The sequence below is a fragment of the Leptospira noumeaensis genome (assembly GCF_004770765.1).
Lineage (GTDB): Bacteria > Spirochaetota > Leptospiria > Leptospirales > Leptospiraceae > Leptospira_A > Leptospira_A noumeaensis.
The window spans coordinates 173,015-230,685 of record NZ_RQFK01000009.1; the positions used below are offsets into that span (position 1 = coordinate 173,015).

At 39.0% G+C, this 57,671-nt stretch carries 45 protein-coding genes and 1 tRNA gene (2 of these 46 running past the window's edge); 27 read left to right on the forward strand and 19 right to left on the reverse strand.

Features of this window, described 5'->3' with window-relative positions; genetic code table 11:
- Positions 1-581 carry the 3' end of a SpoIIE family protein phosphatase gene (locus EHQ24_RS02480; protein ID WP_135600119.1) on the forward strand. Its footprint begins 2,566 nt before the window's first position, so 581 of the gene's 3,147 nt are visible here — the last part of the coding sequence; the start codon falls outside the window, past its left edge; the stop codon is at positions 579-581.
- Between the two features lies 1 nt (position 582).
- Here the strand turns inward: EHQ24_RS02480 and EHQ24_RS02485 are convergent, their stop codons facing one another.
- The 5 genes from EHQ24_RS02485 to murA all read right to left on the reverse strand — a co-directional run bounded on the left by EHQ24_RS02485 (position 583) and on the right by murA (position 5,527).
- Complete coding sequence (locus EHQ24_RS02485; protein WP_135600120.1) at positions 583-1,947, reverse strand: FliI/YscN family ATPase; 1,365 nt, start codon at positions 1,945-1,947, stop codon at positions 583-585.
- Positions 1,948-2,140: 193 nt separating this feature from the next.
- Positions 2,141-2,920: a hypothetical protein gene (locus tag EHQ24_RS02490; protein ID WP_135600121.1), complete on the reverse strand. Its 780-nt coding sequence runs from the start codon at positions 2,918-2,920 to the stop codon at positions 2,141-2,143.
- A gap of 137 nt (positions 2,921-3,057) precedes the next feature.
- The gene (locus EHQ24_RS02495; RefSeq protein WP_002973161.1) at positions 3,058-3,372 is read right to left on the reverse strand and encodes an LIC10235 family protein; all 315 of its coding nucleotides are present in this window, start codon (positions 3,370-3,372) and stop codon (positions 3,058-3,060) included.
- Between the two features lie 169 nt (positions 3,373-3,541).
- Entirely contained in the window at positions 3,542-4,222 is a 681-nt protein-coding gene (locus tag EHQ24_RS02500; RefSeq protein ID WP_135600122.1) for a 4Fe-4S dicluster domain-containing protein, read from the reverse strand.
- A complete protein-coding gene (gene murA / locus EHQ24_RS02505) occupies positions 4,223-5,527 on the reverse strand; it encodes a UDP-N-acetylglucosamine 1-carboxyvinyltransferase (RefSeq protein WP_135600123.1) in 1,305 nt (434 codons plus the stop codon).
- Positions 5,528-5,571: 44 nt separating this feature from the next.
- Between murA and EHQ24_RS02510 the strand changes: the two genes are divergently transcribed.
- Complete coding sequence (locus tag EHQ24_RS02510) at positions 5,572-6,717, forward strand: hypothetical protein (RefSeq protein WP_135600124.1); 1,146 nt, start codon at positions 5,572-5,574, stop codon at positions 6,715-6,717.
- 5 nt (positions 6,718-6,722) lie between these two features.
- On the opposite strand, the gene EHQ24_RS02515 is transcribed toward EHQ24_RS02510, so the two are convergent.
- A complete protein-coding gene (locus EHQ24_RS02515) occupies positions 6,723-8,489 on the reverse strand; it encodes a glycoside hydrolase family 3 protein (RefSeq protein WP_135600125.1) in 1,767 nt (588 codons plus the stop codon).
- 89 nt (positions 8,490-8,578) lie between these two features.
- Between EHQ24_RS02515 and EHQ24_RS02520 the strand changes: the two genes are divergently transcribed.
- Complete coding sequence (locus tag EHQ24_RS02520) at positions 8,579-9,748, forward strand: DUF3095 domain-containing protein (protein WP_135600126.1); 1,170 nt, start codon at positions 8,579-8,581, stop codon at positions 9,746-9,748.
- 349 nt (positions 9,749-10,097) lie between these two features.
- Here the strand turns inward: EHQ24_RS02520 and EHQ24_RS02525 are convergent, their stop codons facing one another.
- Complete coding sequence (locus EHQ24_RS02525) at positions 10,098-12,863, reverse strand: DUF1554 domain-containing protein (RefSeq protein ID WP_135600127.1); 2,766 nt, start codon at positions 12,861-12,863, stop codon at positions 10,098-10,100.
- Positions 12,864-13,162: 299 nt separating this feature from the next.
- Between EHQ24_RS02525 and EHQ24_RS02530 the strand changes: the two genes are divergently transcribed.
- From EHQ24_RS02530 to bla, 9 genes are all read left to right on the forward strand, one after another.
- Positions 13,163-13,867: an OmpA family protein gene (locus tag EHQ24_RS02530; RefSeq protein WP_135600128.1), complete on the forward strand. Its 705-nt coding sequence runs from the start codon at positions 13,163-13,165 to the stop codon at positions 13,865-13,867.
- A 19-nt stretch (positions 13,868-13,886) separates the two neighbouring features.
- Entirely contained in the window at positions 13,887-15,080 is a 1,194-nt protein-coding gene (locus EHQ24_RS02535) for a hypothetical protein (RefSeq protein ID WP_208725689.1), read from the forward strand.
- A 47-nt stretch (positions 15,081-15,127) separates the two neighbouring features.
- A complete protein-coding gene (locus EHQ24_RS02540) occupies positions 15,128-15,787 on the forward strand; it encodes an arylesterase (protein WP_135600239.1) in 660 nt (219 codons plus the stop codon).
- A gap of 17 nt (positions 15,788-15,804) precedes the next feature.
- Positions 15,805-16,500: a TenA family protein gene (locus EHQ24_RS02545; protein ID WP_135600129.1), complete on the forward strand. Its 696-nt coding sequence runs from the start codon at positions 15,805-15,807 to the stop codon at positions 16,498-16,500.
- A 146-nt stretch (positions 16,501-16,646) separates the two neighbouring features.
- Positions 16,647-16,718: transfer RNA gene (locus EHQ24_RS02550), tRNA-Gly, on the forward strand.
- A gap of 62 nt (positions 16,719-16,780) precedes the next feature.
- Positions 16,781-18,127 (forward strand): trigger factor, encoded by a 1,347-nt coding sequence (gene tig, locus EHQ24_RS02555; RefSeq protein WP_135600130.1) that lies wholly within the window; start codon positions 16,781-16,783, stop codon positions 18,125-18,127.
- 3 nt (positions 18,128-18,130) lie between these two features.
- Positions 18,131-18,733: an ATP-dependent Clp protease proteolytic subunit gene (locus EHQ24_RS02560; RefSeq protein ID WP_135600131.1), complete on the forward strand. Its 603-nt coding sequence runs from the start codon at positions 18,131-18,133 to the stop codon at positions 18,731-18,733.
- 15 nt (positions 18,734-18,748) lie between these two features.
- A complete protein-coding gene (gene clpX, locus EHQ24_RS02565) occupies positions 18,749-20,029 on the forward strand; it encodes an ATP-dependent Clp protease ATP-binding subunit ClpX (protein ID WP_135600132.1) in 1,281 nt (426 codons plus the stop codon).
- A 113-nt stretch (positions 20,030-20,142) separates the two neighbouring features.
- Complete coding sequence (gene bla, locus EHQ24_RS02570; RefSeq protein WP_135600133.1) at positions 20,143-20,985, forward strand: subclass B1 metallo-beta-lactamase; 843 nt, start codon at positions 20,143-20,145, stop codon at positions 20,983-20,985.
- Here the strand turns inward: bla and rktP are convergent.
- The 3 genes from rktP to EHQ24_RS02585 all read right to left on the reverse strand — a co-directional run bounded on the left by rktP (position 20,962) and on the right by EHQ24_RS02585 (position 23,111).
- Complete coding sequence (gene rktP / locus EHQ24_RS02575; protein WP_135600134.1) at positions 20,962-22,056, reverse strand: Arg-Lys translocation region protein phosphatase RktP; 1,095 nt, start codon at positions 22,054-22,056, stop codon at positions 20,962-20,964. The genes bla and rktP overlap by 24 nt on opposite strands.
- On the reverse strand, positions 22,053-22,769 hold the full coding sequence (gene tatC, locus EHQ24_RS02580; RefSeq protein WP_135600135.1) for a twin-arginine translocase subunit TatC: 717 nt from the start codon (positions 22,767-22,769) through the stop codon (positions 22,053-22,055). The genes rktP and tatC overlap by 4 nt, the downstream gene beginning before the upstream one ends.
- 72 nt (positions 22,770-22,841) lie before the next feature.
- Positions 22,842-23,111 (reverse strand): Sec-independent protein translocase subunit TatA/TatB, encoded by a 270-nt coding sequence (locus EHQ24_RS02585; RefSeq protein ID WP_135600136.1) that lies wholly within the window; start codon positions 23,109-23,111, stop codon positions 22,842-22,844.
- 23 nt (positions 23,112-23,134) lie between these two features.
- Here EHQ24_RS02585 and EHQ24_RS02590 point away from each other — a divergent pair, with 23 nt between their 5' ends.
- Complete coding sequence (locus EHQ24_RS02590; protein WP_135600137.1) at positions 23,135-25,036, forward strand: hybrid sensor histidine kinase/response regulator; 1,902 nt, start codon at positions 23,135-23,137, stop codon at positions 25,034-25,036.
- On the opposite strand, the gene EHQ24_RS02595 is transcribed toward EHQ24_RS02590, so the two are convergent.
- The gene (locus EHQ24_RS02595; protein ID WP_135600138.1) at positions 25,016-26,041 is read right to left on the reverse strand and encodes an alpha/beta hydrolase; all 1,026 of its coding nucleotides are present in this window, start codon (positions 26,039-26,041) and stop codon (positions 25,016-25,018) included. The two genes, EHQ24_RS02590 and EHQ24_RS02595, sit on opposite strands and share 21 nt — an antisense overlap.
- A gap of 10 nt (positions 26,042-26,051) precedes the next feature.
- On the opposite strand from EHQ24_RS02595, the gene EHQ24_RS02600 reads away from it, so the two are divergent.
- Together EHQ24_RS02600 and EHQ24_RS02605 are read left to right on the forward strand one after the other, a co-directional pair.
- Entirely contained in the window at positions 26,052-26,489 is a 438-nt protein-coding gene (locus EHQ24_RS02600) for a copper chaperone PCu(A)C (RefSeq protein ID WP_244310275.1), read from the forward strand.
- Positions 26,486-27,046 carry an SCO family protein gene (locus EHQ24_RS02605; protein WP_135600140.1) on the forward strand — a complete coding sequence of 187 codons (561 nt, stop codon included), beginning with the start codon at positions 26,486-26,488 and terminating at the stop codon, positions 27,044-27,046. The genes EHQ24_RS02600 and EHQ24_RS02605 overlap by 4 nt, the downstream gene beginning before the upstream one ends.
- Here EHQ24_RS02605 and EHQ24_RS02610 read toward each other — a convergent pair.
- Entirely contained in the window at positions 27,026-28,972 is a 1,947-nt protein-coding gene (locus tag EHQ24_RS02610; RefSeq protein WP_135600141.1) for a M3 family metallopeptidase, read from the reverse strand. The genes EHQ24_RS02605 and EHQ24_RS02610 overlap by 21 nt on opposite strands.
- A 67-nt stretch (positions 28,973-29,039) precedes the next feature.
- On the opposite strand from EHQ24_RS02610, the gene EHQ24_RS02615 reads away from it, so the two are divergent.
- Positions 29,040-29,444 (forward strand): thiol-disulfide oxidoreductase DCC family protein, encoded by a 405-nt coding sequence (locus EHQ24_RS02615; protein ID WP_135600142.1) that lies wholly within the window; start codon positions 29,040-29,042, stop codon positions 29,442-29,444.
- Here the strand turns inward: EHQ24_RS02615 and EHQ24_RS02620 are convergent.
- Positions 29,441-30,937, reverse strand: a complete 1,497-nt coding sequence (locus EHQ24_RS02620; protein ID WP_135600143.1) for an ArnT family glycosyltransferase — start codon at positions 30,935-30,937, stop codon at positions 29,441-29,443. The genes EHQ24_RS02615 and EHQ24_RS02620 overlap by 4 nt on opposite strands.
- A gap of 95 nt (positions 30,938-31,032) precedes the next feature.
- On the opposite strand from EHQ24_RS02620, the gene EHQ24_RS02625 reads away from it, so the two are divergent.
- Positions 31,033-32,196, forward strand: coding sequence for a phosphoesterase (locus tag EHQ24_RS02625; RefSeq protein WP_135600144.1), 1,164 nt, complete (start codon positions 31,033-31,035; stop codon positions 32,194-32,196).
- A gap of 18 nt (positions 32,197-32,214) precedes the next feature.
- Here the strand turns inward: EHQ24_RS02625 and EHQ24_RS02630 are convergent, their stop codons facing one another.
- From EHQ24_RS02630 to EHQ24_RS02645, 4 genes are read right to left on the reverse strand one after another with little or no spacing between them, the layout of a single operon-like run.
- Positions 32,215-33,438: an LIC_12337 family protein gene (locus tag EHQ24_RS02630; RefSeq protein WP_135600145.1), complete on the reverse strand. Its 1,224-nt coding sequence runs from the start codon at positions 33,436-33,438 to the stop codon at positions 32,215-32,217.
- A gap of 3 nt (positions 33,439-33,441) precedes the next feature.
- Positions 33,442-33,645 (reverse strand): hypothetical protein, encoded by a 204-nt coding sequence (locus EHQ24_RS02635; RefSeq protein ID WP_135600146.1) that lies wholly within the window; start codon positions 33,643-33,645, stop codon positions 33,442-33,444.
- A gap of 41 nt (positions 33,646-33,686) precedes the next feature.
- The gene (locus EHQ24_RS02640; RefSeq protein WP_135600147.1) at positions 33,687-34,607 is read right to left on the reverse strand and encodes a DUF4384 domain-containing protein; all 921 of its coding nucleotides are present in this window, start codon (positions 34,605-34,607) and stop codon (positions 33,687-33,689) included.
- A gap of 2 nt (positions 34,608-34,609) precedes the next feature.
- On the reverse strand, positions 34,610-35,341 hold the full coding sequence (locus tag EHQ24_RS02645; protein WP_208725692.1) for a FecR domain-containing protein: 732 nt from the start codon (positions 35,339-35,341) through the stop codon (positions 34,610-34,612).
- A 120-nt stretch (positions 35,342-35,461) separates the two neighbouring features.
- Between EHQ24_RS02645 and EHQ24_RS02650 the strand changes: the two genes are divergently transcribed.
- Genes EHQ24_RS02650 through EHQ24_RS02695 form a run of 10 tightly spaced genes read left to right on the forward strand, consistent with a single transcriptional unit; the run spans position 35,462 to position 54,007 of the window.
- Entirely contained in the window at positions 35,462-36,997 is a 1,536-nt protein-coding gene (locus tag EHQ24_RS02650) for a TolC family protein (protein WP_244310276.1), read from the forward strand.
- 4 nt (positions 36,998-37,001) lie between these two features.
- Positions 37,002-38,360 carry an Ig-like domain-containing domain gene (locus EHQ24_RS02655; RefSeq protein WP_135600148.1) on the forward strand — a complete coding sequence of 453 codons (1,359 nt, stop codon included), beginning with the start codon at positions 37,002-37,004 and terminating at the stop codon, positions 38,358-38,360.
- Positions 38,357-38,893: a hypothetical protein gene (locus EHQ24_RS02660; RefSeq protein WP_135600149.1), complete on the forward strand. Its 537-nt coding sequence runs from the start codon at positions 38,357-38,359 to the stop codon at positions 38,891-38,893. The genes EHQ24_RS02655 and EHQ24_RS02660 overlap by 4 nt, the downstream gene beginning before the upstream one ends.
- Positions 38,890-39,396, forward strand: coding sequence for a hypothetical protein (locus EHQ24_RS02665; protein WP_135600150.1), 507 nt, complete (start codon positions 38,890-38,892; stop codon positions 39,394-39,396). Before EHQ24_RS02660 ends, EHQ24_RS02665 begins: the two co-directional genes overlap by 4 nt.
- Positions 39,393-40,025, forward strand: a complete 633-nt coding sequence (locus tag EHQ24_RS02670) for a hypothetical protein (RefSeq protein ID WP_135600151.1) — start codon at positions 39,393-39,395, stop codon at positions 40,023-40,025. Before EHQ24_RS02665 ends, EHQ24_RS02670 begins: the two co-directional genes overlap by 4 nt.
- Positions 40,022-41,428, forward strand: a complete 1,407-nt coding sequence (locus tag EHQ24_RS02675) for an efflux RND transporter periplasmic adaptor subunit (protein ID WP_135600152.1) — start codon at positions 40,022-40,024, stop codon at positions 41,426-41,428. The genes EHQ24_RS02670 and EHQ24_RS02675 overlap by 4 nt, the downstream gene beginning before the upstream one ends.
- Complete coding sequence (locus EHQ24_RS02680) at positions 41,425-44,412, forward strand: efflux RND transporter permease subunit (RefSeq protein WP_135600153.1); 2,988 nt, start codon at positions 41,425-41,427, stop codon at positions 44,410-44,412. The genes EHQ24_RS02675 and EHQ24_RS02680 overlap by 4 nt, the downstream gene beginning before the upstream one ends.
- Complete coding sequence (locus EHQ24_RS02685) at positions 44,409-47,084, forward strand: efflux RND transporter permease subunit (protein ID WP_135600154.1); 2,676 nt, start codon at positions 44,409-44,411, stop codon at positions 47,082-47,084. Before EHQ24_RS02680 ends, EHQ24_RS02685 begins: the two co-directional genes overlap by 4 nt.
- A gap of 24 nt (positions 47,085-47,108) precedes the next feature.
- Entirely contained in the window at positions 47,109-53,372 is a 6,264-nt protein-coding gene (locus EHQ24_RS02690) for a TIGR04388 family protein (RefSeq protein ID WP_135600155.1), read from the forward strand.
- The gene (locus EHQ24_RS02695; protein ID WP_135600156.1) at positions 53,372-54,007 is read left to right on the forward strand and encodes a hypothetical protein; all 636 of its coding nucleotides are present in this window, start codon (positions 53,372-53,374) and stop codon (positions 54,005-54,007) included. The genes EHQ24_RS02690 and EHQ24_RS02695 overlap by 1 nt, the downstream gene beginning before the upstream one ends.
- Before the next feature lie 88 nt (positions 54,008-54,095).
- Here EHQ24_RS02695 and EHQ24_RS02700 read toward each other — a convergent pair whose 3' ends face one another.
- Entirely contained in the window at positions 54,096-55,952 is a 1,857-nt protein-coding gene (locus EHQ24_RS02700) for an adenylate/guanylate cyclase domain-containing protein (protein WP_135600157.1), read from the reverse strand.
- Positions 55,949-57,671 carry the 3' portion of a glycoside hydrolase family 5 protein gene (locus EHQ24_RS02705; RefSeq protein ID WP_135600158.1) on the reverse strand. The gene runs 254 nt beyond the window's last position, so 1,723 of the gene's 1,977 nt are visible here — the last part of the coding sequence; its start codon lies off the right edge, out of view — the gene reads right to left on this strand; the stop codon is at positions 55,949-55,951. The genes EHQ24_RS02700 and EHQ24_RS02705 overlap by 4 nt, the downstream gene beginning before the upstream one ends.

A 57,671-nucleotide genomic window follows, 5' to 3' on the forward strand; every position in this document is an offset into this window, starting at 1 on the left:
TTTCAGATACAGAACTCGGTGTTATGATCGCAGACGTTTCTGGTCATGGAATTCCGGCGGCCCTTATCTCTGCGATGTTAAAGATTGCCTTTTCTACCCAAGTAAGGTTATGCAGAGAACCTGCCCAGCTTATGACCCAAATCAATACTACCTTACTTGGAAAAATGAAAGGAGCTTTTGTTACCGCATCTTACGTATACATCAATTTGGAAACCAAGGAAATGGTTCATGCTCGTTGTGGGCATCCTCCTCTCATCATCAATCGAGTGGGTGAGAACAAACCCATTCTCAGTTTGCCACAAGGGAAACTCATTGGTTGGATTCCTGAATTAGACATTCAGGAAGATGTAATTTCTCTTCGTTCGGGAGATAGGATTGTATTGTATACGGATGGAATTACAGAAGCTACAAATAAAGAAAAAGAAATGATAGGCCAAGAAAATTGGGAATCAATCGTTCAAAGGTATAGTGGATATCCTATTTCCGAATCCAAACGTTTGTTACTCGAAAGAATCAAAGAATTTACAGGGAACCGTTCTCCCGATGATGATGTGACTCTTGTGATTTTAGAGATAAATTAGATTAAAAATCATCATCGTTACGAGTTGAGGACTGAAGAATTTTTTCTAATCGTTTGATGGCGTCGTTATAACTCGACTTTTCTTCAATTCTTTGTCTTAAGTAGTCATCAATTTGTGATTTTTTTTCGATCGCCATGTCTACTTTTTCATCAGCACCACGAACATAGGCATTCAGTAAAATGATATCTTCTGAGTTTTTGTATTTGGAGATAAGTTCTCGAACAATGGAAGAACGCATATAATGGTCTTCGTTGACAATTTTTTGCATGAGTCGTGAAAGGGAAGCCGGTACATCAATCGCAGGATAATGACTTTGTTCCGCAAGTTTCCTTGTGAGTACAATATGTCCGTCAATAAAACCTCTCACCTTATCGGCAACGATATCATCCATATCATCTTCGGCATCTGTTAAGACTGTATAAAATCCGGTAATGGAGCCACCGTTATGTGAAGTTCCCGCCCTCTCTACTAGTTTTGCCATCTTAGTAAATACACTGGATGCATATCCTTTGGTCACCACAGGTTCGCCAATGGATAATTCTCTAAGTGCTTCCGCATAACGAGTCAGAGAGTCCATATACAAATTGACTGACATTCCTTTTTCGCGAAAGTATTCAGCCGCAGAACAAGCTAAGTTGGCACAACTCACTTGTTCCATTTTGGATGAGTCAGAGGTTGCCACAAAAACTACAGATTTTGCGAGAGCTTCCTTCCCAAGTTCTACATGCAAAAATTCGTTCACCTCGCGACCCCTCTCACCTATGAGAGCCACTACGTTTACATCGGCGTTCGTATAACGAGCGATCATTCCTAGTAAACTGGATTTACCGACACCGGAACCTGAAAAAATTCCAATCCTTTGCCCGCGGCCCACAGTGAGCATACCATCAATGGCACGAACACCTGTTTCTAAAATGTCTGTGATGGGAGGTCGATCCAGTGGATTTAAAAATCTAGGTTCGGAAGCTCTTTCTTCTTTGGTGATGAGAATGCCTTTGTTGTCGATGGGTTTGCCAAGTCCATTTAACACACGACCTAAAAGTTCAGGTCCTGCATTCAGAGTGATTTGTCTTCCGGAAGAAAATACAAAGGCATGGGGAAAAATTTCTTGGGTATCGCCTAATGGCATTAAGGTGTAAAGATGGTCTTTGAAACCAACAAGGACACAAGCGAGGTATCCTTTGTCCGACCCACGTTCGACTTCTAAAATTTCACCCACCTTGGAATCTGGTGGACCTTGGGAATAAATGACATTGCCCACAACGGATACAACGACCCCACTTTTACGAATGGGTTCAATTTTTTCGACGACATTCAGATATTTCGAAATGGCATCGATATGTTCCGTAAATTTCTTTTCGATCATGGGGGCTTTTCACTCATCCAATCATGTGACATAATAAAATCAAGCGAATTGAGGACGGCGGAGATACCTTCCCGGAAGGTAGGGAATCCTTCCTTGCAGGTAAGGAGTATTTTTTCTTTTATTTCTCCTCTTGCAGGCGCCCCATTCCTAACCAGGAAACGGGAGCCGTACGAGGGAGAGAAAAATTACGAGTTTACCGGCAGAGTTTGATTTGGTCGAGATTGGAAATTTGTCGTGGGGTAGGTAATTTTTTACCAAGAACCACATTCCCACCTTCGCCGAGACTTGCCGATTCGTAGGCCCATTTTCCAAAGTTAGTGGAAACCGTAAAACAATCAGGAAAAGACTTGGTTTCTTGGATTTCTTTGCCGGCCCAAACTAAAATTCTGTCAGGAGTTCTTAAGAACAGTTTTTTCCCATCTTCTGCCCAACGAATTCCATAAAGGGGAAGGGCAGTCCAAAAATTGATAGGAAAACTTTGGATTTTTTTATCAGATATTTGGATGAGGTTGAGTTCAAATTCAGAGAATTCACCTTCTGCCGCTGGATTTGCAGTGATGAGTGCCACCAAGTCGCCGTTAGGGGAAGGAGCCATTTGGAAAATGATTCTTTTTTCTGGAGTGGCAGGGTAAGAAAAAGCTCCTCCTGTTTCTGGGTATAAGGAAAGCGTTTGGTTCAGAGTTCCATACTCATCATCTTTTCCATATAACACAAATAAAGTGGATGAACCTGTGTGATAAAAAATTCCATCTCCCAGTGACCAAGAAGGCAGATCCCATTCTTTGACGGATTTTCCACCTGTGGGCGCATTTTTCACCAGTTTGATTTTACTTTTATAATTTCGTTTGTCAGTGGTTCCGTTTAGGGGATTCCAAGAATCTTTTTCTTCATACCCAACTGTGAGGACAAGGTTGAAACTTGGGTCATTGGTAGGAGAGATTTCTTCTGGCAATTGAGTTTGGCGCCAAATCATTTGAGAACATCCCATTAGGGTTAGAGCAAAAGAAACAATCAGGAACTTCATGGCAAAAAGGATAGGAGGTAGGAATGGTCTGTAAACAAAAAAGGGGACCAAAGTCCCCTCTTAGTTAGAAAAATGCAGTTAAAGGTTTATTTTCCTTTTTTAGCTTTTGCTTTTTCTTTGTTTTTTTGGTCAATTTCAGCTCTGTGTGTGTCACAAAGTCTGTAAAGGATTCCTGTAACAGGATTTTTACGAGTTACTTTTGTTCCGCAAACGATGCAAAGACCTTGTGCTCTTCTTCTTTTGTAGAGTTGTTGTACTCTTTCTGCACCAGAAGCTTTGTATTTAGAGATTTGAATTCTGAATCCTTTGAAAAGGTAATTTCCAATGGATTTTTCAGGATCTTTTTTCAAATCCTCTGCAATTTTGTCGATTTGTCCTGGGCCTACTTTTTGTGGTTCCATAGCTTTCTTTTCCTTTAAATCTAGATTTTATCTTTTTTTTGACGAGGGAAATTCCCTTGCTCTAACAAGGGTATCTCTCTCCTCACTGAAAAATTCAAGATATTTTTTCACCGAATAACAATTTTTTGATGTTTTGCGGTGTTTTTTTTCTAAAACGATTGATAGGCGACTATGATTGTTTTTTGAATTTGATTTGAATTGCTTTTGGAAAACTAGGACAGGATTCAACGCAAAGTCCACATCCTGTACAAGATGATGTATTAAAAATCGGCAAATTTCCTTTAAATTTTACTGTTTTTTCTATAGGACAAGAAATTAAACAAACATTACAAGTGGATTCACCTGTTTTTTCGTTGATACAATGTTCTGTGATGGCTTTCGCCTTACCAAAATTTGGTTTTTTACCGGACAGTTCGTACGGCAAAAGTGCCTCTTCAGGGCAAACACTAATACAAGGCCAATCACTGCACATATGACAGGCTTTTGCATTGGGATCAAAATGAGGAAAATTTTTCCCCGATTCTTGCGTTGTAACAGGGAATAAGACGGCGTAAGGACAAACAAAAATACATTCGTTACATCCTGTACATAAAGAAAAAAAATCAGGGGAGGCACCAGGAGGAAGTGATAATGTTTGGAACATTCTGGTTTTCCGTTTCCGGACAATTGTTGGTTTTGATACCAACTTTTCTTTGTCAGACGGTGCCTTTGTTTTTTTAGGTGTTACTTTGGGAGTGGTTTTTTCCTCTTCCCAAACTTCTTTGATGGCTTCGGTAATTTCATCTGCCTTGTTGAAGGTAAATTGAAATACGGATTTGAAACCTTCTCGGAAAAGATCCTTTCGTTTCATCTAATCAGAAACTCTTTCGATCTGTGCTCCCAAGGAACGAAGACGGGTATCAATCGATTCAAAACCTCTATCAATCTGAACAATGTTATGTATTTCGCTTTGTCCTTCTGCACAAAGAGCAGCAATGATCATGGCCATTCCAGCGCGGATGTCGGGACTTGCCACCCTTTGTCCATACAGTCGGTTAGCGCCAATCACAATGGCTCTGTGGGGATCACAGAGGATGATTTGGGCACCCATGGCAATGATGTTGTCCACAAAGAAGAGTCTTGATTCGAATAATTTTTCGTGGATGAGGACTGTCCCTTTGCACTGAGTTGCTGTGACAAGGGCCACAGATGTCATATCTGCCGGAAATCCTGGCCAAGGGGCATCGTCAATTTTCGGTGTGGCACCATGGTAGTCGGGGATGATTTCCATTTTTTGGTCTGAAGGAACAAGGATTCCATTTTCTGTAGGTCTCACTTCAATTCCCAATCTTGAATAGACCATTCGGATCATTCGGATGTCTTCTGGATTGACATCGGTAATGTGGATTTCTCCACCCGTAACAGCCGCAAGGCTGATAAAAGATCCAATTTCTAAATAATCGGAACCAATTCTATGTTTGAGGCCTTCTGGTGGAGAAGAGAGTTTACTCACACCTGTGATGGTTAGGTGGTTTGTTCCCACTCCTTCAATTTTGGCCCCAGCAGCAATTAAAAACTTACAAAGTCCTTGGACATGGGGTTCGGAGGCAGCGTTACGAATCGTTGTTAGGCCCTCTGCGTAAACAGCAGCCATCACCGCATTTTCTGTAGCAGTGACAGAGGCCTCATCCAATAAGATGTCTTTTCCCACCAAACGATCTGCGGTGATCATATATCCATCTGGGAAAACTTCAATTTTGGCACCAAGTGCCTCTAAGGCAAGTAAGTGGGTATCCATACGTCGACGCCCAATTTTGTCTCCACCTGGTTTTGGTAGGAAAACTCGCCCTGTGCGTGCAAGGATGGGACCTGCCAGTGTCACAGCACCACGGAGCTGAGAACAAAGTTCATAAGGAAGATCCGATTTCACTGGATTTTTTTTCTGAAAGAGGTATGATCCTTTTGTGTCGAGGGCAGTGATTTCCACGCCAATATGGCGTAGAACTTCCATCAGTTTGAGGACGTCAGCAATTTCCGGAAGGTTTTCCAGAATGACATCTCCTTCCCAAAGAAGGAGGGCACCAAGAAGGGGAAGTGCTTCGTTTTTATTTCCTTGGGGAACTACAGTCCCGTGGAGAGGATTTTTGCCGATAATTTTGAAGTAGGAGGAGCTCACCTTGCTTCCATTCACCACGATACGGATATGAGGAAAAGTAAATTATGAATTTTATAGCACAAGTCGTTTGGATTTTTCCAAAATTTGATCCGATCTACCTTTTTTACATCTTTCTTATGGGTGTTGCTGCCTTTGTTTACGTGAAGGTGATGAACTATTTACAAAATAAACAATCCAGTGTTGTGAACCATTGGGTTGAGTTCCAGAGATATGCCGCAGCCAGGAAATGCAACCAACTCGAACTCAATATCCTCCACTCGTTTTATGATCATCTAAACGATGATGAACGTGAAATTTATCTTTTGCCTGAAAACAGAAACAAACTGAAAAACGCTCTCTATCGGTATTTTTTAAAATCCAATACCAACACAACGGAAAGAGAAGTGGATCTTTTTGATAAACTCTTTCGATCGGGAGTTGAATTCAAAAAGGAAATTCTTTCTTTGAATGATCTGACTGTTGGTGAAGTTGCCGCTCTTGAAGCGGATGGCCGAGAAGAGTTAACTTATGTCATGCAGAAAACAACGGATGAACTCCTTTTGTCCATCAAAGGACTTTCCAAGGATTTACTGGTTCCCGGCAAAGAAGCAAAACTCTATGTGTTTCGACCCAGTAGCGGCGGTTATTTGCTAGAAGGTAGTATGACACGTACCAACGAAAGTGGTGTGATTTTTCATTTTAATGGAAAAATTGAGAGAAAAGGTGAGTCTCATTTGATGTTAACAGAAAAGTTACCCATCACTGTGGCACCTTGGCCTCCACCTGATGAAAAAAAACAAGTTTTGGAATTGGATAAAAACAAACTCCTTCTTACAGAAGAAAACATTGATAAACAATTGGAAGTTCTAAAACGAATTGCTAAGGACCAAAAAGAACATAACGAAAAAAGGTTCGATATCAAAGACAATCCAAAACCGTTCATTACTCATTCGGAAAGGTTGTCAGACCGTGGGATTTTGTTTACTTTTCCTGTAGAAATTTCACCAGAAATTTGGAAACAACAAGACCTTTGGGAAGTGAGTTTCGGATTTGAAAATGGCCCCAATTTTAGTATTAGGGCGAAGATGATGCCCACCAAACAAAAGTCAGATTTGTATCTCCTTCGTTATGTGGATGCAGATGAAAGTGTGCGGAAATCTTTGTATGAAGAAATCCGCAAACGTGGTGGTATCAGAGAAGTTTTAACGTAAAAAAACTATAACCTTTCAGGGAAGGCTCCTTTGGAAGGTGTCTTTGAGCCTTTCGGTAATAAAATCAAATCTACTTTGGGAATTTCTTTTCCCGAAGTTAGTTTTTCTCCAAATGCTTCCCAAGAACCTTGGGTTAAGGAAAAAGATAACAAATATTGTAAGTTAGGAAGTTCCGGAAGTTTCACAAAAGGCGTTCCTCCGTGTAAGATGATAAATCTTTTGCTCGGATTTTTTTTGGCGAGGGCAGCTATGGAAAGAATTTCGTTTTCGGAAGTAGAATCAAAAAGGTAAGTTGTGATGGATTTGTCTTTGATTTGAGTTTGGAAAGATTTGAAAGCTACGGTGTTTACCTTTTTTGTTTTCAAAGTTTCTTTCAAACGATTGTTTTTCACAAAGGATACAGTTTCCGAAGGAAGGATCCCTGAAGTTTGTATGGATTTGGGATAGGAGCGAATGGAGTCTTCGTTGATTTCTTTTACAAAGTTTTTTGACTCGTTTAACTTCGCATATCTTTGGTCTCTTTCCAAATTCCAATTGGTGAGGAATTCTTTTTGTTTTTGGTTTTCCTCATACACTTTGGGAAGGATGGAGTTTTCATCATAAAGCCCAAGTTCTAGTTTTTTACGAATTTGTTTTTGGACGGCTTCTTTTAGTTTGTCATGTTCTTTACCGTCTTTGTCCACATAACGAAACTCACCATTTTTGTAAGCCTCACTCAGTTGGGCTTTGAACTTTCTTGCTGTTTCTCCCCAACTTGTCAAAAGGACAATATTGGCACCAGCGAGGATTGTAAGAACACCAGGTCTATCTTTTTCGTAATTTTTAGAAATGGCATGCATCTCCATCGCGTCTGTGATGATGATTCCATCAAAGTTTAATTCCTTTCGCAAAACATCTGTTAGTATGTTTTTGGAAAGTGTGGCTGGAAATTGGGGATCAATTTTTGGATACATGATGTGAGCTGACATCACAGCCTCTGCACCGCCAGCAATGGAACGTTTGAAAGGAACTAGCTCCAATGTTTCTAACTCTTCCAAACTTTTGTTAATGATAGGAAGTCCCAAATGGCTATCGACTGTAGTATCTCCATGACCTGGAAAGTGTTTGATGACAGGAAGGCATCCACCTGCACGTGCTCCTTTTTCATAAGCCACAGCTACATCAGAAACTCTTTTGGAATCGGAACCAAACGAACGTGTGTTGATGACTGGATTTAACGGATTGTTATTGATGTCGAGAACGGGTGCAAAAAGAAAATTGAGCCCAAGGCTACGAAGTTCGTAAGAGGTGACAAAACCGACTACTTCCCCCCATTCCGTATTTCCTGTTTGGCCGACTGCCATAGCACCAGGGTAAGGTGTGATTCCATCTTGGACTCGGAACACACGCCCACCCTCTTGGTCTGTGGAAATAAAAAATGGAGCAAGGCCCTTTTCCTTTGCAGCAGTTTGTAAGTCACGAGTGAGAGAGAGGATTTCTTCTTTTTTGCCCAGATTTTTTCCAAAGAGAATGATCCCACCGGGTTTTGTGGATGCAATTTCTTCCAAAGCAATTGGATCCACTGTCTTTTGCGGGATGGCAATGTGGATGGTTTGGCCCACAAGTTCTTCTTCTGACATTGTGTTTGTGATGGCCCAAGCTTTTGTATCCAACCAAGTTTTACGTTCGTTGGCGTCAAGTTCGGTCAGATAAAAACCAAAACAATAGGAAGAGCCAAAAAATCCAAAAAGGAGAAAGAGGGAAAAGGAAGTGCGTAGAAGAACTTGGTTCATAAGCTATGATGGTACGTTCTACGGACGGCTTTTCCGAGACAACCAAGAAAAATTTCCACTTTGGATCAGAATCTATCGTCTGAGTTTTAGTGGATGACTTTTATAAAAACCTAACACCCAGTTCTAATTTTAAAAATTTATTTGATGGTGTGATGCCAACAAAAGTTCCTGATGATTGGTTTATACTCATTACCGATATTGTTGGATCCACAAAAGCAATTGAAGAAGGTAGATACAAAGATGTCAATACTGCGGGCGGACTAACTGCCATAGCCGTTGCCAATGTGTATGGACATATGGATTTTCCATTTGTGTTTGGCGGAGATGGAGTCACTTTTTTACTTCCTATCAATTTATTGTTTCCCATTCGTTCGGCCATTGCTGATACCATTTCGCAAGTGAAGGTTGCCTTTGGTTTAGAAATGCGAGCAGGGATTGTTCCTGTGCAAGAGTTGTATCGTGCGGGAACAGAATTATTTTTAAGTAAGTTTAGGGCCTCTGAACACTATGTCCAATGTTCCCTTTTTGGGGATGCGTTGCCACTTGCGGAAACATGGATCAAAGAAGGGAAAGATGAATCTTATTTAGTTCGTGAAAATGAAAAGATTTTGCCTGCGGATTTTACAGGATTTACTTGTCGTTGGCAAGACATTCCCAGTGAGAGGGGTGAGATTGTTTCTCTCATTGTAAAACCTATCCACAAAGATTTTGAAGTTTGTAAAAAAACGGTTACTCGTGTTCTTAATTTCATTCGTTCTGAATATGGAGAAGAGGGAGATTACCATCCCTTACGAGTGAACAACATTGAACTCGATTCGGGTCCTTATCTACGAAACGAAGCCCTGGCTCGTGTGGGTAAATCCACTGGTTTCAAATACTATTTAACATTAACTCAAATTTGGATCGAAAGAACGGCTATGGCTTTTGCAATGAAGTTTGGAATCCCTCTTAAGTCAGGTCACTATTCACTCGACAAACTAAAAGATTACCAAGTTCTTTCTGCAGACTTTCGTAAGTATGATGGAACTCTTAAGATGGTGATTGACGGATCAAAAGAACATAGAGAAGCACTTGTTTCTTTTTTGAACCAATTGGAAACGGAAGATCTGATTCGGTATGGGATTTTTGTTTCAAACAGGTCGCTTATGACCTGCGTATTAAAAGTAGCCTCTTCCGATGAAGTGCATTTTGTGGATGGGGCTGATGGCGGTTTTGCTATGGCCGCCAAGTCTTTGAAAGAAAAGTTAAAGGTGCTTTAGGTATATTTTTATGCGAAATAAACTTTAACTATGGCTATTAAAATATTTATAAATATTCTTATATTTTTGATATCGGCTTTAGTCTCCATTGACCCTTCCACGTCAAAAAAAGAAGTTTTGGATAATAATACATGCGACCAAAAACTCCAAATTTGTTTCAAAAAATGTATTAGTGATCAAGAAGAAAGCAGATCAGCTTTTAGAAAAGGTATGTGTAAGGATGAATGTGCATACCATCTAAAAAACCAATATGGTTGCCTATTATATTACAATTCGTCCTACAAATAAAAAATAAATGGAACCTTCTTTAGATTCCATAAGGGTTTCGATACTTCTCGGACATATTCTTTTATTGTTCAACACAGATTAATTTTTTCTGTAAATCACACCTTCTCGCCGCACTGGATACGGAACCTGCACCATTGCGAACCCAAATTTCACCATAGAAATATGTAGCAGCATTTGTTGTACAGGTTTCATAATTAAAGCCATGGCAGTTATGGCGGTAAATGAGAGAGGCATCATTACATGCTGTTAAATCAGGAGTACTTGCTTGCGTTGCTGGAGTCAAGGTATTGGTCATCCCTGTCCAAAATTCGTCAGCTGCAGTTGTTGAAAAATCACGAGACATGGAAGTTGGATTGAATAATGCAGATCCGTCGGCAACAAAGAGTCTTGTATGTTCATCACTGCAAACGTTGTATCCAGAACCTGTACAACGGAAGTAATGATAATTTGATGAAAGTACCCAGTTGACGCCGCCTGGAACCCTTTGATTCGCAATGGAGGCATCACCGGCGCTATTGCTGACAATCAAAGCTTTATAGGTTCCTGAGACTCCGGAAGGTTTATTGTTATTGCAAGTAAGGTCAGCACCGAAAACACCATCGGTTCCCATTTCTCCCTTATACGTTCCCGCTGTTGTGAATATTTTCTTTCCTGTTGGTTCATCGTCTTCATTGGTAATGGAATGGTCAGAAGGATTTGATGCGGCTGAGTAATTTGTATCTGTATTGGCAACCATCACAAAACGAATGTCAAATGATTGGTTTCCATCGGAAAATGTATCGTCTAGGCCAGTGACTGTAAAAGACTGCTTTTTAGCAGAGTTGGCACAACCGGCATCAGAAGCGTTGGCTCCTTCAACTTCGCTATTCACCGGGAATGTGATGGGAGATGTAGTGATCGTTCCACATTCTCCATAAGCTGCTTCGCCCGCCGTATAGGTTTTACAGCTAATATTTAAAACTACTTGTTGGGTTGGGTTATTCCCTCCCAAACAAACATGAACAGTCGCGACATTGGCTGTGCCTTCTCTTGGAGAACCCGAGTGAGTAACGTAGAAAGCTTTTTCATCATCCGTAGTTCTTGCGTAAATATCGATAGGGTCGTAGGACAAACCACCTGTAGAAATTGCTGTTGTGATCATCCAATCCTGATTCAGATCCACTAACGAATCATCCACGTGGGTTAGGGCGATTCTATTTGTGGCTGCACCTGTTTCCATAGTATTGTAATTGCTGGAATCGATAGTGACACTTCCAGGAACAGTTCCTTCTGTCAGATCGCTAGATGTGAGTCCGACGGTGACTGGAGAAGCCGGAGAAGATTGTGTGATCAGCCAAATTTGTGTAGACCCTCCTTCCTGTGCAACGAGTCGGTCGCCAATAGTTCCTAAAGGCGAACCGGAATAGTTACAAGGTTGTATTAGATGAGTCCCATCATTATCACAGGAGCGAATTTTTACATTGGGTTTGTATACGGATGTGCTATAAGTGGAGTCCGAAGAAGTTACGGTAAAGGAAACTGTGTAATCTTGGTTTCCGGAATTTGCTGAATCTGTGGCACCAATTGAACGAAAGGTTTGGTAGGTATTCCAATCCGTCGGTGTAAATACCAATGATGGTGTTTGGATCGTACATTTACTTCCGCAATTAGATGTAAAATTTAAAGTAACGTTATTTGTTGGTTTGGAACGAAGTCGAATTTGAAAGTTCGCATACTTGTCACCGAATCGATTACTCTCATCAGTCGCAAATCCTTCAATCGTAGCAATACTTGAACTCGCAGAATTGATGGTGGCACCACCGCTAAACTTAAGGACAGTAAATCCGGGCACACTTTGGTCTAGGTTGTAAACTACAACATTTCTTGGTTTGATTCCATTGTATTCAGAATCAGCGCTAGTTGTTCTTCCTAACTCAATTGTATAAGATTTTAATCCATCAAGTTCTAAATCATCAACAGAAGTGACAGTAACAGTTTGCTCAACACTATAGTTCGCTGCTGTGAATGTAAGTGTTTTTGGATTTGCGATACCTTCTCTATTTCCAACATTCACTGCATCATAAACATCATTGATTGGTATCGTTACATTAGCTGTCGGCGCTGTTCTTAACCGAACTTTAAAAGTTCCGTTGGTAGTTGTAGCAGAGGGGCCTGGTTCTTCCATCACTCGGATATTAGAAACTCTTACTCCTGGTGCTTCATCGTCTTCGACTGACACAGAAATATCACAGGCATCTTTTGCTGAATACGTTCCAGATGTTACATTACCACTTCCGTCTTTTTGAACCATCGTTCCTAAAACAACGGTCATTGGATCTACAACTGGACTTCTATCGGTATCGTTAACAACCGTGAATCTTAGGCATTGTCTCGCAGCTAATCCATTTCCAGTGAAAGTGAGTTTTGTTGGTAGAGCAGCAGGTCCAGGTACAGATTGAGTGGAAGTAATCCTTGAGCCGTAGTTAGATGACAAAGATACTGGGATTTCAACAGATCCTGAGAAAGGAGAATTGGGATAAATGCAAGTTTCGAAACTGCTGTATCCCCAGTCGTTCTCAGTTGGTGCAGGGGTAATTCCAGAATCTTCTGTTGTGCTAAACGATGCAGATACATTCCCATCTTCTACAAGAGATACTGCCTTCGTTGTGATCGTCACATCCGAGGAACAAGCAACAGTCGATTCGTTTCCAAACAATCGATCAAATTTTTCGCTGACCCCAAAAAGGAAAGTATCCCCGGCGGAAACTTGGCCGCTACAATTTGAAAATATGAGGATAGAGAGAACTAGGATCGAAAGAAAGGATTTTATCTGTAGGTAAAATTTCATAAATAATTTCGTGCATCCATTTGTAGAGGTTGATCCAATTGTTTTCAGCAATCGGATCGGGGCAACAAAAAACGATACATGCAAGATTTTGAATGATCGCTGGTTTTATTGTTAGCTGGTGTTGAAAAATAGGGCATTTTGTAGCGGAATCCAAGGAGACTTTTTAGTGTGAACTCCTAATCTTTGTGTCAATATGGTGAAATCGTAGGTAGAGCCTTTCCAGATGGCGTTAAATTCAAATTCTGTAATTTATCAATTGATTTTAGCAGTTGATTCTAAAGATAAGGATTGTTGGCTTTATGCGTAAAAAAATATCTTCATCTACTATATTCCTACCCACCTTCCTTCTGTTAACTTTAGTTAATTGTAACTCTATTACGAAACCGGAATGGACGGAAACTGCGGCCTTTCAAAAGTTTTGTGGTTGTGTGACTGTGAAAGAAGAGAAGACCAATGACCATTTGGGAAGTTTGCCCGAAGGTGCTTTGGATGAACTCGGAACTTCCGATTATTTAGAAAAATTATACAAAGGATTACGAAACGATTTTGAACATTCAGGGACACCTTTCGAAGAAGTAGGAGGGAGTCTTGTGGGCAAAGGAGTAGAACTCAAAAGAATCGAAGACGATGAAAAAAGGCTTCGAGAACTTCTGATTGTGATCGATGGGGACGTGGCTTTTCCATCTGGTAAATCTACCCTCACACCCAAAGCAAAAGAACTCATCGCAAAAGTAGGGGATGCCATGGAGGCTTATCCCGAAACCAATTGTCGGATTGGTGGACACACAGATAGTGTGGGCGCTTTTTCTATGAATCTCAAACTCAGTAAAGATCGTTCGCAGTCCGTGAAACGAGAGTTAAAGTTAGTTCACAATATTGTGGAAGGAAGATTTAAGGAAGTGGATGGTTATGCTGACCTTCATAAAATTGTAGATACTATGCTTGCGGAAAAGAAAAACCGTAGAACAGAAATTTATGTTGGGACGGTTCGCATTGTTTACTAGAATACGAAATACGATCTCTATGAATTTGGTTCCTATCCTTCTCATCTTTTTCCTTTTTGGTTTTTTCCTTCCTTTAAAGGCAGAAGAAACAAAAAAAGATGTTACAAATCCTGAGACCAAACAAGAAGAACCTGCGGTAGAAAACAAAACCTCTGTTCCTTTGGAAGACCGCGAGGATAATAAAACTCGGATGGATATCTTCAATCAAGTGTATGAACACAGGTTGATGTTACGCGGTGGATGGGGGGTTGGAAAATTATCACCTGCCATCTTAAATGAAACAGGGCCTGCTTGGTTTCAAAATTCTGTGTTTCGTCAAATCACAGAACCTGGTGCTCCACTTGCGGTACCTTACAAACCAGCCAAAGACCTAGGACTCAATTCCCAATTTTGGGACATTCGGTACGGTTATAAAAACAAATTTGAAGTTCAATTTGCAGAAGACACTTCCCTTGGTGTGTATAGCCGTGACCTGCCTGCTTCCAATAACTTTATTTCTCCAAGGACTGATACTTACTGGGCCAGCTCCTTCGAAGGAAATCGTTTGCTCCGATTTGAAGGTGTGAGCCAACATTTACGTTTTTCTTATACCCATCCTTTTTCAAAAATTTTGATGATTGGCCCCTCTATCAACTTCCATCGATATACGGAAAGAAATAATATTTCGTATGGTTCCTATTCCACAAGTAGGCCGGAAGCTCCCATTCCTAACAAAGCTACTTGGTCGATTGGTGGAGATGCCAACGCTGAATATTCGATGAAAGGAATTTTACCTGGAATTTTTGCTAAATTTAAACTTCGCGATTGGTGGGAACTTCGGGCTCGTTTGGAATTATTAGATAGAAGAGGAAACTTTTCTGTGTTAGGTTCTCAAATCATCCAAGAATCATTTACCGATGGAAGTTCCCAATTCAATGGCGTGGTTCCAGCTTATGGTGGAAAGGTAAGAGATAAGGGAACCATTTTCAACCTCGAAACTTCCTTTCAATATTGCCGATTTAGTTTGGACATTGGGATGATCCGCCAAGATGTCAAAAGAAGTTATGAAAGTTATTTTGGAGACACGGTTGGAAATGTCCCTCGGAGTGATTATTCGGCTCGGAGTGTTTATATTGGATTTTCAGAAATGTCCAGCTCCATCAAACATACTGTGACTGAATTTTACATCATGCCAGGTGTTTCTTTCTATTACGACGCAGATAAAATTTACTGATTCTAAAAATGTTTGATTTTTCTTTTTTGCAAAACAATCTAAAGTCTGTGCCGTATTTAATCTTTATCAGTTTTTTCCTTATGATCGCTTGTGGAAATTCGTCCGACCAGGCAGACAAAAACCAAGTAGAGTCAAAAAGTTCCCAAGATACCAAACGGATCATCTATTTTGGAGATTCTCTCACCGCAGGGTATGGGTTACTAGATTTTGAAGATGCTTGGCCCCATGTCCTTACCAAAAAAATTTCTGCAGAAGGATATTCCTACCAAATGACAAATGCTGGTGTTTCTGGAGATACAACCAGCGGTGGACTTGGACGTTTGGAATGGGTTTTGGCAGAAAAACCATCCATCTTCGTACTCGAGTTAGGTGCAAATGATATGTTGCGAGGGATTAGTCCTAAACTAACAAAAGAAAATTTACGTTCGATGATCCGCCAAATCAAATCCCAATACCCAACCACCAAGATATTGTTAGTGGGAATGTATGCCACACCCAATATGGGAAAAAAATACGCGGAAGAGTTTAATTCGATTTATCCGGATCTTTCCAAAGAAGAAGATATACCGCTTGTTCCTTTTATTTTAGAAAAAGTGGCATCCATCCGGAAACTCAACCAAAAGGATGGAATCCATCCAACGGAAGCTGGTCATAAACTCGTAGCGGACACAGTGTACCCTTACCTCAAACCATTACTTGTAAAATAATCTTTTTGGAGTAAAGAATGACTGCTTCCTTTCCTATCCCTAGTTTTGCTGAAAGATGCAAAGTATCTGCAAAAAATTCATTTGGTGCATCCTTTTCTCATCCCTTTGTCCTTGCTCTTGCTGATGGATCTTTAGATCCAAAGATCTTTCGTTTTTACCAAATCCAAGATGCCAAATATTTGGAATCTTTTTCCGATGCTTGTGCCATCCTTTCTACAAGGGTCACAGATCCGGAAGATAAACTTTGGCTGATCGATGCGGCAAAAATGGCTCTCGTTGTGGAAAGCCAACTCCACATGGGTTATGGAAAAACACTTGGTTATGATTCCAAAACCATTGCCGAAACAGAACCAACTCCTAACAATTTAGCTTACCAAAACCATATGATTGCCTCCGTTGTCAAAGGGTCGGTAGTGGAAGGATTTGCCGCCATTGCGCCTTGTCCTTGGCTTTATATTGATCTTGGCCAACACCTACTCAAAGAAAAAGGAAAGATCCCGGAAGACCATCCCTATGCCTCTTGGTTGCTCATGTATTCCGATCCTGGGTTTAATGAATATATGACCAATCTTTTGGCTCGATTGCAAAAGTATGCAGACCTTGCCGATGAAGATTCTAAAAAACGAGCAGTGGCCGCCTTCCAACAAAGTTGTAATTACGAATGGATGTTTTGGGAACAGGCTTGGACTGAGCAAAGTTGGCCCTCTCGCTAAATTATGGTTAGTCGGTTTAAGGGACTTTTTTAGTATCAGTTCAGAATTTGGAGATTTCCCTTTGGTCTCCCATTTTCCTATGTGATTTTGATCTTTTTTCCTTGCCGATTTGCTTAGATTCCAAATGATGGTTTCACAAACCTTCTGCGGGAATAGCTCAGCGGTAGAGCATCTCCTTGCCAAGGAGAGGGTCGCGGGTTCAAGTCCCGTTTCCCGCTAATGAAGGTACGCTTCTTTTTCTTTCCACTACACTCTCTTTATTTACACTGGATATAATACGATGGAATTTACGGCAAAAAAAAATAACAACGCAACTTGTGACCTCAGCATTCAATTTAGCGCTGAAGAAGTCCGCACTGCCTACTCTAAGGCTTACAAAAATGCATCCGAAAAAGTAAAAATCCCTGGTTTTCGTCCCGGAAAAGCACCACTGAATATGGTCGAAAAGGTTCTCGGTGATTCGGTTATGGATGATGCAGCCAACATTATGCTGAACCAAGCAATGGCAGACCTATTTGATAAATTGGAACACAAACCAATCCGCCTGCCACAATTCCAAATGGAAACTTTTGATAAAAATACCGGTGCCAAAGCCAAAGCAACTTACGACACCAAACCAGAAGTCACCTTACCAAAGTTAAAGAAGATCAAAATCCAACCGAAAGAAATTAAAATTTCTGATGCGGACATCCAAAAAGAATTGGAAGGGATTCAAAAAAATATGGCTCGTAACTCTTTGAAAGAAGAGGGTGAACCTGTAGAATCTGCTGACCTTTTAGAAATCAATTATAAGTTCAAAGAAACTGACAAAGAATACCCAGAACAAGGCCAAGTTGGAAAATTCCAAATGGGTGCGCCCCAAAACCCTCCTGGTTTTGAAACGAACCTCCTCGGTATGAAACTAAACGAAACCAAAGAGTTTTCTTTCACTTATCCTGACTCTTACCCACAATCCCCAGAGTCTGCTGGAAAAACCATTGTTTACACAGTAACCGTTTCTGCAATTTACAAAGTCACATATCCTGAAATCAATGATGACTTTGCATCCGAAGTGGATGGTTCTGTCAACTTACAAGAGTTAAAGGAAAAAACCAAAAAACAGTTACACGAAATTTTTGGGAACGCACTCACAAAACGTGCCACTGATGATGCTTATAACGAAATCATCAAAGAATCCAAATTCATCATTCCTGAATCTTTGATTTACGAAGAAACAGAAACCGTATTCCAAAACTTTATGCGTGAATTTGGCCTTCCCGTTTCTTCCCTTGCAGACTACGCAAAACGATTGAACAAGGAAGAAAAAGAAGTTCGTGAATCTTTCTCCAAAGCGGCTGAAAAACGCATCCAAACCTATATTTTGAAGCAGAAAATCGCGGAAGAACACAAAATCCAGATTTCTGACGAAGAAGTGGAGGCTGGATACGAAAAAGAGGCAACTCAGCAAGGAATTACTGCCGAAACTCTGAAAAAAGAAGTCCAAAAACAGAAGGCGGAAACCTTCTACCGTGACAAATTCCTGTTTGATAAAATCGACGAGTTTGTATACGCTGAGGTAGAAAAGAAGTCGCCTAAGGCTATTTCAACGGAAGAAGCTGAGAAAATTCTTAGCGGGAAAGAAGAGTAAACTATGTCAACATTTATTCCAAACGTTTCAGAACAAACAAGTCGTGGCATAATCACTAGTGATGTGTATTCCAGACTGCTTAGGGATCGTATTATATTTCTGGGTGCTGGTATTGATGACACCTACGCAAATGCTGTTTCTGCTCAACTTTTGTTTTTAGAAGCGGAAAATCCAGATCGAGACATCTATCTCTACATCAATAGCCCTGGTGGTTATGTGAGTTCTGGTCTTGCCATTTATGACACAATGCAGCTTGTTAAACCTGAGGTAAGAACTCTTTGTATTGGACAGGCTTCCTCAATGGCGGCACTACTCCTTGCGGGTGGGGCCAAAGGAAAACGATCTGCACTTCCGAATTCTCGGATTATGTTACACCAACCTTACGGTGGAGCCGGTGGACAGGCTTCCGATATTGAGATTTCCGCCAAAGAAATTATCAAGACCAAGGACAAATTGATCGAACTTTATGGTAAACACATAGGAAAACCTGCCGACCAAATCAGAAAAGACACCGAAAGAAATTTCTTTATGAGTGCTGAGGAAGCCAAAGAGTATGGCATCATCGACAACGTGATCTTAGAACGCAAACAGATGTTACAAACGTAAAATAGGGGCTACATCATGACCAAACGTCCAAGCCAAACGGGTAATTCCAGAGAAAAATTACATTGTTCTTTCTGCGGAAAGGCCCAAGACGAAGTAAGAAGGCTTGTCGCTGGTCCTGGTGTTTATATCTGTGATGAGTGCATTTCCTTATGTAATGAAATCATCGCAGAAGAGCCGCAAGGTGGTGAAAAAACTGCCATTGTCGGTGACATCCCAAAACCAACTGAAATCAAAAAAATATTAGACCAGTATGTAATTGGACAAGAACAAGCAAAAAAAGCTTTGGCTGTTGCTGTTTACAATCACTACAAAAGAATCTTCCATAACGAACGTAAGGCGGGTGATGTGGAATTGGAAAAATCCAATATCATGCTCATTGGCCCTACTGGATCTGGAAAAACACTCCTCGCACAAACTCTGGCTCGCATTTTAAAAGTTCCTTTTGCCATCGTAGATGCAACGGCACTGACAGAAGCCGGTTATGTGGGAGAAGACGTCGAAAACATCATCCTCAAACTCATCCAAAATGCAGACAACGATGTCAAACGTGCCGAGATGGGAATCATCTATATCGACGAAATCGATAAAATTTCTCGTAAGTCGGATTCTGCCTCCATCACGCGGGACGTGAGTGGAGAAGGTGTACAACAAGCTCTCTTAAAAATCATTGAAGGGACAGTTGCCAATGTTCCACCACAAGGTGGGCGTAAACACCCACACCAAGAATACATTCCTGTAGAAACCAAAAACATCCTCTTTATTTGTGGGGGAGCGTTTGTGGGTCTAAGTGACATCATCAAACAACGAGTTGGTGTCAAATCAATTGGTTTTCATTCCAATGAAATCGTAAATGATAAAGGCCGTAAAATTGAGGAAGGGGAATCGATGGTTCACCATGTGATTCCTGACGACCTTATGAAATTTGGGCTCATTCCTGAATTTATTGGACGACTTCCAATCATTGCCACTCTCGATGAACTAACAATCGAAAGTTTGAAATCTATTTTTACAGAACCAAAAAATTCCCTTCTCAAACAATACCAAAAGATGTTTGATATTGAGAATGTAAAACTCAAGTTCACAGAAGCTGCCATTGAAGCCATTGCCCAAACGGCGATTAAACGTGAAAGTGGAGCTCGCGGACTTCGGGCCATCGTAGAAGAGATTATGATGGAACTCATGTTCCAGATTCCTTCCCGTAAGGACGTTTTGGAAGTGGTTGTGACAGATGAAACAGTTCTGAAAAAAGATGCGCCGATCACTATCCTAAAAGGTGATATCGAAAAAATCGCCTAGGGTTAAAAAATACAAACTCTGGATTTTCAATCTTAAATTTTGGATCTAGAGAAATCATAAAAAACCTATCTTATGGATAGGTTTTTCTTTTTTAGGAGTAACCTATGATGCCTATGACCACTTCCGATCCAATAAAAACCTTAGACCATTTTTTCTCTCTACCATCTAAAATTCGATTTCAAGTTTTGATTTTTGCATTCGTCGTTGGATTTTCTTTTTCCCATTGCCAAATAGGAAAAGTTACGGAGTCTCCCACTGCTCCCACTAACCAAACTTCTCCATTGACTCTTACGTCTTCCAGACATTTAGAGTGGATTAAAATTAAAGAAACTGTTTGGATCCATCGCAGTTTTGGTGAATTTGGTGGCCAAGTGTATTCTGCCAATGGACTTGTGATCCTAACAAACAAAGGGGCTGTGGTGGTTGACACTCCTTGGACGGAATCACAAACAGAAGAATTATTTTCTGGAGTTAAGGCTAAGTTTCAAAAAGAGATTTTATTTTTAGTTGTGACTCACGCGCATGACGACCGTATGGCGGGAGTTCCCCTTTTCCAAATACGAAACATCCCCGTTTATAGCACTTCTTTAACAGCAAAACTTGCCAAGGAAAGAGGGTTTGGAAAAACAAATCCGATCCTTGACATCCAAACAAGACTTGGTGCCGGAAACCAATCGGTGGAAGTATTTTTCCCAGGCCATGGGCATTCGGCAGACAATATTGTGGTTTGGCTTCCCGAAACTCATATCCTCTTCGGAGGATGTCTCATCAAGGCATTGGATGCAAAAGACCTAGGGAATGTAAAAGAGGCTGATTTAAATGAATGGCCTAACTCTGTGAAGCGAGTGTTGTCACGTTATCCAGACGCAGAAGTGGTGGTTCCAGGGCACGGGGACTGGGGGAAGTTGGATTTACTTCGCCATACGATTCGTTTACTTGTTACGCCTGACCACTAAAATAGAAAGTTTTTCCATGGGGTTCGTCAGATTTCTCTCGGCTCCCAGTGAACTCATCTTTTTGGCAATGGCAAGTAACATCTGTCTAGACGAACTTGGCCTTAAGTCCAAAAGGTAATCCACAAACTCTTCCATAATTTCAAAAGATGTGAGTCCAAACTGCGTCAGAGTTCTGTCACTTGCCCAAACTAAATAATCTCCAATTTCGATTCCATCGGCCATAGAAAGAGGGTGTTTGTGGTTGGGATACCAATGATCATCTCCACTCCCTTCAATCACTTGGATTCCATGATCAGAAAATTGAAAGATAGGCATGTCCATATAATGTAAAAAAGACATTTTATCTTCTTTGTTTTGGATTCCAAAGGCAGAGATTTTTAATTTTAAAAAAGTAAATTGGTGGAGAGCTGATTCTAATTTTTCTAAAATTTCTTCTGTTGTAAAAAGTCCATCTCCAAAAGAGGAAATGGTTCCATGGATGAATACTTTTTCGGAAGATTCTAGTATCCCGGGTTCCATATGGCCTGCAAGGATTCCAAAAATTCCATCTTTGGCTCTGACAATACGAATGTAATCTGCTCCCGCATAACGCATAACAGATGGAAATACGGAAACATCGAACCCAGGAATTTTAGGAATATGGATGTCTGGGATTTGTTTGTTCACAGATGCGGCTTGGTTGGTTTTCCAATCAAATTTGTTTTCGAATTGTTCCTCTCCCAGACTTTCGTCTCCCTGGAGGAGGGTAAATCGAACCGATTTATAGATTTTGTATTCTTCTGATTCTGGATTTAGATTCCGAATGTCTTTGGGAAGTTCATTGTCTTGGATATGGGCAATGACATGAAGAATGTATTGGTATAAAAATCCTAAAAAATAATAAGATAAAAATCCAATTAACAGTGCGAATACGAAAGAAGAATAAATCCCAACTAAATTAAAGTTAAGTGCATTTTCACCCTTCGGATTTTGCCAATGGGTGAATGTAAATTCAGCTAGTAAAAAATGGATAAAGAAAAAAAGAAAACTTATGACACCTAGTAGTACAGGAAGTTTGACTCGAAAACTCATTTGCGATCTGTTGTTTCCAATACTTTCATGATGATGGCAGAAAGAAAGAATAGAAAACTAAGAGGAACAAGTAACATCAACATAGAAAATACATCGGGGCCTGGAGATAAAACGGCTGAAACTACAGCGATGATGAGAACTGCCTCCCTCCATCTGGAAATTAAAAACCGGGAAGAAAGGATTCCAATTCTACCAAGTAGGATGAGGACAATGGGCAATTGAAATGAGGCACCAAACACTAGGTGCAAATTAAAAAACAAATCATAATATTCGTCAATCGGTAAATACGGATCGACTCCGTCGGGTCTGAGTATCACAAGGAAAACCCGAAGGAAGTTTTCAAAAACAGTAAACCAACAAAGAGCAAGTCCTGACCAAAAAAGTAAGGTGGAAAATAAGATGATGAATTTTCCCCATTTTTCTGTTCTTGTGTCCACCGCAGGAGCAATGAATCCCCAAAGGATGTAGAGTAAAAATGGTAACGAAACAAGGACCGATAAGATAAACGATGTTTTGAGATAAATCAGAAACGGAGCCATAAGCTGGATCTGAAAAAAATGTGCATCGGGGCCTAGGACTGATTTGTAGGGTTGGATGAGAAAGGAATGGATCTCACTTCCAAAATACAAGGTGCCGGTCATAAAAACAGACACTACTAAAATGGAATAAATCAGTCTTTGGCGGAGTTCTTCTAAATGATCCCCCAGGGACATGTATTTTTCCCTGGTTTCAGAATCCTCCGGTAATGGAAGTGCGGTTCTTTTTTTCCCGGCCAAGGTTTCGTATTATGCTTTTTTCTTTTTTCCAGATTTGGAAGCGCTTGAAGAAGCAGACTTTGGTTCTTCTTGTGGGAAACTGGTTTGGGTCGGTTCGTCTTCCTGTCCTGTTAAGGACTTACGAAATTCTTTAATTCCAGAACCTAAATCTTTGGCAAGGCTTGGGAGGCGTTTTCCGCCAAAAAAAAGTAACGCTAAGAAGACGATGAGTGCAATCTCCCAAGGTCCCAAATTAAAAAAAGCAATAGGTGCTTGAAAAGAAAACGGATTGGATGGCATATTTCCCTCTTAAGGCAAGAGTTATGCAAACGAATCTAGAAGCAAGCGGAATGATAGAATTCTTTAAGGTCTTGCCCAATCTATTTTCCGGTGGTGTGTATTTAACAGATCCAAAAACCGGCCAAATTTTATTTTCGAACGATTTTTTTAAAAACAATTTGGGATGTCATAAAACCACAGAAGAGTGTTTGGAGTCCGAACTTTTGACTTGGGTTGCCGAAGAAGACAAAGTCAATTTTCAAGAACAGTTTCTTTCTCCAAACAAACATTCTGATAGGGATACCATCACTGGTGATTACCGATTTCTGATGCCGAATGAAGTGCTTGTTCGTTGGTTTCAATTCGAAAAGAAAAAAGTAAACATCCCAAATATAAATTCAGATTTACAAATTGTTTTTGTTCGTGATGTCACCAACGAAAAAACAAACGAAATCAACATTGTAGAACAAATCCAATTTTTTCTCGGACTTTTTGAAAATGCATCTGTCGGGATGGCATTACAAGACTGGGAAGGTGGATACTTTCGAGTGAATCCCAGGTTTACTGAGATCACTGGATATAGTTTTCAAAACTTAACAGATCTCAATATCAAACGAATTAAAGGGGAACCAATCTCGGAAGAGGAAATGGAATACTTCGGTTTTTTTAAAGAAGGGGCCGAAGAGTCAAGGTTAACAAGAAAGGACGGAAGACGGATCAATGTGTATCGAAGGATCAGTGCCTTTCGTAACTCACAGGGAAAACCAGATTTTTATTATGTATTTTTGGATGATGTCACTGAGAAAAAACAATTAGAATCGTATCAGTTACATTCGCAGAAAATGGAAACCATTGGAAGTTTGGCTACTAATATTGCTCACGACTTAAACAATTACCTACAACCAATCCACGTATTCTCTCAGTTAGGCGAAGAGCAGATCCAGTCAGGAGAGTTTAGTAAAAATCTGATTTTAGAATATTTGGGTAAGATACGAATGGGTGCAGATAATGCTCGTTCTATGATCCATAGAATCATCAAATATTCTAAGGTAAAAGATGAAAACTCTGCTGCCAAGGTAGAAATTTCATCCGTAATCGAATCTGCCATTCCACTCGTGAATGCAGGATTACCCAAAAATGTGGAAGCTCAATTTGATTTTTCTAAATCTCCATTGTTTACCAAATTGGATGCTGTTAGGTTTTCCAAAATCCTTTGTGAATTAACTTCTGGTGGACTTCTTGTTTGGGATGACCGCAAACGTGGGATGGTTCGAATCAAAACCTCCTCGGCAGACGAATTTAAGTTTTTGGTATCCATGGAGTTTACCGGCCTTTCCTTACCCAGTCTTTCCGGACTGAATACATTGGACTTTGTAAACTTCGGTGATGAAGAATTCCAATGGGCGGGTATGCACCTAATCAATCGTTATGTGAAGAATTGGGGAGGTGAGTTTTTTATCGAAAAACCAGAACCAATGACCGTTTTTATCAATATTTTCCTACCTTTGGAAGAAGGACAGGGAACGACGGGAACAACGAAACCTCATTCGGGAAATGAACCTAAAGATGTTTGGTATGAAATTTCAAAAAAAGAAATTTGGGTCGTGGAAGATGATGAAGCGGCAAGTGAAGCGATTAGTTTTGTGTTATCACAAAAAAATGTAATCCCGAAGGTGTTTCGCAGTGCCTCCATTGCTTTGGATACATTAAAAACCAAAGTCCCTGATTTTATTTTATCTGATTATCGGATGAGAGAAATGAATGGATTAAACCTCATTCGTAAAATCAAAAAAATCAATCCTAATCTTTCTGCGGTTTTGTATACAGGAAATATGGATGGGTTAGATTCTGAGGAGTTGGATAAGGAAGGGATACTGGTTCGTTCCAAACCAATATCCATCGATGAACTTTATGAAACGATTTTGTTATCGTTTGGGTTTCTTTGATTTTGATTTGGAAACTTCTTCAGCTCCCGTACTATCTTTGATAAACTGAATGATTTCTTTTTCAATTAGTTCTTTGTCAGTTTTTACATACTTCGAAAGTAATACATGAGCACCATTTTCAATTTTTAAAAGTTTGTTTTTAGGACTTGGGTTTTGTCCGGATTGTATCAAATCATAAACCTTTAACATTGCCGCGACAGAAGCCACAAAATCGTGTTCCCTTTCTGATTTATAGTAGTACATGAGTAAGGTGGGAGCCACAATATTCGGATAAGGATTTGATTTATCAACAAATCGTTTTAGATCCAAAATATTTTTGATGGCTCCGTAATACTGATCAAAATACCAATATTTTGAGGATTCATCTTTAGGATCGGTTTTAGAAATCCTCATTTCTCCTTTGATTGCATTGATGAATGAATTTCCCCAATGGAAACGGAAGATATGAGCACTCGGGTCATCAAAATCGTAAAATGGAGAAGCAAGGATAAGTGCGTCCACCAGATCTGGATGTTTTGCAGCTAAGTAGGATGCAATGTTTCCACCCATACTGGTTCCAATCACCACGGTCTTTTCACCAAGTTCTCTGGCATAAATCAAACTATCTTCTGCATCTTGTAGGTAGTTTTGAAATCCTGTATTTAGGTGATCTTCTGGATTGGTTCCATGTCCCGGCAATCGTAAGTAATAAGTATTGGCGCCAAAGTATTCGGTAAGTTTGTTTGTGACTTCTTCTCCTTCGCCACGGCTTGCACCAAATCCATGGATGTAAACAATTACGATGGGAGTTTTTTCTTCAGAAACTCGCACAAGTAATTCTTCGTTATTGGGTCTTGTATTTTCTTTGGCACTGATACTCAGTTCGTTTTGATAAAAGGCATCGAAATTTTCGAATTTACGAGAGGAATCATAATTGTATTCACCGGTAGACCAGTTGTAAGTGGATACTAGGAATGAAGATAGAATGAGAGTGATGGCAATCACCCATTTGATTATTATTCTCATCGAGGTTCTCTTGTTACGAAAGATAAATATAACAAATGCAGGAATTCTGTTTCTAATTCAAGTCAATTTGTTAGTTTTCTGTCACAAACAGTCGGAGGTGATCCAACTTTGGATGACACCTCCTCCGGAAGTAGCAAAATCTGCCGCAGTCTATGGAGAAATCAGGAATCCTTTTACCAGTTTTGTAGAAATTCAAAAGATTGAAAGCCAGGATTATAAACTTGTCGAGTTTCACGAAACTTCAATTGATGAAACCACACAAATTGCACGTATGCGTAAGGTAGAATATCCAATTCCCTTACAAACTTCCCAAACCATTTTGCTAAAGAGGTCTGGCAAACATTTGATGTTATACGATAAATTAAAACAGTCGGAAAACTTAAAATTAGAAATTCATTTTTCTAACGGTGAAAAACGAACTGTGGTTGTGGAGAAAAGATCCTTATGATTCAAAAATTATTTTTAAATGTAATTGTGTTATCCTTTTTATTGGGATGTGGTTCTGGTGTTGAGTTCGTTGAACTTCCCATTGGTGGGAATATCGAAGCCGTAGACAAAGCGGGAAATTCGATTTCTCTAAAGTCAATGCAGGAACCAGTCTTACTTGTATTTTTTGGTTATACTTATTGCCCTGACTTTTGTCCCAACACTCTTGCTAAAATCAAATCAGCCATAGAACCTCTTTCCGATGAAGAAAAATCAAAATTTAAAGTGATTTTTATTTCAGTGGATCCAGTTCGAGATTCTCCAGAAACAACCACTAAGTATGTTAGGTTTTATTTACCACAATCCATTGGTCTTTCTTTTTCGGAGGGAACAACCAATCAAATTTTAAAACAATACGCAGCCTACGTACAAAAAGCGGAAGATGGCCAAAGTTTTGACCACTCCACTTATATTTATGTTTTAGATAAAAATCGGAAAACACGAAAACTCATCAAGTCCACCGATTCAAAAGAAGTGATCACGAAATCGATACAGTTGTTAAGCGGCAATTCCATTTAGCCTTAACAAAGCCTCAATATCAGGATCTTTTCCATAAAAATCTCTGAAAAGATCCATGGCATTTCCAGATCCACCTTTTTCTAAAACTGTTTTTCTAAAATGTGCCGCATGGTCTAAGTCAAATACCCCACGATCCACAAACGAATAATAGGCGTTCGCTGAAAGTAACTCGGCCCATTTATAAGAATAATATCCTGCGGCATAACCACCTGCAAAAATATGGGTGAAGGAGTTTTGAAATTTGTTATAGTTTGGCGGAGTAAAAACAGATATTTCTTTTCTCACTTGATCCAAAATTTCCTGAACTCTAACTTCGTTTGGTTTTTCCTTGTGGATCAACATATCAAATTTTGCAAATTCTAATTGCCTAACCACTCCCATGGCTGACATAAAGTTTTTGGCTTTGACCATAGTTTCAATATAAGAATTGGGGATTGGCTCCTTCGTTTCGTAGTGTTTGGCAAAGAGTTCTAGAACTTTTGGTTCGTAAGCAAAGTTTTCTAAAAACTGAGAAGGGAATTCGACGGCATCCCATTCCACACCATTCACACCACTCACAAACGCTTCATTCACACGAGAAAGAAGATGGTGGAGTGCATGGCCTAGTTCATGAAAGAGTGTCACAACATCACTTGGTCTAAGAAGTGAAGGTTGTGTGTTTGTGGCTTTTGGGAAACTGGCAACAACGAAGGCGACAGGAAGTTCCGTTTTCCCTGTTTCATCTTGGAAATGTGGTTTCCAATTGTGCATCCAAGCCCCACCTTTTTTATCGGATCGCATTTCTAAATCCAAATACAATCGTGATCTGGTTTCTCCCTCTACCACTAAATCATAACAAAGAACAGACGGCTCCCAAACAGGTGTGTTAACTTGTTTGAAATGAACTCCTAAAAGTTTTTCAAGAAATACAAACGTTCCTTGGATCACAGTTTCTTTTTCTAAATAAGGGCGATAAATTTCTTCATCATAAGAAAAGGATTCTTTTTTTAATTTTTCTGAATAGAAGGTAAGATCCCAAGGTTCAAGATCTGTCTGACCTAATTTTTTTGCAAAATTTTTGATTTCATTTAGTTCTTGTAAGGCGATAGGTTTTGCTTTCACCGCAAGATGGTCTAAAAATTCAATGACTTGGTCGGGACTATCGGCCACTTTTGTGACCAAACTCAAATGGGCAAACGTGGGAAAACCAAGAAGTTTTGCTTCTTTATCACGGAGTTCTAAAATTTCTTCCATCAGTTTCCCATTTTCGGGTGCTCTCGTACAATAACCATCATAGAGTTTTTTTCTGATTTCTCTATTTTCGCCATAAGTCATATAAGCGATGTAAGATGGGAAATGTAATGTGAATTTATAAGTCCCATCTTCTTGTTTGGCTGAAATTTTTTCACTTTCAGGTAGACCTTTTACTTCTTCTTCGGAAAGGTAAAGGGCAAAGGCATTGGTAGCATTTAAAACATTTTGTGAAAATTGGTTGGAGAGGTCTGATAAACGAATGCGAAGTTGTTTGAGTGCTTCTTTTGTTTGATGATCCAGTCCCACTCCGGACAAACGGAAATCACGGATTTCGTTTTCCAAAACTTTGGATGATTCGTGGTTTAGATTTTTTTCTGAGTTTTGAATTTTTAACAAAGCTGAAAATATCTCTTCATTTTGCCCAAGGTCGGTATAATACTCACTAAGGATTGGTAAAAGTCGGCTATAGATAGTTTGACTCTCTTCGTTATTTTTTACTGAATTTAAGTGAGAAATTTCTGTGACAAGGTCTCCCAGTTCTGTTTGGATTCTTTGGTAGGGTTTGACAAAGCTTTGAAAACTTGGGTTTTCTATTTGTAATAGAGTTTTGATAAAATCTTTGTTCGACTCCATTTTTTCTAAAATGGCAGATTCTTTTTTAGGAAGATTTTCAGAATGAAATTCAGGAAACATAATGGCCTCTAATGATTTAGACTCGATTTCAATTGGTTCTCCGCCAGTTTGGTGGTAGAGGGAAAGGATGCCACCGGAAAAAAGTAAAATTGTTTTCTTTGATGGGGTTTGCCATTTGTGTATGGGATCGGTTCAGTTTCTATTGAAAAGGAACCAAAAAGAAAATTTATATTTTTCGGCCATTGGTTCTGAAGTTTTTCGTTCTCTCATCCCCAAAGAAATGGTTTCCAAACTTCCAGATAGCATTCTCTATTGGAAAGAAGGTAATTTGTATTTGGAATCTGAGGCCATTTTGCAATTGGTTCGTGAGTTAAAGTTCCCTTGGTTTTTATTATTTGGATTGGTTCTGGTTCCTCGTTTTATACGAAATTTTATGTATCGCTGGATCGCCAAACATCGATATGCCTGGTTTGGAAAAGCGGACGTTTGTATGATGCCCACACCAAACCTTAAGAGACGATTTTTAGATTAAGGGTTCTTTGCCTTTACAAGCCTAAGATTTAGTTTTTTATTTCTGTCATAGGCATAAACAGATAACGGATCACTCGCAGCTTCCCAACCAAGACCCATTCCTTTCCAAACTTGAAAGTCAGATTCGGAAACCAAAATGTATCCCTCTGCTTTCGAAAGTCCTTCCCAAGTGATTTCCTGGATTGGTCTATGATAATAAAAAGCAAAACTTGGAATTCCATGTGCACCAAAGGAATGTAAGGTTGTATTTTTGGGAACATTATTCTGTATGGTTTTGGCTAGATTTATAGTGTCTTGCCTCAATTCGGAAAACTTTGGAAGTACCACAAAAGAGATGATGATGAACATAAACATAGCGACTGTTAAGTAAATTCGATACATATAAATTTGATTGTGTTTTCTTGCTAGTTGGTCTCCGAGAAGGATCGAAAGAATGGGATACGCCGCAAGTGGATAAGAGGGAAGTTTACTTGCTAATCCTTCGTAGAAGATCCAAGAAAAAATAAGTCCGAGTAACAAAAAACGTTTTGAAGTGAATGTATAATTTTCTTTTTTCCAATTCCACGGGAAAAGGTGATTGAAGATTCTTATTCCGCTAGTTTTGAGTAAGGCAATTAGTTTCCATCCATTTTCGTAAAGAAAGGAAAGATAAATCCTTGTCCATGGAAACAGAGCCACTACAAATAACATGAGATAGGTGCCTGGTGGCCCCGATTGTCCAAAAACTGGGTCAGTTGCCCTACGAAAGATATACCAGTCTAACATCCAGCGTATGAGTTCTCCCTTGTCTTTTTGCCAAGAAAGATAACCCCAATAAAAAAGTGGGAGTAATGCGACCGGTAACCATAAAAACGGATTCAGTTTCCAAATTTGTGATCTGATTTGGTTTATGCTAAGAAGTAATACGCAGGTGCCGCCAAGAAAGATTAGAACGGGTGGGCCTTTAACAAGGACTCCCAAACTTACAGAAAGCCAAAATAAAAATACAAAACGTTTTTTGTTAAATTTGATCCAATGGTAAAGAGATACAAATCCACTCATTCCAAAAAAAACTAGTAGGGAATCGACAAGGGCAATTTTTCCATTCAATGGGAAATATAATGAAAAACTTAAGATACTGAACGCATAAAGGGCTGTTCTTGAGCCATACATAACATTTGTCAGATGGTATGTGAGTAAACTTGTTCCTAAAATACATAAAGCTGGGAAAAGTCGAAGTACCCACTCGGAAACACCAATACTTTGAAATAAAAAAGAAGTGATCCAAAAATGGAGAGGTGGTTTTCTATGGGGAGTGGAGTAAGGAAAATCCATACTCAGATAATCTCCCGATTCCATCATCGAACGGGAAAATCCAGCATAAGCCGCTTCGTCTTGGTCTACCAGTGGAGAAGAATTCCCATAAAATAAAAACAAAACGAGAACAGAGACTAGGATTAGAAAGGTGCGATGGACGGATAAAAATTTCACAGTCTCAAAGACAGAAAATCTCATCTCATTTGTCAAAGCAGAATTGAATCTCCTGTTTTGTATCCATTTTGTAACAATTCTGGAATCAAATTGGAAAAAAAGATCTATAAGGTTTAACCATGCTTTTGAATGTTCCTGGTGTTTTTGTCGACACTGACAAACAAATGGTTCTTCGACCTTCCTTGTGGAAGTATCGATATTTGTTTGTATTTGTATCCTTACTGGGTATTCTTACTATTTACCAGCTATCAGTTGTTTTACTCCTGCGAAAGTCTATCGATTTACCTTCTTCTCCGTTCCAAGGAACAAAACTTACCAATCCTTACCAAAATTGGATGGGAGATGGACAAGAAAAGATATCCTTACATGCCCATTCCAATGAGGTTTGGTTCACTCCAGAAAGGCATACCATATCCGAAATCCAATCGGAATATAAAAAGGAAGGTTTTTCTAACGTAGCCATCACAGACTACGGACAAGTTTCGGAAACAGAAAACCCTAATTACATTCGAGGATTTGAATGGGGACAAAATATAAAAAAACGCCATCTCCTTGCGATTGGAATTAAAAAGTCTTTTTATGATTATTTTCCAGTGTATGCATCTCGCGAAAATTTAAATTGGGTCATGGATCGAATGAAAAAGTTAGGTGGTTATGTGATCATTCCACATCCAAAACTTTTTGATTCGTTTTCCAAAGAAGAAATGTCTTCTATCGGTGGATTTCAAGCTGTCGAAGTATACTCTCCATTTGGTGATGATACCAAAGTTTTAGATAAACTCCTTAGCCAAGGACGAAATGTCCATTGTATGGCGAGTGATGACTTACATTATTTTCCAGAAAACTCCATCAAAAATTTTGACCAACCTACTTGGAAGGACATCATTCAAACTTTGGGAAACCAAAGAGGGCGAAAAGGGGAAAGTTTTCTCAGATATATAGTGACTGCAGAAGGAAAAACAGACCAAAGTTACGTCTTGGATTCCTTATATTCCGGTTCATTTTTTTGCGTTAAAAAATTCTTCCAAGGTGCTGAGGATCCAAAAGTTCCGAAGATCCAAGTCACAAAAAACAATTTGATTGAATTGGATTCTAAAGAAAGATACTTAGAGATTCGGTTTATAGGGCAGATGGGTGAAGTTTTACAAGTAAACCCAGATACAAACAAAGCCACTTACGAGTTCCAAGAAAAAGATTCTTATGTGCGATTGGAGATGGTTGCCTTGACTGGATCGATTCTTTCCAACGCCATTTACAGAAATCAATCATCTGAAAAAAACTAACTACGAGAGAACCTAACCTTATTTAAAGGTTAGGTTTTGGTCAGAACCATCAAAGGCATCTAAAAAGGTTTTGGATGTGGTTTCGTATTGTTTGACAGTGCCAAGTAAGGTTTGTCCAGAAATACTCGCACCAAAGGCCGCGTAAGTTCGATTGAAAGCCTCATCCACAGACATAAAATCTGACCCACCGACTGTAGGGCTTGGATAGTCCGCAGGAACTTCCGTAGCTGTTAGTTGGTCTGTCACATACCCATTGATATTAAAAATTCCATAAGACAACTTGGCACCTGCAAAAGAAGAGGTAGGTAAGTTACAAATGGTTTCCGGTCTTGCCGTACTCATAGTGAATGTTGCTTTGGCAGTTGTTTGGAAAGGTAAATCAAACTTTTGCATATAAGCCAAAACATAATAAATTTGGTCACTGGATCCAGTTCCTTGGGCTGTGTTACAGGCTGATTTCAAAGAATCTAAACCTGTGGTTCCACCAGGGTTTACCTCTTTCAGTTTGGTAAAGGACAAACGAACCACGGAACGAAAACAAAGTTGTTTTCCTGAATCTACTTCTGTTAAAACCACTCGGCCATGTTTACTGATCCAAGAAGCATTTTCAGGGCCGTTCCTCCATGTATACGTTTGGAATTTGGTTCCATAGATGGAATCGTTACCGGTATAACTTTCAGTGATGACATTTCCCACATTGGCAAAGGAAGGATTTCCAAAATCAACCAGTTTGTAATAAACAAGGGCTCCATTATTTCCGAGAGTGGTGTTCGGATCATCAAAAAACAATTGTAAGGAGGGAACTGAGGCACCCGTTTTTTTGATCTCCATAAAATGTTTAAACGATTTTGTTCCCGTATATGCGGTAGAACTAATGTTTGTGGATGGAGTGTTGATTTTGATTGTGAGAGTAGAAGACCCAATCCCACTTAAGTTTACATTGGAGAGAACATCCACACGGGCAGTATCTGTATTATTAAAATAACCTGCATTTTTTAATGCTAAAATGAGAGAGTCAATGATCCCCGAATTTCCACGGGCCCATGTAGCCGACTGACGCACAAATCCCCAGTTGTCGGCACTTGTGGCAGACCAAAGTTTATCCGATCCAATTCCTAAATGGATGGCTTCCCCAAATAGTTTACCTAAGAGTTTGTCTCGATCCAGGCGCGCGAGTTTGTTAAAATCTGTGACTTGGACACTCACTACCAAGAATAACAAACAGTATACGAGTTTTCTCATGGATTACTCTGCGATCCCTTTGGGAATACAAATGGTGAATCCAGACTTAGGCCCCGAACATCCTGCTGCTTGGTTGTAAGCCCAGACAGAAAGTAAAAGCGCAGTGAGCATATCCTCTTTTTTGTTATCATCTTTTTCAAAGAGCGAACAAGCAAGAAGGGTACTGAGACTTACAAAGGCAAAGGATTTAAGGATAAAAGTTCTCATACCTTAAATAACAAAAGGTATGAGGGGGTTTTTGCAAGAAATTAACGAGAGAGGATTTGGTATTCCCACTCCATCACTGGACTTTGTTCGATGGGTGCGGTGAGGGAACTTGCAACAACCATCATAGAGCGATGTGATGCCTTGGTTCCGGTAACAGCAGGAGGGAGGAGTCGATAAAACGAATCTTCTTTTTTCCCACGCAGTTGGAATTCTTTCCATTCTTCGCGAGAAGCAAAGGCTCTAATCCTATCTTTGGAAGGCGTGGATGCGGCTTTGAAGGAGATCCGTTTGTCAGGAATGATGACCTTGTCTCCTTTACGAACAAAGTTGTCGTTTTGGATTTGGTTTGGGAAAAGTAAAACGGGTTCTCCCTTTTGGTTTTCTGGAACAAGTACTACGTAAACATAGTTGTCTTCCGCAGACTCAATCTCAAAGCGAATGGGTTCACCAGCTATATAAGTGGGCTTCAATGAATTGATTTTCAGTGGAGAATTGGATCCAGTACCAGTTTCCGAAAGTGCTAAGTAAATATTTTTTTTGTCTAAGAACCCAAGGAAATCAGAAACCAAAGTTTTGGAAAGGCTATCAGGAAGTGAGTTTCGGTATTCCAATTTTTGGTGGAGGACATCCACGAAGGAAATGACTGCTTGTCCATCTTCTGTAGAAACAAGTAAAAGTTTATCTACGTCGTTTAAGTTTCCCAATCGAATTTGTGTTTTGGGAGAAGGATTTCCTTCTTTGTCAAATTCCCAACCATTGTTTCCTAAACTTTTTAAAGGGAGCGTTACCGTTCCCCGGGAAGTGGATTGGATTTCTCCTTTAATGAAATCACGGAGAGCCAAACTTTCTTCGTTCATAGAAATTGCTTCTACAGCTATTTTATAAACGGGAACCTTTCCAATCCGATCTGAGGAAAAGAGGGAAAGGGAAATGATCGCAGAGAGACTTAAGAAATATTTCATGATCAGTCTACCTTTCCTTGGCCTTTGTAATCGTTCATGAGCTGGTCGTTCTTTTCGTATTGTTCTTTGATTCGTTGGTAGTTTTCTTCTTTGATGGCTTTGAACTCTTCGAAAATACGCATTTTATCTTTCACAAATTCATCTAAAATTTGTTTTTTTAATTCTTTTCCCGATACCACAACTTCTTCATTTTCTGCTACAAGGGTTTGTTTTCCCTTTTTATCTGGGCTTACAGCGACTGTCCCTTCGTTGACATAAACACCTGTTTCTACTTGGTTTAGGTCTTCGTCTGTTCCCCCAACATCGGGAGCTGCTGCTAAAAATTCGGTGCCGCGAACTCCCGCAACAAAACTAGGATTGACCACACTCAGTTGGTTTTGGCTAGGAACTCCTGCCGCTGGTTTGTGCGCTTTCACGAAAAGTTTACCACCAACGAGTTTTAAAGTAGTGGATTTTGATTTAGGATTGAGTAGGTCTTCGATTTGGACGGATGAGAATTTCGCCAGGCGCACCGTAGCTTGTGTGGCCAATTGGATTTCACAAGTTCCGTTTTCTGTAGTGATTGTATCTCCCTTCTTTAGGATACTACCTAACTTTACGGGTTCCTTTGCCTTTTTAAACCGTGGCCCTGTTAAATAATTTGTGCCTTGGATGAAACTTATGATCCCTACTTCATCGGCGGCGAGGGTTGTGGTTATAAAAAGAAACAAAATGGACACAAGAAATCGAATCATGCCACTTTTATAATATAACTCTCCACTCTTACAAGCCAAAATCTAAAAAAAAATTTTAAAAAATCCCCTACAACTAGGTGATTTGGAACCAAACTAAAGATCTATCACCTATCTATTGATATGTGGCATAAACTTTGGATCCTTTGTTTTTTACTCAGTTACCCTTACACAAAGGTGCAAGCTGAGGGAAAATTATTATGGGAGGACTGTGTTTGGATTGGGATGGAACGAAGTGGGAGTTTGGGGTTAGAACAGGTTCGTTCAGAAATTTTTCCCATTTTGACAAGAGATAAGTGGAAACAATACCTTCCCAAACTTGGTGTTCATTATTTTGGAATCTTTTCGAAGAATCAGGAGCAGATTGACCAAGAATATCGGGATGTTCGATTGCAGATCCAACAACTACTTTATGACGGAGGAGAAACCGAAAGAGAAAAACAAAAACTCGAATTACGAAAACTAATTCATGCGGAGGAAAAAAAACTTCTAAGGGAAAAGATTTTTAAATCCATATCTTTGTCTTATCTGAACTTTAATAAACGTCAGTTAGTTGATTTTGTTTATCAACTGCGTTCTGAAAGATACAACGAAGAAACAAAAAAAAGAAAACAAGAATCAGAACTAGGACTTTCTCCCCAGGCAGAACTTGGATTTTTAAAAGTTTGGGAAGTCGAATTCCAATCTAAAAAAATTCATTCGGAATCATCTCGGAAACTCGCCTATTTAGAACTAAGACAATCTATGTCTTTGGAACCAGGAATGGATTTATTTTTAGAAGAAGGACTGATGGAACGCATTCGTTTGTTTGATCCAGCGGTTGTCCCATCCGTTCCCAATGAGAATCATCCTTTAAGGAAAAAATCACGACTACAGATGGAACTTGCCGAGTTAGATCAGGAAAGTCTAGACAATGATTGGAAACCAAAACTAATACTCGGTGGTTATGTGGGAAAAAATGGGAACAATGGGTTCCCGTTACAAAACGAAATTTATGGACTGAGCCTTGGTGTACAAGCCAACTTAGGGGGAACAAGTTTCCAATCAAATACTCAAAACGGAATCCAATCGGAAGGAAATGGAATCCAAAGAATTCCTGGATACGGCCCACAACCCGTAGGCCCTGGTGAAAATGCATTCCAAAGCGGATCGATTGGATTATTTGATGATATCGGTCGAAACAAAAAAGTTTTTGATACGAAGATGTCTGTTTTACAGGCGAAAACAGAATGGAAACAATCGGAAATTCATTTGATAAGCCAAATCCAATCAGCAGAGATCAAACTCGTTGAATTATATCGTAAGTACATTTTGTACTTAGAAAACACGAAATCCAATCTGTTTCATCATCGTGTGAAAAGGGGCGAGCGAAGAGAAGGGCTTATCTCTGAATTAGAATATTTAAAATCGGAAGAAGAGGTGTTTGTGGGAATGGAAACACTTCTCGACCATTATTTCCAATACATCGCTACTGCCTTAGACTTGGTATTATTACTTGGTGAAGATCCTTTCAATAATCGTTATTACCGCGTAGAGTCCAAATTAATTTCCAGTGATCTGAGTGAAATTTTAAAAGTTTGGAAAGAAAAACCATCTCAGGAAAAATCCAAAATAAAGGAACCAAAACTGGGAAAACAATACCCATTTCTAATGGAGTGACCGTATGAATCCTGTTAGATGGAAATGTTTTTCTTTAGTTTGTGCAGTTTGTGCATTTGCCAATTGTTCTGACAAATTTGGATCTTTGGAAGATTGGTTAGGAGTTCTCGGTGCCAGTGACACACCTAGAGTATTAACTTTTACTCCTAATTCGGAGTCCACCGAAGTGAATCCCCAAACAACAATTTCAGTTGTTTTTAGTCATCCTATGTCCATCCAATCTTGTGTTTCTGGATTTTCCCTGGAACCACAAGTCAGAGGCAGTTTTGAAACCACGGAAATCAGTCTTAAGTTCACTCCGAAAACAGAACTTCCTTCGGGTGGTTACATTGCCCGGCTTACCAAACAATGCGAAGATAAAAATGGGAAGGATTTGGATCGTGTGTATACGGTTTCCTTTCGTGTGGGTGAAAAGGAAGTTCCTGAAGCTCCAACAGTTGGTTCTATCATCGTACAAACGGGAACAGAGGCCGAATGTTTCAACGGGGGTTCTCCCTCAGATATTTTGTTAGGTGAGGTAAGTTCTGGTTGTGTGGGAGTTCCTGGTCCTCCTCCCATTCAAATCAGGTTTACCAAACCGATGAACCAAACGGAAGTTGGGCTTGGCCTAAGGATGGAACCGAATGTTTCGTTTCGGCTGGAATGGATGAATCCTTCAGAGGTGAAGATTTTACCCGATTCTATTTTTTCATCCAATGTAAGGTATCATATCCTCTTGCCCGCCGGGGTTCACTCTCTTGATGGGAGTGTACTAAGCGCAACGTTTCGCCGTGATTTTTTTGTGGGGAGTGTATCGGATCCAGAAGTAATTGGATTTGGGTTGGAATCACAAAACTGCGGTTTGGGAATTCAGGAATTTGGATCTATAACGGGTGCTCGTTGGGACTCTGGATTTTGTTTTTGGAGTTTAGGATTGCCAATTTTAGATCCACATTCTTACCAATTTCGTGGAGGGGATGATGGTACTGGCACAAATTCGGCTTGTGCGGATGTAAACACCGATAACTTTCGAATCTTTTTTAATCAATATATGGATACCACTTCCGTGATTGGTGCTACAAGATTTTCAAAAATTTCTCCACCTTCATCAAACATTCGTTTATCGACATGGGTTTGGTCTCATTGCCAAACAGTTTCTCCCTATGGTTGCCGGGAACTAACTTATTCTTATGCGGAAAGTGAAGCCAGTTGTAATGGGCCTCTATTTGGAAACATTTCTACAGGTGGAGACTTTAACCTTTCCGCATCTAATTTAGCACCTAACTTTTATCCTTATTATGAGTTTCGTTTGGAAGCAGAAGCTAAATCAATTTTAGGGAAACGAATGAAAAATGTTTTTGTCATTCAAGTGGAGGCCAAATGAAATTTTCCTATTTGATAATAATTTTCTTTTTTATCTCTTGTTTCCAGGATGGAAAGAATCTCAAAACCGTCACATACCCCATTCCTAATGGGAGAAAGGTTTTATTCATTCATACGAGTCCTTCCTGTTTTTCCGATTCCTATTCGGAAGAAAAAGAATTAAGTTTGCGAATTTTAGAAGAATTAGAAGAATCCGGATTTTTGGTTGTGTTAGGTGAATCTATCTGGGAAGAACCTCTGACAACGTTTGGATTTTCTGACCGACTAGAAGTCTTTCAAAATCGCTTAAAAGATATTAAAACCAATGAAACACCAAGAATTCAAATTTGGAAAGACCGGGCGGAAAGGATGGGTGCATCAGATATTTTTTTATTACGTCATAGTCCATATCCAGACTCAAAAACAAAATCAATTCGTATGTTTTGGATCAATCTTAGTAAAAAAGAAATGATTCGTTTTGATTGGAATTGGGATTTTAAAGACCCTTTCCCTTTTCGCGAAAAACTTTTGGAGGTTTCGGGAGGAAAACTATGAACGGGAAATGGTTGTATGTCGTATTGGTTTTTTCTATACTTAATTGTTTAAAAAATAGTGAATCCGAAAAGAAAAACTCAAAGATTCTAAGAGATGCTTTTCATAACGGACAGTTAAGTTTTGTTCAAACGATACTGCAAGAGATCAAAGAAGAAAGGGAACTAACGGAGGAAGAGTCTCTCTTTTATTTTAAAACTTTGTTTTATTCGGGTAAATGGAAAGAATTTTTCTCCCTTTGGACTCAGATCAATACCAAAACTCCCGAAATTGTTTTGTTGTATTTTAAAGCCGTTCTAATTTCAAAACAGCCTGTTTTGGTTTCCACAGAAGATGAAAAAAAACTTTTAGATTTACTGCCGATATCACCTGAAGCTTGTTTGTTGTATTTAAAATACCAAAAGAAAGGAACTTCATCCAAACAGAAAAAACTTTTTTTGGCCCAAGGAAAACTTTTTCAGACCCATATTGATAGACTTGGTATTGAATTGGGGGAAATGAAATGAAGTGGTTAGCCTGGACAGGTTTGGATTTTGATCGTATAAATTTTAAATTAAAAAGAGGGATAGATTGGGTTTTAAACTTTCATAAGTCTTATTATTTTTTCTTTTTTCTCTATGTTTTGTTCTATGGATTCCATTGTATTTGGAATTGGGATGAGTTTATGAGCTTGAATCGTTCCATCGAACTAAATGCCATCAATTCTGGAAAACAAGTTTCCCTTTGGAGTTTGTATCCTTTCCAAATCATGGCTGTGGTATTTTCGGCTGGATTGTATTTTTTTCTCTGTGTTAGTATTAATTTTTTGTTTTCTTTGGGAGGAAAAGCAAGGCAGAGCCTAAGAACCAATATTCTTCTGTTTTTTCGCAATCTAATCCGTCAGTTTTTTCTTTTTGTTTGTATTTTGTTTTTGGGAAACCAGACCTTGGGTTATTTAGTCCATACCAGGTATTATGCCATACTCGTGGTTATGTTTTGGACTACACTTTTTTTACTTTTTATCATCCAAAATGGAAAATTATACAAACGGCTATTTGTGTTAGAAGATTCTTCTGTATCATTCGTTTCACATAGTTTAGGTTATGTGAACCCTATTTTATTTGTATTTTTTATATTGGTTTTGGTAAACGTATGAAATCCCAATACTTATCTAAATCTAATATAAAAAATTGGGTTAAAAAAGTTCTTATTTTCAGTGTTCTTTATTTTCTTTTATCGATTGTTTATACATTTTTTTCAACGGAAGAACTCCGTGGTCGTTTCCCTTTGTTTGTGAAATTGTTCTATTACCAGAAAGAGTGGGGAAATACAACCGAAATTTATGCTATCGAAGCGCCTAAACAAGGTTTTGTGTATTCTAGTCCTCGTTTCATAGAAGAAAATAAGGTGATTGAATTTCCGGCGGTGGTGGAACCTACAAAAGAAATCCAGTTGCACCAAAAACAAACAGGAAGAGTAAGAAAGATCTATGTAGAAGAAGGAAGTATTGTCAGAGAAGGGCAAGTTCTTTTAGAAATTGATGATGAATTATTCCGATTGGAAGGAGAGAGGTTACGTCTTTCTCTTGAAATTGCGGGATCTCAAGTGGCCATTGCTTTGGAAAAATGGAAACAGGCTGAAAAACAAATCGAAGTTAAATTACGAGAAATTGATAAAAAAACAGAATGGATTGGGTTAGCCGAGAAAGAATGGAATTTCTCCAGAAATGTAACAGAGAAAAAAACAATCCTTTGGAAACAGGGTTTTATTTCCCTCTCCGAGTTGGAAAAACTAAAACAAGAAGAAGAATCCAAAGAAACTCAGTATAAGAATTTATTACGAGATCGTGATAATCTTTTGAGCGGAGTGAATTTGGATTTAGGGCAAGAAGGCCTTAGTTTTGAGGATAAACTAAAGAATTGGAGAGAAAAAAATACCTCTTTAGAAAGATCTGAATATGAATTGAGTTTATCCCAACAGAAAATCATTAAAAATCAAATTAAGGCCAATGGGGAATTATTAGCAGAAACGAAATTACGATCACCGAAATCTGGTAAAATTTTAAAAATCCAAATCAAAGAAGGAGAACTGGTAAACCAAACTCCAGTGATGATTCTTATGGAAAAGGGGGAACTTTCTGTTGGATTTCAAATTGGTGAGTCGGATCTAATTCATTTTTCACCAGGCAAATCTGTTTTGTTCCTATTTTCGGATGAGAGTATGCCACCTATCAATGGGAAGGTGGATCGTGTTGGCGGATTTTTAGATCCAAGGTCACATAGTATTGGAATTAAGGTTCGGTTGGATCCAAAGCAATCCAAAGTTCTACCGGGTATGTTTGGTCTTGTCCAGGTAAAACTTCCAGAAACAAAAGAAAAAATTCTGATTTCCAAACGATCTCTCCGCGGGGATGAATCTAGCGGTTTTTATGTCAATGTCAAGCAGGGAGAACGAGTAGAGAAACGATTCATTCAATTCAAACCTTATTTGTTCAATGAGATAGAGGTTTTGTCGGGACTGTCTTCTTTAGACCAAGTTGAATCCAGCGTATCCCTATGAGTGTTGAAAGATATGTCGATTTCTTAATCCAACACAAAAGATTGTGTTGGGTAATTTCTCTTTCATTTTTGATCGCGGTATTTTTTAGAATTCCTGAATTAGAAATTTGGTTATTACCAAAACTAATGCCCGTTAAATATTTTGTCGTTACTGAATTCCCGAATCATTCTGCGGAAGACACGGATCTTATGGTGAGTCTCCCTATTTCGGAAATTTTATCATCTGTAAAGTCTGTGGAACGAATTCGTTCCTTATCTGAACATGGGAAGTCTGTAGTAGAACTTGATTTGTTGTATGGGGCTTCTCTTTCCGAATTTAAAGAACAATTATACCAAACCATTTTTGAAATTAAGGATAAACTACCCCCTGGAGTTGGTGTTTCGCGTTTGTTCGAAGGAGAAAGGGAAGAAAGACCTTTTATGGAAATTTTGATTCCTAAACCTTTGAAAAAAAAATTAGACGATTATGATTTTCATCTAAAACAACTGCAGTTTCAGTTGGAAAGGATTCCTGGAATCACCGAAGTGAGAATGGTGGGAAAAGCAAAAGAATCTTCTTTCATTTCCATTGATCCCAAGATTCTGGATTTATTTCCTTTGACGATCAGAGAATTAGAATCTCAAATCCAATCTGGGAAAGAAGGAGGATCTCTTGGAAAAATAGATGGATATACGAAAGATTCAGAATTAAAATTTTCTTCTGAAATTACATCTCACGATGATTTAAATAAATTTCCTATTCATTTGGAAGGTGGTAAGTCTGTCCCTTTAGGACAACTAACAAAGATTTTTAAATCTGAATTACCCGAAGAAAAGATAACAAGGATCAATGGAAAAGACACCATCTATCTTTCAATTTTTTCTGACTCAAAAACAAATCCCCTCCGTTTATCTTCGGAAGTGCAAAAGAAACTAAATCATTTTAACATGTTCGCCGCTAATATTTATTCCGATGTTTCGGTAGAGTTACGCACGGCTCTTAGGCAATTTGTGATGAGCCTCCTTTGGGGATTATTATTTGCTTTTTTGTTTTCTTATCTTCTATACAAAAGTTGGATCCCGGCGCTCCTTCTTTTGGTGGCAGTTTCTTTTTCCTTTGTTTTATTTTTTCATCTAATTTTATTTTTTTCAATATCAATCAACTTATTAAGTTTAGGTGGAATTTCAGTCGGAGCTGGAATGTTGTTTGATGCAAGTAATTTAACCGTATTTTCTATTCGGAGGCAAATTTTAATGGGGGACACGACCTCAAATGCGATCAATAAAGGGATAAAGTCAGTTTTAGTTTCTCTTTTTTCATCTTCTTTGACTACGATCGTTGTATTTATTCCTCTATTGGTATTTCCAATGGAATGGAAAGATTTTCTTTTTGATTCTGGAATCAATATCGCCTTATTAGTGTTTTGTTCTTTTATTTCTTCTCTTTGGATGGTGCCACTACTTGCCGTTTCTTTACGAAATTTCCCGAAAGACAACCAGAACATTTTAAAACAAGAAACTTTTGTTTTGGGGTGGTATGAAAAGACTTATCAGTTTGGGAAACATTTTAACTTAAGATGGTTTGCCATTGGGTTTATGTTTTTTTTCGTTTTCGGTCTCATAACTCTTGGTTCTAAACTCGAAATTTTTCCAAAACAAGAGTCTATTGGAATCCGTTTACAAACTTTACCGAAAAATGGACTTTCTTTCGTTGAAGAGTTAACGTTTGTAAATGATTTGGAAGTCAAAATCAAATCCTTTGATTCTAAAATTTCTGTCCTTGTTTTCCCGATCCAAAGAGCAGATTACACCCAGACACACCCAAAAAAAGCAATTCCCATTCAATGGGAGTTAAATGGAGTGGAACACTCAAAAGAACTCCAAATTTTTTTATCCAATCATCTTTCCTCTTATTATTCTTCGCATTGGGATTGGAAATGGGATCCAATAGGATCAGAGGTAACCAAAGTTTTACCTTTTCTTCCGGATGATAAGATTGTATTTTTAAACAAAAGTTGGGATTTATTGCAGAGTTTTTCATATGAATGGAAAAATAGGGCCACTAAACTGGGGTTAACGGGAGAATTCTCTTTTTTACCGAAACAGATTCTTTTAGAAGAATGGACTCGTCAAGCCATCCCGATTCCCGAACTTCTACCTCTGGAAGGTGATTTAAAAGATCGGATTCTATATGAATACAATCCCAAATATTTAGGAGAAATTGGAGAAGGAACCAAACGGGATCTTTATTTAGGTATTGGAATGAGTGACTTTCGGCCTATTGATGAAATTGATCTGGGGCGTACTGGGTTTAAGACCAAGTTAAATGATCTCATCTCTGTTGGTTCTCTTTTTTCATCGGAGAAAAAAACTAGTTATGATCAGTTTCGTAGGGAGTCCGGTTTGTTTTATATGGAATGGAAAGGGGAGTTGCCACAATTGGATAGAAACGAAATCAAAAAGAGTGGAATTTCTTTTCTTGAATTTTCTGCCAAAAATGAAACCTACCATTTTTTTTATAAACTACTGCTATTATTTATCATTTCATTTGCTTTTATTTATTTGGTTTTAGTTGGGATTTATGAATCATTTTTTGTCCCTATATTTTATTTGGGGATTTCGATTTTTTATCTTTTGGTTACTTCTTCTATTGTTTTTATTTTGTTCGATTCTTTTCATTTAGGTCACTATATCGGGCTTGTGGTTTTACTTGGACTTTCTATCGATAATATTTCTCTGTTTGGGGAAAGATGGATGGAACTCACCAAAGGAACTTCGACCAAAGAAAGTCGAGAAACTGTGTTTCGATGGTTGGTTCGTCCGGTGTCTCTAAATTCAGGAACTACAATGATGGGATTTTTACCTGTTTTGTTTTTGGGATTTTCGGGATCAGAATTCTCTAGGTCAATCGCCTTGACTATGTTTGTTGGAATTCCGATTTCTATTTTTTTTGTATTTTACCTTTATCCCGTTCTGTTTCCAAAATTTTTGAGTAGGGTGAGATGAATCAAACTTGGATTAGGAAGTTTCGTCATAGAATTTGTGCTTTGGTATTCTTTTTTGTTTTTCTATCAATCCTTTCTTGGAAGGGTATCTCATTTGCGGAAGTAGTGATCCCTGAAAATAGGGAATCGATTCAGATCACAACACGATTCCCTGGTAAAACAGCTCTACAAATAGAAGAATCGATTACAAAACCTTGGGAACAAATTCTAAAATCCATTTCAGGTTATAGACAAATCGAATCTATCTCGGAGGAAGGAACTTCATTCATTCATCTCAAGTTTGAACCTGGTGTCGGTAATGCCGAAACGATCCAAACCATTCGCAACGAATATCTACTCCAAAGACAAAGATTCCCAAAAGATTCACTTTTTCCAAGAATCCAATCCGGTAAATTGGAAGACGAATACATAGTAATTTTGCAAAGAATCAAAGAAAAACCAAATTCCACAAGAAAGGAATTAGAACAAAAAATTAGAAACATAACGGGCGTTTTGTCCTTTGTACATCATTCTGATAAAGAACAGGAAATCGTTTTAGAAATTAAACCGGAAAGAATCCAGAGATCGGGACTTCCTTCGTTATCGATCATTTTTTCTGCATTAAGGAATCATAGTTTTGGGTTTAGTTCAGATTTAAGGAACGGTCTTTGGTTTCAAAAAGACCACCCACTGGAACCAAAGGATTGGTCGGAGGTTCCCATCCCTTCCCGTTTAGGAGAGAGTTTAAGAGTTTCGGCCATATCATCGGTTTCTTTTGGAGAAAAAGAACTTCGGCATGGAACAAGAATTAATGGGCAAAGTTCGGAAACAATCATCATCAAAGCAGAAAGTAACACAGCTTTATATCATATTATCACTGAACTTAAATCTATCTTAAACGAACATAATGACTGGGTTCTGTTGTATAGTAGTCATGAAGATTTTATCAATGACTTGATTCGTTCTTTTTTTTTGTTTTTCTCTGTGGATTTTGTTTTGGTTGTGTTTTGTCGTTTTTTTGGAAAATCAAAAATTGAATTACTGATCCATCTTTTCGTTTATTATATTTCCTTCATTTTGTTTTTGGGAATTTGTAATTTCATGGCTTATCCTGTAGGTCGGGCCTTCCTTTTTAGTTTTATTTTTTGGAAGTATTTGTTATTCGTATATCCGATACGAAAGTTCGGAATTTGGGCGCGCCAAGTTTTATATTCTTTTTTGATTTTTTCTTTATTTGTCATTTTGGATTGGCTTCCAAAATCATTTTATATATTTTCACTTTGTCATATATACTTTATATTTTTTTATTCGTTTCTTGTGATTCTTTTTAAACCTATAAAAAAAGATTCGGATTTTAAAATTGAATATGACTTTCCTAAATGGATTTCTTTTTTAAAGAGAAAAGAATCAGAAGGATCAAAAACTATCGGAAAAACTAACAAACTTTTCTTTTTGGGTTTATTTTGGGTTGGCGTTTTTTCTTCTTTGGTTTCAAGTTTTTCTTTTTATTCACTGAATCCATCTCTTGGAAAAATTCAAATTGCGAAGTTGGAATTCCCGACTTCGATTCCTGAACAAGAATCGATTCGAATCACCAAACAAGTTGAAGATTCTATTTTGAAACAAAATTTAACAGACTTACTTGTGGTAAAACAAAATCGATCAAGTTCGGATTTCTATTTTCGGTTGAATGATTTAGATAAAAGAAATGGGTTTCAGAATTTACCAACAGAATCGGGATACTTTCATGTATTAGGTGGTGGAAATTCAAATGTAGCTCGAAGGCTTCGTTTTGCGAACGCTAACACCGAATCTTTGGAAAAAACAATTCTTGGCTTAATTCCTTGGTTACAACACAAGGCCCGGGTGGAAGAGGTTGTACTTTGTTTCCAGCCGCAAGCTGAGGGAATGGAGTTACATTCGCCGAATTGGTATGGAAATTTACTAGATTTGGAAAGAGTTGACTTGTTTCGAGAAAGGTCTCTCTCTTTGCAGTCGGCAATAGTCGGAAAGATGGTTTGGAAGAACAGGTTAACCGATGTTCGATTTTCAGTAAAACAAGATAAAGAAGGGGAAAGATATTTGGAAAAACCAATTCAAATGAATTCTGGGAGTTCCGTTCATAATCAATCTTTTACAAAATCGGAAAAAATCAAAATCCCTGGAAGGATCTATCGCAAAAATGGTGAAACAAGTTTAGAAATTTTGGTGAAAGGAAAAGAAATCCAATGGAAGGATTTAGAATCAAAGATACATAAAGTTTTAGAAAAAGATCCGGTTCGTCTTTCAGAAATGACGGAAGAGAAAGGATCGGAAAAGGAATACCAACCATTTTTTTTGTTTGTGATCGTCGCCATTTGCCTGTATAGAAAAAAAGAAAAGTTTCGAAGTTTGATTTCTCTTTTGTGTTTTTTGTTACTCTGGCGGATCAATCTTTCTGCTTTGAGCGATGATTATTTGTTATTTGGCTGTATCGCCACATTATTACTTTTTTTGATTCTATGTTCTCCCTCTAAATCACTCCGAGTCGATAAACAAATTCCTTTGGTTCTTTTATTGTTCTTATTTTATTTTTTGCCCGGTGACGGAGGTAAATTTTTTTTAGAAGGGATGGTTTTGGTTTTTAGTTTTTTTCTCTTTAATTCAAAATTACACGAACAATGGAAATTTTTTAAAACCAAACTTTCTTTTTAATACCTAAGAGAACTGAGGTTCTCTATGTTTTCCAAACCCTCTTCCTATCGTCTTTTTATCGTTTTGATTGGTTCTTTGTTTTTGTTTTTTGCCAGTCGTACTTTTGGCCAATCCCTTTCTGAAACTTGGAATGTTCCAGGTTATCAGTCTTCCGATTATTCAGAATTTTATGGACAGATGTATTTTTCTAATTCGATGGAAGAATGGGATGCCCGTGTCGAACAAGTTTTGACTTTTTCTATCAACCAATGGCTGGAAAACGCAGACCGAATGGTAGGGTTACTTCTATCTGAAGAATCTGGGGAAGATACCTTTGTTTCTAATGTTGGTTATTTGGATGAAAGGATGAGGTCTTTATATTCAGAGGTATCTGTATTGTATTCAGAATGGGAGAGAGAACTTCTCGCCGATTATTTTGATAACAGAAATGCTTTTTTATATAAATTAGAAACTGGTAAAGTCGATTCGATTTATTTTGAAAGGATCGGTCAGGAATCCTTGTATGAAGAGTATACAGAAGAGGAACGAGCTCTCATCGAAAATCAAAATCGTATTTTGGAATCGGCAAAAGAATGGGAGTTCGAATGGAATAGAACAAAACAAGAGGGATTGGATTCGTTTGCGACAGCCTTCTCCGATTTAGAAACTGACTACGATGCATATATTCTTTCATTACAAGAAACGGAGATTCGATTTTCAGAAAATTTGAATGCGATCAATTCATATAAGGAAACCATAAAATCAGCATTAAGTGGTATGGTATCGCAATTAAAAATGGGATTGGATTCTTCTTGTTCTGTTCAATCAGGTTGTCAGTACAAAAACTTTGATGGGAGTTATAATGAAGCAGGGAAAATATTTTCAAAATTCATTAACGATCTTTCCGATGAACTAAGTGAATCATCCATTGACCCAGATTCGATGTTTACATCTATTTCTACAAAAATTAAGAATTTTTTGTCCGAGGAATCAAACAAAGCTTATTCGGAACATACGATGTATCAGGGTCGCGTTTATACCTACCAAACAGGATTCCAAATCAATTTAAACCAATCCACTTCCAGCTTTGATTTGGGTGCTGCGGAGTGGAGGATTCGAAACCAATCATATTACGACATCACAAGCGATATGAAGTATGAAAATTGGCTGAGCGGAGGACTGGGGGAAGTTGGAAATTTTTCAAAAATTCAAGATGAGGAAATGCGGGGGATATTTCAGTCAATCCATCATGGTGATTATGCTAGATTAACGTCAATCATTAATAGTAAGTTAGGTGAAGGGAGAAGGGTTCAGTCATTAATCACTGCTAATTTATATACTGATGCCTATCACTTTGTTAATAATGAAAAAATAGCTGGGTTTTATGTTCCTTTTGAAGAAGCCCATCATACCCAAGGGAATCTTATGTTGGATGGGCATGATAAATACGGTTATTGGATCGCGGATCGTTTCATTACTATACTCACTCCCGGCCGTCACTCTTTCCAGATGGGGGCAATCGGTTATTCCGTTCTGTACGAAATGTTTGACGAAACCTCCTTAAAAACATCTCTCTATTGGAAAGAAAATTCATCCCAGTTAGGTGGCCAGTATCAATATTTCCAGGATACCTTACTTCCTGCTGTATCTCATTGGGAATCGAAGGTAAAAGAATATGCCGATACCTACGAGGAATGGAAAGGAAATCGAGAAAATCTGATTTTAGAAGCCACTGCTAAATTGGAATCCAATCGTCAGGAATTGGAACGTTCAAAGGAAGAATGGTTACATCGTTTAGAGGAAGAAAAAAGGGAAGGGATCAAATCTTGGGTCAATTTATATGAAACTGGAGAAAAAAAAGACATAACATCTCCAACCATTACTTCATGGACACCTAACAAAGAGATGGAAGCGGTTGACCGTACCAAACTTGTTGAATACCAAACCTTGGCTTCATCAAACGAAGTTATATCCGGGGTTCAGGTGGGTGGAGTTGGTCTATTGGAAGAACTTCAAAGAACCATTGTCGGTGTGGACCAATACGCTTCCGTGATTCAGATGAATTCTGAATTAGAGGCATTCCAACGTTCGGAACAACAAAAACTAATCAATCAATTGATTTATGGGATCAATACGGAATCGATCAGAGAAAGAAAATTAACTAGAGAAGAAAACATTTTAATTGGAAATTATGATGTGTCTCTGCTTTCCAAAGAAGAATTAAGCCAATTTGGGTCTTGTTATGAAAATCCCAATGCTGTAAATTGTAAGTCATTGTTAAAAAAAGAATTTGAAGCAAGTTTTAATTCTGATACGGGTATCCTAACATTAAAAAGAGAAATCCATAACGGTTTACTTGGAGATAAAAATGAGAAAGGCAAATATACTGCTGCGAAAACTGAAGAAGTTAGACATATCAAACTTAGTTCTCTAGAGAAGGTTCATAGCCCAGATCAAAAAGGATTTTTTACAGTTTGGTCTGAAGAAGATTGGGATTCGCTTTACCAATCAAAAACAAAAATCACAGAAAATTTTCTAACAAACTCCTTACAAAAAGATAAAAAGTCAATTGGTTCCAATATTAACTCAATCATTGAAACGGACAATCGGAATCAGGAATTGTTCGTAACTAGGAAGGTTGAAAAAGAGAAAACAGATTCCCTCATTCAAGAATTGGCTTTAGCTTATTTCACTGGTGGAGCCGCAGGTGTAAGAGCTTCTTTAAAAGGAAAAGTGGAAGATCACATCAACACCGAACTTGCTAAGGCTTGGATCACTGCCACCGGAGGAAGTGAAGAAGACTTACAAATGGTCAGTATGATCATGGACTTTATGAGAGGTAAAGTTGAGACAAAAAAAATTGAGTCTCGTAGTAACTTTGTTTCTGCTAGTAATCCCTTTCAAGGCATCGAAAACATTTTTAGAAACTCGGTCGGAGGATATGCGGATTTCTTTAATAACGCAACCGGAGGCCTTTCCGGTGCATTGCTAACAAATGCAATGTTACCAGTTGTTGCACTTGGTAACGCAGTTATCGGTTCTGATCAAATGGATGTTTTATTGGAGCGCAAAAATGCCCAAACAAATCGTATCAAGGAAATCAAAGCCAACGAAGTCTCTTTAGCTAAGTCTGCTGCTTCCCTAGCGATTGCGGGTGCTACGGGATTACCAATTGAAATTGTGAGTGCAGGGGTCAGTGATTTTGCAAGTGCCCGTGATGCTAAAAATGCAAGAAGAGCTATGACTAAAAATCCAATCATTGATGGAACGAGTCAAGTTTTCGGAGTGGTTGGGGGGATTGTTAAAACGGCAGTGATTGCTACTGGAGTTACCCAAGGAGAATTCCAAAAGTCTATTTCCCAAGCCAATCAATTAGCGAGTGGTGGTTCCCTTAGACAATCAAGTGCTGCACTCGCTAGTTTGGGTTTATCAGAGCAAATGTATGGGATGAAGGCTACTGGAACCAGCTTTACTAGCGAACTCCTGAATATCAAAGATAAAGATAGAGTCATTGAAGAACTTGGAAAAAGGGCTCTTGCCAATCAGATGGCTGCGAATTTTGGAATCGATCCAAAGATTGCCTTAGGTTTTATCAACAAAGGTTATGGTGATTACAAAACAAGAGAGAGCGACAAAAAAGCACAAGCAAACGCGATTGAACAAGTAGCTGTGATGGTTGCGACCACTGCCATCACGATGGGTACCGGGGTCGCTTTAAACGCAATGGTTGCATCTGCGAATTCGACAATTTCTGCCATAGGATCAGCAATTGCTAATTTTGGAAACACAGTTGGGAATGCAGTGGGTTCCTTGTTAGGATCTACAGCGCAGGCTACCACGACAATGGTAACAAATGTAACTACAGGTGCTTTGGAGGTTAGTAAAACTGCAATTAATGCGATCTCAGCTATGGCGAATGCTACTGTCCAGGGAGTTGTTGGTTCAAAGAACGGTATCGAAGGAGCTCTTGCTGGAATCGCCAACGGACTCTTGGGTGGCGTCACCCAAGCAATGGGTTCTATACAATCTGGAATACTCAAAGGAATCACCCCGGGGCTTGGTGTAACGTATCACCCGAAAAATGGATGGGGCGGGTCCATTGGTATTGGTAATACAACTTCTAATGCTAGTATCTCTTTCTCCCAAAGAGGAGATACAACCATCCAAGGATCTTATTCTCTCGGAAAAGGTGGTATCCAACTTGCTGGTGATGCCACAACAAATGGTGCAGCCAATCTCGGATTCAATTACAATCCTACCGGGAACGGGCCAAGAAAGGATTGGAATTTCTCTCTGATGTATGATCTAGCTGGAACGGGCCTGTCTGGAAGTGTCGGTTACACCGATCCACGTTCGACGTTAGGTGTTAAATCAACTTTCAATAGAGATGGGATGTCTACTTCCGCCGAATTTACTGGCGTTAGCCTTGCAACGAACGGGCCCAACGGATTCCAAATGGATGAAATAAATTTCGCCGAGCTTAACATCAATGCAGCCCAGGATAAAACTAGCAATGATCAAAATCCAAATCAATCATCCGAGAATGGCGGTCCAGAGGACGATGGTGATTTGAATCGTGATTTAGCGGATGCGGGAAAGGCACTTTCTAGTTTATTTTTCGGAGGGGTTGCGATTGTACGCGGATTGTATGGCGGGGGGCAGGCAAGGGCAGCGGATGGATCGACGACGCCAACAGCAAATCCGGGCGAGACAGCGATCCTCGAGAGAAATCGTAGGAGAGAGGAAGAGGCAGGGGAAACGAGAGACAATCAAAATTTGCCGAAACAATCAGATCAGCCATCGGCACCTAATGTTGCACAAGTGATTCCAGCTCCTGGGATTAACAAAGAAGATGGGCCTAAATCGCCTTTACCGGTAATTCTTCGGGCAGTAGATCATTTCCCACCAATCGATAATAAACCAATAAATATAAATGATGTTTCCTCTCGTATTGATGATGTAAAAGTATCCGTTGCGAATTATAACAGGGAAATCGATACACAAATCAAAGCGATCAAAGAATCAGATCCAAATTTAAAGGATCCACAAAACAAAGAATTGGTGAAGAAACTTCAATCGGAAAAGAAAAATGCAGAAAAAATAGCAAGAGTTCAAGAAGCGCAAATAAGAAGTTTAGAGAGTAAAACACCTCTGATTTCAGGAACTCGCCCAATGAATTTGGAATCCGGTATAACGAACATCATCACATTTGAACAAAACAAAAACCAAAAGGAAACCCATGATCAAATCAGAGAGTTTGTTAAAGGTGGTCAATTATCGGAAGACACAAAAGCACGATTAGATCAAGAAAAACAGTCTTTGCCTGAATACAAAAAATTGAAAGAACTTCAGGGACAAAAAGACAGGTTAGAAACTGATTTTCGATTGAATAACTTAGATCGTGTAAACGAAATTCAGTTTGGGGGAATCAACCAGCCAATTGATCTGCAAAACTTGCTGATTACCAATCCGCAAAAATACAATGAATACGTAAAATCTGTGAGTGAAATACAAAAACAGATTGATCAATTAACACTTCCAATTAAAAAAATAGACGCTGAGTTTGAAGTAAGGGCTAAAGTCGAAAAATATAAAGAAATGGGAATTGGTATAGAATTCAGAAAGAATGATTCAGATCTAAATTATAAATTGGAGCAACTGAATCGAGCTTTTGGAGTGGAAAATTCGAGGCAAGACCAAATTGCCGCCTTGGATAACTTGAAAGGAAAAAACGTATCATTTTCTAAACCATTATTTGATACGATTGTAACTCCTACTGAAGGTGTTGCCTTAAAACCGGCTCCAGGGCAGGGGAATTTATCTATCTATCAAACTGTAGATGGAAAGGAAATTCGAAGACCGATTCCAATGTCTGAAACCGATGTTGTAACTTCTCGACCGGACACGGACAGAGTGAATCCAGTCAATGGTAGAATAGGTGCTCATACTGGCACAGACTATAGTTTGCCTATAGGAACTGGTAACTCTTCTGTGATGGAGGGAACAGTGGAAAAAGTAGAAAATAGCCATAATTCTTTTTTAAATATTGGTGACGGAGGGACACATAATGGCGGTTCCGTTCGAATTGAATCTTCCAACGATAATCCTAAAATCAGAACGACCTATTACCACCTAAGCCAAATCAATGTGGAACCAGGTGATAAGGTTAAGATGGGAGACCTTATTGGCAGGTCAGGGAATTCGGGAAATTCCGGTGGGCCACACCTCCATTTTATTGTTGAGGTGAAAGTTGGAGAGGATTGGATTCTACAGAAAAATGAAGAGTTTGATTGGTCGGGAGTACCTTAATGAATAAATGGATTTTTGTTTCATGTATCTTGTTTCTCTTTATAAACTGTAAAGAAAAGGCAAAGGAATTCATTATTAAATCAGAATTTAAGAATAGCAAAATTGATTTTGATTTCTTTTGTAAGTCTTCGGAAAGCACAGATCTAATGTATTATGAAATTACTATGAAAACAGGCGAATATCTTCCTGTATTGAAGTGCGATGATAAGTATGGTAATTTTAGAATCCTTGTTCAAAATGTTACATTAGATAATAGCGTATGGCTGACACTAGCAGAACTTTCCTGTATCAATGATCTTTGTATCATAAAAGAAAAACCGGGCGAACGTCTGATGGGGGAGCCTGATGGTGAGTTGAAATTTCAAGTCATTAACAAGGATGTGGTTAAATTAATAAGTTCCAATGTAAGACAGTTAGGCTACCAAGACAGTGATGTAGGAATTCCTTATAAAAAGGCAGAAGACTTTTTCGATTTAAAAAGAAATATTTATATCTTTAAGAGGCCGTCAGAGTTAAGGAACTGCCCAATGTCAAGAATCATAGTTGATACAATCGGTGATAAAGGAGTTAGCTGTGGCGAACCGGCTCCTGAAATAAACGAAAGTCCTTCTGATAAGGAACCAACAAATAACTAGTAAGTGATTCCTTTCCCCTCGGCAGCGATGGCCGAAGCTCGCCGGTCGGAACACGATGTTCCGCCGGCAGGAGTGGGGAATGGGAAACTTATACCTTCCAAACATAAACAAAATCAGTGCGGTCAGCCCAGGGGAGAGGGAACGCAACTTTGTGGAGTTTGATGGATCCGGCTCGTAGGTATTCGCGGATGTCACGGTCGCGGAAGATGGTTTCGCTAAAGGAAATTTCGCCGGAATTGGTTACAGATTGGAGTTTGGCTGTGTAGTTGACTGTGTTTCCAAAATAATCAATATTGCTGTTTAGGTTTACTGCGAGGCAGTTTCCTGTATGGATTGAGATCCGTATCCTAACAGGCGTATGTTTGTTTTCGGGATGGAACCATTCTTGCATTTCCTTTGCAGCTTTTAATGCGTGTAAGGGGGTTGAAAAACTAGCCATCACAGCGTCGCCGATGGTTTTCACAACCACACCGCGAAAGTTTTGAATGATTTGGTTGGTTTTGATAAAGTGTTCGCGCACTTGCAAAAAAGCACCGTGGTCACCTTCGGATTCATAGAACTTGGTCGAGCCAACAATGTCAGTGAATAAAATGGTTTTGAGACCAATGTCTAACTGTAAATTCGTCGCAATGGCTTCTTCGGAAAATAAATCCCTAAATTCTTGGTAATCAAAAATTTCGGATGGTCTGAGGCTCGTTTGGTCTTCGTTTCGTTCTTCTAAAATGATGGTGACATCATCATCAGATTCGTTTTCGAAAACTAAGTTAGGTTTTGGAGAAACTTTGATTTCTTCTTCTCTGGTTTCGGGTAACCACAAAATATCTGTTTGGTTGTAGGATGGTTTGATATCTACAAGCCGATATTTTTTTTCACCTTTTTTACGCAGACGAAACACTCCTGATCCAACAAGCAAACTTGCCGAGTAGGATTTTTTAGCAGGGATCGTTTTTGTTAGGAGGATATGGTTTTTTGTGGCGGGTTCTGCTGCACAATAGAATTGTTTTTCAATGATACGAATGCTTTGGTGCAGGTGAAAGGTGACTTCGATGGAGTTAACACCTGTAGTATCAAAGTCAATTTCACATACTTCACATTCGTCTTTTTCGGGAATGTCGCTGAGTTTGGTGAGGCTTGTCCTCACCCCACGGCAATGGGGGCAGACAATATCCCAACTGAGTGTGAATATTCCTAACCGACAGCCATGTAGAAAAAGAAAAAGAGTTTCATCGGGATCTAGGTTTAACCTTCGACTCACCTCTTTGATTCGAATGCGATCGAGTTCGTTATCACTTGCGGTTTTGATCCATTGAAAAACGGCGGTAACGGCTTCCTTGGAAACACCTTTGTTAATGAGGTTTTGGGTTTCTTTGTCTAGTTTTTCTGGATGAATCCACTGGGCTTCGGGGACAAAGGAAAATTCTTTTCCTGCGATGGGAGTTGCTTTTGGTTTTTTATGTTTAATCTCTTCTGCAATATCATTCAAAGCTTTGCGAAAAGAAATTTCCAATTTTGGCATTGCATATTGCAAAAGTTTTCTCATAAAGAAATTTCGAGGAATCCAACCAAAGTACAAATAAACTTTACACCTGGATTCACCTAACGTTTCTAAAATGATTCGACTTCGGACATAATATCCAAATCCTTTACTGTAAATTCTTGCGTTACCTATTTCTTTGAGATACTCCCATTCCCAAGGGACTTCTTCCCATTCTAATCGGAAACCAACTTGTTTAGTTTTCCCCATTAGTTTCCCGTTTCGTTCCTGGTAATCATATCTGGGCATACCGACCCTTTTGTTGAGGGAAGAAGTATCGATTAAATGTGGCCACATTTCTTCCCGAGTCACAGGAAGGTCAAATTCCCAAAGAGAATCAAGTGGGGTTGCGAGATTTTTCCAACGATCTTCCCAAGGATATTTTTGAAGTAAGGAATTTAAATCAATCATAGTGGTTTTAGGATGAGGGTTGCCTTCCCCCCATTTCCTTTGACTGTCAATTCACCGTCTGTCTCTGAAATTTTTTCTGCATTGGAGAGTACAATTTGTACACCATTGGGGTAAACGAACCTTGGAACTTTGATGATACAAGGTTCCAAGATTTTGGAATCAGAATCCCATTCGAAATGAAATTCTCTGGTTTCTAAGTTGTATTGCATTTTGGTTGGAGTCCCTTGGGTAAAGGCAGCGTAAGGCCGACAAAAACCTTCAATGGCACGACCACCACCACCATAGACATCGGGATCAGAACCAGGAATGATTTGGTCTTTTGAAAAAATGCTAAGGTCTTCTTGGTTCCAACCATCTCCCACCATCAAATCGTTTTGATTTGAGGCAGTGTAGTTCCAGATTGTATTGGATAAAAGAAGATGATCCATCGCATTATACATGGCATCAAGAGCCATTACATGACGTTTCCAAATTTTTGGAGAATGATTTCCTTTTTTCCATTCTTTATATGCTTTCCCCCCTTGTAAGTCAAAAGGGATTCCAAATTCACCGATAAGACTTGGGATTTTTCCAGGAACTGAATCTGCTGTATTTTTGATTCGAGTGAGTTGGCGCACATACATAGCTTCGATACCTGATTTACCGAATACGGGTCGTTTGGTGAGAGTATCAATAGCAATTGGATAAAGGAATTTTTTGAATAGAAGTGTAAGTATATCGTACCAATGTGCCGCATTCACCGCAAGTTTTGGCGCTTCCCCATTGAGATGAGGATGGGTGAATGCATCCGATGCCTCTCTTTCAATAAAAACCATCCAATCCTTTCGGATTTCTTGAATCGTTTTACCAACAGTACGCATAAATGGAATTAGATAATCAGCGTCAAAATCGATGGTACGTCCATTTACCTTTTGGAAAAAATCGTTTTTTTCGATAAATGGCGTTCCGTCTTTTGTGATGGTGTATGCACCTTCTAATTGGAATGGATCTCCCGGAGATTCGGGTAACCAGATAGATACTTGGTTCTGATTGACAGTGACTGTTTTTGTGGGAACAAATCCTCCCTTCCAAACTTTAAGGGTGAGGTAAGGCAAATCAATCGAATGTCCATGAGAAGAGAATAGTGCGTCAATCGGTGACCAAGCAAGGCCAGGTTTGGCGGGGTCTGCATCGCCATTGTTTAAACAACGATCATTCATTGCCCTACCAATAAATCCCTTTCCTGGTTCATTCAACGAATCAAAACCCAAAACAAAGTCAAAGTCTTTGACTCGTTTTGCAATTTCCTTCATACAACCCAAGTAGTGATCTTGTAAATAGTCCTGAACATTTTTTCCGTCGATGAGGAAGTTTGGTGCAAAATCTTTTCCTCCAAAGAACAAAGTCCAAAGGATGCCATTCCCGGCATAACGATAGTTTTGTGACCAGCACATGGTCGGGTAATTATCTTCCTGACGGAGACCAGGTTTTGAATAGTCATAAGCTCTTTGCATGACAATTGCCGCATCTGCTTCGGAAAGTTTGCGATAATCAATTCCTAGTTTTTCAAAAATCCAACCTGGGGCACCATCTCCACCCGTCATCCTCGACCAAACGTCTTGGTGAAAATCAATAAATACATAAAAACCATATTCACCAGCCAGACGAACAATCTCTGTAAAATAATCCAAATAAGCCTCATCGTATTCATTTGGACCTTTGTGTTCGACAGCTTCCCAA

Coding starts and splice junctions, on each gene's coding strand:
- EHQ24_RS02675 (WP_135600152.1), top strand. CDS start 40,022: ATGAAATCCCAATACTTATCTAAATCTAATATAAAAAATTGGGTTAAA.
- EHQ24_RS02585 (WP_135600136.1), bottom strand. CDS start 23,111: ATGCCATCCAATCCGTTTTCTTTTCAAGCACCTATTGCTTTTTTTAAT.
- EHQ24_RS02525 (WP_135600127.1), bottom strand. CDS start 12,863: ATGAAATTTTACCTACAGATAAAATCCTTTCTTTCGATCCTAGTTCTC.
- EHQ24_RS02685 (WP_135600154.1), top strand. CDS start 44,409: ATGAATCAAACTTGGATTAGGAAGTTTCGTCATAGAATTTGTGCTTTG.
- EHQ24_RS02615 (WP_135600142.1), top strand. CDS start 29,040: ATGCCACCGGAAAAAAGTAAAATTGTTTTCTTTGATGGGGTTTGCCAT.
- EHQ24_RS02690 (WP_135600155.1), top strand. CDS start 47,109: ATGTTTTCCAAACCCTCTTCCTATCGTCTTTTTATCGTTTTGATTGGT.
- EHQ24_RS02655 (WP_135600148.1), top strand. CDS start 37,002: ATGAATCCTGTTAGATGGAAATGTTTTTCTTTAGTTTGTGCAGTTTGT.
- EHQ24_RS02595 (WP_135600138.1), bottom strand. CDS start 26,041: ATGAGAATAATAATCAAATGGGTGATTGCCATCACTCTCATTCTATCT.
- EHQ24_RS02640 (WP_135600147.1), bottom strand. CDS start 34,607: ATGAAATATTTCTTAAGTCTCTCTGCGATCATTTCCCTTTCCCTCTTT.
- EHQ24_RS02635 (WP_135600146.1), bottom strand. CDS start 33,645: ATGAGAACTTTTATCCTTAAATCCTTTGCCTTTGTAAGTCTCAGTACC.
- EHQ24_RS02545 (WP_135600129.1), top strand. CDS start 15,805: ATGACTGCTTCCTTTCCTATCCCTAGTTTTGCTGAAAGATGCAAAGTA.
- EHQ24_RS02605 (WP_135600140.1), top strand. CDS start 26,486: ATGATTCAAAAATTATTTTTAAATGTAATTGTGTTATCCTTTTTATTG.
- EHQ24_RS02590 (WP_135600137.1), top strand. CDS start 23,135: ATGCAAACGAATCTAGAAGCAAGCGGAATGATAGAATTCTTTAAGGTC.
- EHQ24_RS02485 (WP_135600120.1), bottom strand. CDS start 1,947: ATGATCGAAAAGAAATTTACGGAACATATCGATGCCATTTCGAAATAT.
- EHQ24_RS02515 (WP_135600125.1), bottom strand. CDS start 8,489: ATGAACCAAGTTCTTCTACGCACTTCCTTTTCCCTCTTTCTCCTTTTT.
- EHQ24_RS02560 (WP_135600131.1), top strand. CDS start 18,131: ATGTCAACATTTATTCCAAACGTTTCAGAACAAACAAGTCGTGGCATA.
- EHQ24_RS02610 (WP_135600141.1), bottom strand. CDS start 28,972: ATGTTTCCTGAATTTCATTCTGAAAATCTTCCTAAAAAAGAATCTGCC.
- EHQ24_RS02680 (WP_135600153.1), top strand. CDS start 41,425: ATGAGTGTTGAAAGATATGTCGATTTCTTAATCCAACACAAAAGATTG.
- EHQ24_RS02630 (WP_135600145.1), bottom strand. CDS start 33,438: ATGAGAAAACTCGTATACTGTTTGTTATTCTTGGTAGTGAGTGTCCAA.
- EHQ24_RS02660 (WP_135600149.1), top strand. CDS start 38,357: ATGAAATTTTCCTATTTGATAATAATTTTCTTTTTTATCTCTTGTTTC.
- EHQ24_RS02530 (WP_135600128.1), top strand. CDS start 13,163: ATGCGTAAAAAAATATCTTCATCTACTATATTCCTACCCACCTTCCTT.
- EHQ24_RS02670 (WP_135600151.1), top strand. CDS start 39,393: ATGAAGTGGTTAGCCTGGACAGGTTTGGATTTTGATCGTATAAATTTT.
- EHQ24_RS02620 (WP_135600143.1), bottom strand. CDS start 30,937: ATGAGATTTTCTGTCTTTGAGACTGTGAAATTTTTATCCGTCCATCGC.
- EHQ24_RS02650 (WP_244310276.1), top strand. CDS start 35,462: ATGTGGCATAAACTTTGGATCCTTTGTTTTTTACTCAGTTACCCTTAC.
- tatC (WP_135600135.1), bottom strand. CDS start 22,769: ATGTCCCTGGGGGATCATTTAGAAGAACTCCGCCAAAGACTGATTTAT.
- tig (WP_135600130.1), top strand. CDS start 16,781: ATGGAATTTACGGCAAAAAAAAATAACAACGCAACTTGTGACCTCAGC.
- bla (WP_135600133.1), top strand. CDS start 20,143: ATGACCACTTCCGATCCAATAAAAACCTTAGACCATTTTTTCTCTCTA.
- EHQ24_RS02495 (WP_002973161.1), bottom strand. CDS start 3,372: ATGGAACCACAAAAAGTAGGCCCAGGACAAATCGACAAAATTGCAGAG.
- EHQ24_RS02665 (WP_135600150.1), top strand. CDS start 38,890: ATGAACGGGAAATGGTTGTATGTCGTATTGGTTTTTTCTATACTTAAT.
- rktP (WP_135600134.1), bottom strand. CDS start 22,056: ATGAGTTTTCGAGTCAAACTTCCTGTACTACTAGGTGTCATAAGTTTT.
- EHQ24_RS02695 (WP_135600156.1), top strand. CDS start 53,372: ATGAATAAATGGATTTTTGTTTCATGTATCTTGTTTCTCTTTATAAAC.
- EHQ24_RS02700 (WP_135600157.1), bottom strand. CDS start 55,952: ATGATTGATTTAAATTCCTTACTTCAAAAATATCCTTGGGAAGATCGT.
- EHQ24_RS02490 (WP_135600121.1), bottom strand. CDS start 2,920: ATGATTTGGCGCCAAACTCAATTGCCAGAAGAAATCTCTCCTACCAAT.
- EHQ24_RS02500 (WP_135600122.1), bottom strand. CDS start 4,222: ATGAAACGAAAGGATCTTTTCCGAGAAGGTTTCAAATCCGTATTTCAA.
- EHQ24_RS02510 (WP_135600124.1), top strand. CDS start 5,572: ATGAATTTTATAGCACAAGTCGTTTGGATTTTTCCAAAATTTGATCCG.
- EHQ24_RS02625 (WP_135600144.1), top strand. CDS start 31,033: ATGCTTTTGAATGTTCCTGGTGTTTTTGTCGACACTGACAAACAAATG.
- EHQ24_RS02645 (WP_208725692.1), bottom strand. CDS start 35,341: ATGATTCGATTTCTTGTGTCCATTTTGTTTCTTTTTATAACCACAACC.
- clpX (WP_135600132.1), top strand. CDS start 18,749: ATGACCAAACGTCCAAGCCAAACGGGTAATTCCAGAGAAAAATTACAT.
- EHQ24_RS02535 (WP_208725689.1), top strand. CDS start 13,887: ATGAATTTGGTTCCTATCCTTCTCATCTTTTTCCTTTTTGGTTTTTTC.